This is a genomic window from Streptomyces sp. So13.3, from assembly GCF_005860785.2.
GTDB classification, from domain to species: Bacteria; Actinomycetota; Actinomycetes; order Streptomycetales; family Streptomycetaceae; genus Actinacidiphila; species Actinacidiphila fildesensis.
On record NZ_CP048835.1, the window covers coordinates 7348874 to 7405720 of the forward strand.

Consider the following 56847-nt stretch of genomic DNA (forward strand, 5'->3'; position numbering starts at 1 on the left):
AGGATCTTCGGCAGACCGGCGATGTATGAGGCGTAGTCCTGGGTCACGGACCCCAACCTACGCGGCTCAGACGTCGTCGAAAGGCGCGGCGTAGGCGAACGCGCCACGCAGTGCCGGATCGGCCGGATCGTAGCCGGCCAGCGTCCGGACCTGGAAGTACGGCCGCCACTCGGGCACCGCGGGGGTGATCCCGTACTCCTCGGCGAGCCGGAAACCGAACCGTCCGTAGTAGCGGGGATCGCCCAGCAGGATCACCAGCGGCGCGCCCAGCGCGTCGCAGGCGCCGAGGGCGGCGTGCCATCAGGGCCTTGCCGACGCCGGACCGCTGGTGGCCGGGAGCCACCGCCAGCGGGCCGATCGCGAGCACGGGTGTCCCGCCGACATGGCCGCGGGTGGCCAGCACATGCCCGGTCACCCGCTCCTCCTCGTCCGTCGCGACCAGCGACAGCTCGGGGAGCCACGCGTCGTCCGCCCGGAGCCGGTCGACCAGCAGCGCTTCGACGGTGCCGCTGCCGGTGGCCTGGCCGGGCTTGGTGAACGCGGCGGCGATGACGTCGCGGATCGCGTCGATGTCGGTGGGTCGCTCACGTCGGATCAGCACCGGCGAACTGTTGCGCACCGCGCCCGGCCGCCGCAAACGAATATGCCCGGCGGGCGTGTCACGGGCCGTCCACGGCCTTCAGCTGGACCCGGACGCCCTCGGCGTCGGGGTGGTTCAGCGTGTCCAGCAGTTCCAGGGGCTGCCGCCAGGCCTCCCGTGCGCCGGTCGGATCGCCGGCGGCGAGCCGGGTCTCGCCGAGGTCGGTCAGCGCCAGGGACTCGTAGAACGGGTCGCCCACCTCGCGGCACCCCTCGGCGGACCGCAGAAAGCGGCCGGCCCCGCCAGAGCTCCAGCGCCCTCGCGCACTCCAGGCGCACGCTCTCCCGGTCGTGCCGCGGCCTGTCCCCGGCGGTGCTCGGCGCCCGGTACGGAGGGGCGGGAGCGTGCTCCCGTGCCATGCCGTCACCGTTCAGGACATCCCGCTATGGTCGTGAATCTTGTGGTTTGCGGGGGTGGCGCGCTGGACCGGCCATGGGCAGGCGGCCGATGGCGGGATATGGTCCGAGCGGCGCGATGTTCCGTATCGGATGGGGAGTAAACGTGTCCGACGCTGCAAGACACACAACGGGGCGCGTGCTGATCGCCGCCGACAAGTTCAAGGGTTCGCTGACCGCGGTGCAAGTCGCCGAGCACGTCACGGCCGGCCTGCTGCACGTGGTGCCGGGGCTGACGGTCGAGTCGCTGCCGGTCGCCGACGGCGGTGACGGCACCGTCGACGCGGCGGTCGCGGCCGGCTTCGAGCGCCGTGAGCTCCAGGTGACCGGGCCGCTGGGCGAGCCCGTGACCGCCACGTACGCCGTACGTGACACCACCGCCGTGGTCGAGATGGCCGAGGCCTCCGGCCTGCGGCACCTGCCGGAGGGCGTCTTCGCGCCGCTCACGGCCACCACCCACGGCACCGGCGAGCTGCTGCGCGCCGCGCTGGACGACGGTGCGCGCACCATCGTGCTCGGCGTCGGCGGCAGCGCCACCAACGACGGCGGGGCCGGCATGCTCGTCGCGCTCGGGGCCCGTCTGCTCGACGCGGACGGAGCGCCGGTCGGTCCCGGCGGCGGGGCGCTGGCCGCCCTCGCCACCGCGGACCTCTCCGGGCTCGACCCGCGGCTGGCCGACACCGAGGTGGTGCTCGCCAGCGACGTCGACAACCCGCTGCTCGGCCCGAAGGGCGCCGCGGCCGTCTACGGTCCGCAGAAGGGCGCCACCGAGCAGGACGTGGCCACCCTCGACGCCGCCCTCGGACGGTTCGTCGAGGTGCTCACCGAGGCCCGTGGCTCCGCCGCGGCGAATGCCGCGGAGGCACCGGGCGCCGGCGCCGCGGGCGGTATCGGCTATGGAGCGCTCGTCGGACTCGACGCCGCCTTCCGGCCCGGTATCGACGTCATGCTCGACGTCCTCGGCTTCGCCGAGGCGCTGGACCGCGCCGACCTGGTGATCACCGGAGAGGGCTCGCTCGACGAGCAGACCCTGCACGGCAAGGCCCCGGTCGGCGTCGCGCAGGCCGCCCGCGCCCGCAACATCGACGTCGTCGCCGTCTGCGGCCGGCTCGCCCTGGCCCCCGGCGCTCTCGGCGGAGCCGGCATCCGCCGCGCCTACGCCCTGACCGACATCGAGCCGGACCCGGCCGTCTGCATGGCACAGGCCGGCCCCCTCCTGGAGCGCGTCGCCCAGGCCCTGGCCCGGGACTTCCTGGCGCCGTAACGCAACGCGGCAAGGGCGGGCCGGAAAACCTCCGGCCCGCCCTTACTGCTGTCCGCCCCTCAGCCGCGCAGCTGGACGGCGGAGAACCATGGGCGAGGAACGCGAAGGGCCCCGGGCGGATCGCCCGGGGCCCTTCGTTGCTGTGCCGCGCGCTCGGCGGCGGCGCCGTCACTGCTCGGCGCGTGCCTCACGGCGGTTGTTACGGAACGTGTTCACCCGTCGCGTGGTCGCGAAGAGCGGGATGACCGCCGCGGCGACGATCTGGAGCGCCGCACCGGTCTGGAGCAGCAGGTGCCCGCCCGGTACGTCCAGCGTCCAGGCCGCGAGGCAGCCCATGCTGATGAAGATCCAGGCCAGCGTGATCAGCGCGAGCCGACCGCGGGGCTTGGGGTACTCGACGCGGCTCATCATCAGCCATGCCACACCCACGATCGCCAGCAGCGTCGGGATGAACGGCAGCTCCAGCAGGACGACGGAGACGACCGTCATCGCGCCGAAGGGGCTCGGCATGCCCTGGAAGACCCCGTCCCGCACCGTGGTGCAGGAGAAGCGCGCGAGTCTGAGGACCACGGCGAGCAGCACCACGACGGCGGCCACCGCCGAGACCCGGCCGTGCGCGTCGTCCGCGACCAGCCCCCACACCACCACGAAATACGCTGGCGCGAGGCCGAAGCTGATCAGGTCGGACAGGTTGTCGAGCTCCGCCCCCATCGCCGAGCTGCGGAGCTTGCGCGCCACCAGCCCGTCCAGGAGGTCGAAGACGGACGCCATCAGCATGAGGGTCACGGCCGTCGCGGCGTTGTGCCGCGCCATGCCGCCGTCGGCGGTGCCCATGAGGTGCGGCACCAGCACTCCGGTGGTCGTGAAGTACACGGCCATGAATCCGCAGATGGCGTTACCGAGAGTGAGGGTGTCCGCGATGGAGAGCCGGGTCGAGAGTGGGAGGTCGTCGACCTCTTCCTCCAGCTCGGTCACCCAGGGGGCCTGTGTGTCGGGATCAATCACGGTCAAGACGAGTCACCCCAGCCATGGTGGTCTGGCCGACCTCGACATCGGGCAGGACGCCCTCCGGGAGGTAGATGTCGACGCGGGAGCCGAAGCGGATCAGACCGATGCGCTCGCCCTGCTCGACCTTGGTGCCCGAGGGCACGTAAGGAACGATGCGGCGGGCCACAGCGCCGGCGATCTGCACCATCTCGATGTCGCCGAGTTCGGTGTCGAAGTGCCAGACAACGCGTTCGTTGTTCTCGCTCTCCTTGTTGAACGCCGGAACGAATCCGCCGGGGATGTGCTCCACGGAGGTGACGGTGCCCGCGAGCGGTGCGCGGTTCACATGGACGTTCAGTGGGCTCATGAAGATCGCGACGCGGGTGCGCCCGTCCTTCCACGGCATGATGCTCTGCACCACGCCGTCGGCCGGTGAGATCACCCGGCCCTGAGCGATCTCTCGCTCAGGGTCACGGAAGAACCACAGCATGCCCGCCGCCAGGGCGGTGGTGGGTACGGCCACGGTCGCCCAGCGCCCGGAGCGGCGGGCGCGGGTAAGGCTGACCGCCGCGGCGGCGACGGTCGGGAGGAGCCACGGCGACGCTCCGCGCGCGAGGCGGACCCGGCCGCGAGGTGCAGAGGAATGGCTGTGGGGCATGGAAGACCTTCGTAGCGGAGGGTGCCGCAAGATGGTTCTGGGGACGGCGGCTTTACCAAGATGGTATCGGTTGCCACCCACAACTCGGCAAGCGCGAGGGCGAGTCGATGGCCGGTAAGCGATGACTCGGTGTGACCTTCACCTCGGATATATCGCTTATATCAGGACATTTAACCCTGGATACGATACTCCTCCAGGAGCCTGCGGCCAATGATCATTTTCTGGATCTCAGCGGTTCCTTCACCAATGAGGAGCATCGGGGCCTCCCGGTAGAGCCGCTCGATCTCGTACTCCTTGGAGAAGCCGTACCCGCCGTGGATGCGGAAGGCGTCCTCCACGACCTCCTTGCAGTACTCCGAGGCCAGGTACTTCGCCATGCCGGCCTCGAGGTCGTTGCGGTGCCCTGAGTCCTTCTTGCGGGCCGCGTTGACCATCATCGCGTGCGCGGCCTCGACCTTGGTCGCCATCTCGGCGAGCTTGAAGGAGATCGCCTGGTGCTCGATGATCGGCTTGCCGAAGGTGTGGCGTTGTTGCGCGTAGGAGATCCCGAGTTCGAACGCGCGCTGTGCGACTCCGCAGCCGCGCGCCGCCACATTGACCCGGCCGACCTCGACGCCGTCCATCATCTGATAGAAGCCACGACCGCTCTGACCTCCGAGAACGCGGTTCGACGGGATCCTGACGTCCTCCAGGATCATCTCCGTCGTGTCGACGCCCTTGTAGCCCATCTTCTCGATTTTGCCGGGCACGGTGAGGCCCGGAACCGTCGGATTCGGACCGAAGCCCGGCTCCTTCTCGATGAGGAAGGTCGTCATCGACTTGTGCGGCTTGGCCGCCGCTTCCTCCGGGGACAGGCCCTCGTCGGTCTTGCAGAGCACGGCCACCAGGTTGGACGAACCGCCGTTCGTCAGCCACATCTTCTGGCCGTTGATGACGTAGTCGTCGCCGTCCCTGACGCCCTTGGTGCGGATCGCGGACACATCGGAACCCATGCCGGGCTCCGACATCGAGAACGCGCCACGCACCTCACCGGCCGCCATCCGGGGCAGGAAGTACTCCTTCTGCTCCTGCGTTCCGTGCTGCTTGAGCATGTAGGCGACGATGAAGTGAGTGTTGATAATTCCGGAAACACTCATCCATCCCCGGGCAATCTCCTCGACCGTGAGGGCGTATGTGAGAAGAGACTCACCAAGACCCCCGTACTCCTCGGGAATCATCAGCCCGAAGATGCCAAGTTCCTTGAGGCCCTCAACGATTTCGGTGGGGTACTCGTCGCGGTGTTCCAGCTCCGTCGCGACCGGCAGGATCTCCTTGTCCACGAAGCTGCGGACCGTGGAGAGGATCTCCCGCTGGACGTCGGTCAGCCCGTCGGTGTGAGCAAGACGCGTCATGTCACTTCTCCTGCAGCTCGGGGCGGCCGGGCTGCTCGCCGCCGCGTTCCTTGATGTACGTGGCGGTGGGGACCATGACCTTGCGGCGGAAGACGCACACCATGGTGCCGTCCTGCTTGTAGCCCTTGGTCTCGACGTGGACGATGCCGCGGTCGTCCTTCGACTTGGACGGCCACTTGTCCAGGACGGTGGTCTGCCCGTAGATGGTGTCGCCGTGGAACGTCGGTGCCACGTGCTTGAGCGACTCGACCTCCAGGTTGGCGATCGCCTTGCCCGACACGTCCGGCACGGACATGCCCAGCAGCAGGGAGTAGATGTAGTTCCCCACCACGACGTTCTTGCCGAAGTCGGTGGTGTTCTCGGCGTAGTTCGCGTCCATGTGGAGCGGGTGGTGGTTCATCGTGAGGAGGCAGAAGAGATGGTCGTCGTACTCGGTGACCGTCTTTCCGGGCCAGTGCTTGTAGACAGCACCGACCTCGAACTCTTCGTAAGTGCGACCGAACTGCACCGTCATACCTCCAACTTGTTCGCGAGCCGGATCTCGTCCACGATCCGCCCGATGATCTCAGTGATACCGAAGTCCTTCGGGGTGAACACCGCCGCCACCCCGGCGGCCCGCAGCGCCGCCGCGTCCGCCGGGGGGATGATCCCGCCGGCGATCACCGGTACGTCGTCCACCCCGGCCCTGCGGAGCCGGTCCAGCACGTCCGGCACGAGTGCCGCGTGCGAACCGGACAGGATCGACAGGCCCACGCAGTGCACATCCTCGGCCACGGCCGCGGACACGATCTGCTCGGGGGTGAGCCGGATGCCCTGGTAGACCACCTCGAAGCCCGCGTCGCGGGCCCGTACGGCGATCTGCTCGGCGCCGTTGGAGTGCCCGTCGAGACCCGGCTTGCCGACCAGCAGCCGGAGCTTGCCGCTGCCGAGTTCGGCGGCGGTCGCGGCGACCTTGCGGCGGACCTCGGCCAGCGGGGTGCCCGCCTCGGCGGTGACCGCCACCGGGGCGCTGCTGACGCCCGTGGGGGCGCGGAACTCGCCGAAGACGTCCCGCAGCGCCCAGGACCACTCGCCGGTCGTGACACCGGCGCGTACGCAGGCCAGTGTCGCGGCCATCAGGTTCTCACTGCCCGCCGCCGCGGCTTTCAGCGCCGCCACCGACTCCTGGGCGCGCTGCTCGTCGCGGTTGTCCCGCCAGGTGTGCAGCGCGCTCACGACGCGCGCCTCGTTGGCCGGGTCGACGGTCATGATGGCGGTGTCGAGGTCCGCGGTGAGCGGGCTGGGCTCGGTGCCCTGGTACGAGTTGACCCCGACGATCTTCTCCTCGCCCGACTCGATGCGGGCGCGCCGCTCGGCGTGCGAGGAGACGAGCGCCGACTTCAGATAGCCGGACTCGACGGCGGCCATGGCGCCGCCCATCTTCTCGATGCGCTCCATCTCGGCCGTCACCAGCTCCATGAGCTCGGTGACCTTGGCCTCGATGACATGGCTGCCGTCGAAGATGTCCTCGTACTCCAGCAGGTCGCTCTCATGGGCGAGCACCTGCTGGATGCGCAGGCTCCACTGCTGGTCCCAGGGCCGGGGCAGACCCAGCGCCTCGTTCCAGGCGGGAAGTTGCACGGCGCGGGCGCGGGCGTCCTTGGAGAGGGTGACGGCCAGCATCTCCAGGACGATGCGCTGGACGTTGTTCTCCGGCTGGGCCTCGGTCAGCCCCAGCGAGTTGACCTGCACGCCGTAGCGGAACCGGCGCTGCTTGGCGTCCTCGATGCCGTAGCGCTCCCGGGTGACGGTGTCCCAGAGCCGGCCGAAGGCCCGCATCTTGCACATTTCCTCGATGAAGCGGACACCCGCGTTCACGAAGAAGGAGATCCGGGCCACCACCTCGCCCCGGCGGTCCTCCGGGATCTGCCCGGAGGCGAACACCGCGTCCAGGACGGCGATCGCGGTGGACATCGCGAAGGCGATCTCCTGGACCGGTGTGGCCCCGGCCTCCTGCAGGTGGTAGCTGCAGATGTTGATCGGGTTCCACTTGGGGATGTTGTTGACCGTGTACGTGATCATGTCGGTGGTCAGCCGCAGGGAGGGGCCGGGCGGGAAGACGTGCGTCCCGCGCGACAGGTACTCCTTGACGATGTCGTTCTGCGTCGTCCCCTGGAGCTTGGTGATGTCCGCGCCCTGCTCCTCGGCGACCACCTGATACATCGCCAGCAGCCACATGGCGGTGGCGTTGATGGTCATCGAGGTGTTCATCCCCTCCAGGGGGATGTCCTGGAAGAGCCGACGCATGTCACCGATGTGCGAGACCGGGACGCCGACCCGGCCGACCTCGCCGCGGGCGAGGATGTGGTCGGGGTCGTACCCGGTCTGGGTCGGCAGGTCGAACGCGACGGACAGGCCGGTCTGCCCCTTCGCGAGGTTGTTCTTGTACAGCTCGTTGGACGCCTCGGCGGTGGAGTGGCCGGCGTACGTCCGCATGAGCCACGGACGGTCTTTTTCGCGTCGCGGCATCAGACGTTCCGGAAGCGGTTGATCGCCGGCAGGTGCTGTGCCCGCATTTCGTGGTCGGTGACGCCGAGACCCTCCTGCGGGGCCAGCGCCAGGACGCCGACCTTGCCCTGGTGCAGGTTGCGGTGCACGTCGAACGCGGCCTGGCCGGTCTCCTCCAGGGAGTACGTCTTCGACAGCGTCGGGTGGATCTTGCCCTTGGCGACCAGCCGGTTGGCCTCCCAGGCCTCGCGATAGTTCGCGAAGTGCGAGCCGACGATCTTCTTGAGCGACATCCACAGGTAGCGGTTGTCGTACTCGTGCATGTAGCCCGAGGTCGAGGCGCAGGTGGTGATGGTGCCGCCCTTGCGCGTGACGTAGACGCTGGCGCCGAAGGTCTCCCGGCCGGGGTGCTCGAAGACGATGTCGATGTCCTCGCCGCCGGTCAGCTCGCGGATGCGCTTGCCGAAGCGCTTCCACTCCTTGGGGTCCTGGGTGTGCTCGTCCTTCCAGAATTTGTAGCCCTCGGCGCTGCGGTCGATGATCGCGGTCGCGCCCATCGAGCGGCAGATGTCCGCCTTCTGCTCACTGGAGACCACGCAGATCGGGTTGGCGCCGCCGGCCAGCGCGAACTGGGTGGCGTACGAGCCGAGTCCGCCGGACGCGCCCCAGATGAGGACGTTGTCGCCCTGCTTCATGTCGGCGCCGTTGCGGGACACCAGCTGGCGGTAGGCGGTGGAGTTCACCAGGCCGGGAGCGGCGGCCTCCTCCCAGCTGAGGTGCGCGGGCTTGGGCATCAGCTGGTTGGACTTGACGAGCGCGATCTCGGCGAGACCGCCGAAGTTGGTCTCGAAGCCCCAGATGCGCTGCTCGGGGTCGAGCATCGTGTCGTTGTGGCCGTCGGAGGACTCCAGCTCGACGGAGAGGCAGTGCGCCACGACCTTGTCGCCGGGGTGCCAGGCGTTGACGCCGGGTCCGGTGCGCAGGACGACGCCCGCGAGGTCGGAGCCGATCACGTGGTAGGGCAGGTCGTGCCGCTTGCTGAGCGGCGAGAGCTTCCCGTACCGCTCCAGGAACGAGAACGTGGAGACCGGCTCGAAGATCGAGGTCCACACGGAGTTGTAGTTGACCGAGCTGGCCATGACGGCGACAAGGGCCTCACCGGGACCGAGTTCGGGGACCGGCACATCGTCCAGGTGCAGGGACTTGCGCGGGTCCTTGTCACGGCTGTCGAGGCCGGCGAACATCTCGGCCTCGTCCTTGTGGACGGTGATGGCGCGGTACGACTCGGGCAGCGGCAGGGCCGCGAAGTCGGCGGCCGAGCGGTCCGAGTTGTCCGAGCTGTCCGACGCGAGAATCGCGTCCAGAATTTCCTTCACGGGGTGCCTCCGGCGAAGCGCGACGTAGATACGTTTGAGGGAACGTCGGCGAGGGCTGACGGGTGACTGGTGCCGTCGGTTCGGCGGGGGTACTGCTCCCGTGACGGTCGCACGGGTGGAACCGGTGCGCGCGGTGGCGCGGTGGTTCCCCCGGACGGGATCCGGGGGTGCCTGTGACGCAGGCGTCCGGGCCTTTGGGGACAGACGGCGTGCGTGGGATAAACGTGCCGCCCGCCCGGACACTCCCCCAGCTACCGCTGGGAGGTGCCCCCAACGTTATGGCACGGGGTGCCACTCGTAAAGACACTGCGTGCCAACAATTTCTCTCAAGTGTCATCCCGGCGCCACAAACGAGCAACAGCGGCCGCCCGGATCACCCGGACGGCCGCTGTTCCCTACCTCTGCGGGGGCTCGGCGGGCGGTCAGCCGCCCCGCAGCGCCCGCTCGATGATCCGCATCACCTCGGCGGGCGAGGCGTCCGTACGCGCCACCGTGACCACGACCTCGCCGGTCTGCGAGACCGCCGCGGCGGGCGCCGAAGGAGGCCCCGCCGGCCGCCTGACCCCTATGCCGGTGCCGAACGTCGCCTTGATCACGTCGAAGGCGTGGTCCAGCTGCGCCTCCACGTCCCCCTTGCCGCCGGCCCGCAGCCAGCGCCGCAGCACATGGTTGTGCGCCGCCACCACGGCCGACGCGGCGACCTCGGCGAGCAGCGGGTCGTCGTCGCCGTCATGGTGCGCCGACTCGTCGAAGTGGCCCAGCAGATAACGGGTGAAGAGCCGCTCGTAGCGGGCCACAGAAGCGATCTCGCGCTCCCGCAGCGTCGGCACCTCACGGGTCAGCCGGTACCGCTCCACGGAGACCTCGGGGGACTCCGCGTACATCCGCAGCACCTCGGTGATGCCGCGGCACACGGTGTCCAGCGGGTGCTCATGCGGTTCCGCGGAGTCCAGGACGGCCTGGACCCGCACCAGCGTGTCGTCGTGGTCCGGGAAGATCGCCTCTTCCTTGGACCGGAAGTGCCGGAAGAACGTCCTGCGGGCCACCCCGGCCGCCGCCGCGATGTCGTCGACGGTCGTCGCCTCGTACCCCCGGGACGCGAACAGGTGCATCGCGGACGCGGCGAGGTCCTGCCGCACCCGGTGGCGCTGGGCGGCGGCACGGCGGCCGTTCGCCGTAGCCGGCGCGGGGCCTTCTGCGGTGGTCTTCGTCGCGGACTTGAGGGGCTGGGCCATACGTGGAACGTACTCCATGGCCGGGCCCGCGCGGGACGTACGGGGCGGCCGGGACGGCCCCCGCGGGCCGAGCAGACCGCCCCAGCCGCCCTCATGATCAGCGCCGGGCATACTCGCGGAAGCCGCGGCCCGTCTTGCGGCCGAGGCACCCCGCCGACACCAGGTGCTCCAGCAGCGGCGAGGGCGCCAGGCCCGGGTCGCGGAACTCCTTGTGCAGCACCTGCTCGATCGCCAGGGACACATCCAGTCCGACGACGTCCAGCAGCTCGAACGGGCCCATCGGGTACCCGCCGCCGAGCTTCATGGCGGTGTCGATGTCCGCCACCGTCGCGTAGTTCTCCTGGACCATCTTCACGGCGTTGTTCAGGTACGGGAACAACAGGGCGTTGACGATGAAGCCGGCCCGGTCCCCGCAGTCCACGGCGTGCTTGCGCACCTTCCCGCACACCTCTCGGACGGTGGCGTGCACATCGTCCGAGGTCAGGACGGTACGGACCACCTCGACGAGCTTCATCGCGGGCGCCGGGTTGAAGAAGTGCATCCCGATCACGTCCCGCGGGCGCGAGGTCGCGCGGGCGATGACGATGACGGGCAGCGAGGACGTCGTGGTGGCGAGCACCGCACCGGGCTTGCACACCTCGTCCAGCGCGGTGAAGAGCGCCTGCTTGACGGCGAGGTCCTCGGCGACGGCCTCGACGGCCAGGTCCACGTCGCCGAAGGCGTCGTACGAGCCGGCCGGCGTCACCCGGGCGACGGCCGCGTCGCGCTGCTCCTGCGTCAGCCGCCCCTTGGCGACCGAGCGGTCCAGCGACTTGGCCAGCTTGGCGACGGCCTGGTCGGCCTTCTCCTGCGAGCGGGCGGCCAGCACGACGTCGTAACCGGCCTTCGCGAACACCTCGGCGATACCGGTCGCCATGGTGCCGGATCCGGCGACGCCCACGCTGCGGACGTCACGGCCCGCGACACCGGCGGTCCCTGCGGTGTCCGGGGTCGAGGCGTCGGTGACGACGACCTCGCTGCCGGGAGCCTCGTAGGTGTAGAAACCGCGGCCCGACTTGCGGCCGGACAGACCGGCGGCGGCCAGCTGGCCGAGGATCGGGGCGGGCGCGTGCAGCCGGTCGTGGGACGCCTCGTACATCGCCTCCAGGACGGTCTGCGCGGTGTCGATGCCGATCAGGTCGAGCAGCGCCAGCGGGCCCATCGGCAGGCCGCAGCCGAGCCGCATCGCCGCGTCGATGTCCTCGCGGGTCGCGTACTTCGACTCGTACATCGCCGCGGCCTGGTTGAGATAGCCGAACAGCAGGCCGTCGGCGATGAAGCCGGGGCGGTCGCCGACGGGGACCGGCTCCTTGCCGAGCGCGCGCACCAGCGCGGTCACCGAGGCGGTCGCCTCCGGCGAGGTCAGGACGGTGGAGACCACCTCGACCAGTTTCATGGCGGGTGCCGGGGCGAAGAAGTGCAGGCCGAGGACGCGGTCCGGGCGCGTGGTGTGCGAGGCCAGCCGGGTCACCGACAGGGCGTTGGTGCCCGTCGCGATGATGGCGTCCGGCTTCACGATCAGGTCGAGCGCCTCGAAGACCGCCTGCTTGGCCTCGAACTGCTCGTTCACGACCTCGATGACCAGATCGGCCTCGGCGGCCGCCTGCAGGTCGGGGAAGGTGCGGAACCGCGCGAGGGTGTCGGCGCGCTCGGCCTCGGTGATCCGGCCGCGCTCGACGGCACGCGCCGTGGACTGGTCCAGCGCCGTGACAGCCGTGCGGGCGGCGGTGTCGCTGGTGTCGATGCCGATGACCTCATGGCCGGCGCGGGCCATGACCTCGGCGATTCCGGCGCCCATGGTGCCGAGGCCGACGACGGCGACGGTGGGCAGGGCGAGGGAGGGCAGGGGACTGCTGCTGGACGGACGGTCCATCGCGAAACTCCAGATGCTGAGGAGACCGCTGCTGCCGGGAGGCGCGCGCGGCTGAGGAGTTGGTGGAGTCGCGGGCCACGGAGAAGGGGTGGATGCCCGCATGAGGGTGAAGGGCGGGCCCTGTCCCGGGGCCGCGCCGCGATGGTGCCGAACCGACGTGAAGTGTTGCGTGCTGCTGAGCGGTGGTGCGTGCCCGGAACACGTACGGGTGGTGCGTTCCGAGCTGTGCGCGGCGGCTGCGTCACCAGGCTGCCGTGCACGTTGGTCCGAGGGTAACCGGCCGGTAACCTACGCGCCAGACCACCGCCCATGTGATCTGTACCGCGTACAGATGAGCGCGCCGTAGGCTGAGCGGGTGGATTCCGCAGCGCGCGACGAACTGGCCGGCGTACTCACCGCACCGGGGCAGCCCCTCGAAGTCAGGGAGGCCGCCGCCGTGGCCCTGGCCGCCGCAGGGGACCGGAGGGCCTTCGAAACCCTCGCCCTGCTGCTCAACTACCGTGAGCCGGAACGGGCCGAGAACGCGGCCCGGGCGCTCGCCCTGCTGGGGGACCCGCGCACCGCGCGGGCCGCCGCCGCGCTCGCGACCAATCCGCTCCGGGTCGCCTACGCCGTACCGCCGATCCGGCTGCTCGTCCAATTGAGGGCGCCGGAATCCGTCCCCGCGCTCATCGAGACCCTGGACCGGCTGCTGGCCGAGCAGACCCTCGGCTGGGACGCCGTTCCCGCCTGCGTGGAGGGGCTCGGCGAGCTCGGCGACCCCCGGGCGGCGACCGTACTGCGGGCCGCGTGCGCGCATCCCCGGCTGCGCACGGCCGCCGTCGCGGCCCTCGAGCGGATCGGCGGCTACGAGGCGGACGCGTCCGGCGCGCGCGCCGCGTCCGACGAGGCGCCGCGGACGTAGCGCACCTCGCGCAGGAACACGTCGCCGTAGTCCTCCTGCTGTTCGGCGCCGTCGGGCACGAAGCCGGCCTTCTCGTAGAAACGGCGGGCGCGCGCGTTGTCGGCCAGCACCCAGAGCCGCAGACGCGGGAAGTCGCGGTCCGCGGCGCGGGCCAGCACCGCACCGATGAGCGCGCGGCCCGCGCCGGTGCCGATCCGGTCCGGGCGGACGTAGATCGCGTACAGCTCGCCGTCGCCCGGCTCGGCGTCGTCGCCCCGGTACGGGCCGTGGGCGGCCCAGCCGGTGACCTCGGTCCCGTCGGCCGACACGAGGTTCTCCACCCGGCCGGTGTCGTGGGCGAACCACTCGCGGCGCCGGGCCGCGTCCTCCGGCGCCGACATCGCGTCGAGGTACCCCTGCGGCACGATGCCGGCGTACGCGCTCTGCCAGCCGCGCACCCGGATCGCGGAAACGGCGTCGATGTCGTCGCCGGTCATCACTCGAACATCGGTCATGGGCAGGAGATTAGAGCAGCGACAGCTGGGTCGGTCCCTCGACCTCCACCGGGGCGGCGGCGGGCGGCGGGACGGCCCGAAGGGCGTTGGACCGGGCCGGGCCGATGCCGAACTCCGTGGCGAACTCGTGCACTTGGCGGGTGATGCGCCGCTGGTACCACGTGGGGGCGTACGAACCGTCCGCATAGAGCGCCTTGTAGCGGCTGAGCAGCCGCGGATGGTGCACGGAGAGCCAGGCCAGGTACCACTCGCGGGCGCCCGGCCGCAGATGCAGCACGAGCGGGGTGACGGAGGTGGCCCCGGACCGCGCGATGGCGCGCACGGTATCGCGCAGCTGCTCGGGGGAGTCGCTGAGATACGGCAGGACGGGCGCCATCAGGACGCCGCAGCGGATCCCGTTCCCGTTCAGCGTCCGGCAGACCTCCAGCCGCTTGCCGGGGGACGGCGTACCGGGCTCGACGGTGCGCCACAGCTCGCGGTCGAGGAAGCCGACGGAGACCGCGATGGAGACCTCGGTGACCCGGGCCGCCTGCCGCAGCAGGTCCAGATCGCGCAGGATCAGCGAGCCCTTGGTGAGGATCGAGAACGGATTGGCGTGGTCGCGCAGCGCGCCGATGATGCCGGGCATGAGCTGGTAGCGGCCCTCGGCCCGCTGGTAGCAGTCCACGTTGGTGCCCATGGCGATGTGCTGCCCCTGCCAGCGCGGCCCGGCGAGCTCCTTGCGGAGCAGTTCGGGCGCGTTCACCTTGACGATGATCTGCGAGTCGAAGTCGAGACCGGTGTCGAGGTCCAGATAGCTGTGCGTCTTGCGGGCGAAACAGTAGACGCAGGCGTGGCTGCATCCCCGGTACGGGTTGACCGTCCAGTCGAACGGCATCTGCGAGGCGCCCGGCACGCGGTTCACGATCGACCGGGCCCGTACCTCGTGGAAGGTGATGCCGCGGAATTCGGGGGTGTCGAAGGTCCGGGTGACCACGTCCGTCCCGAACAGTGCGGGCGTGGTGGCGGTGGCGGCCTCGTCGCGGCCCAGGTTGTCCCAGCGCATGACGCCCTCCTCAGTAGCTCCTCCATAGAATAGAACACATATTCGGTTAGCGCGTGTGGTTGGCTTGCCCGGCACATGCGGGCACGGACCGGAGGAGAAGAAATGGCGCAGGTCGAGGCCACCACCCAGCGGGTCATCGAAGCGGAACCGGAGCGGGTGTACGACGCTCTCGCGGACTACGCGGGCACCAGGAAGACCCTGCTCCCCGAGCAGTTCAGCGAGTACGAGGTCCGCGAGGGCGGCAGCGGCGCCGGCACGCTGGTGCACTGGAAGCTGCAGGCGACCAGCAAGCGGATCCGCGACTGCCTCTTCGACGTCACCGCGCCGACCACCGGACAGCTGGTCGAGGCCGACCGCAACTCGTCCATGGTCACCACGTGGACGGTGACCCCGGCGGGTGCCGGCCGGTCCAGGGTCGTCTCCACCACCACCTGGGACGGCGCCGGCGGCATCGGCGGCTTCTTCGAGCGGACCTTCGCGCCCAAGGGACTCGGGCGCATCTACGACGAGGTGCTCGCGAAGCTGGCCGCCGAGGTCGAGGCGGCCGAGTAACCGTCGTGCCGTCTGAGCCCCGTCCGGGTTCGATCGTTCACTGATACGGGTGGTTCTGCATCGCTTCGGAGAATCGTCGCGCTTGTTCGTCGTTGTCGCTTAATGCGGGAAATGGGCGACGAGGCAGGCGCGACGAGGGGAGCGGCACGTGGGCGGAACCACTCTGGCCGAACGGGCCGGAAGGTCCGGACGGGCCGAACCGGCGGACGGCGCGGCATCGACCGGCCCTGAACCGGCCGATGCCCCGCCGCCCGGCGCGGACGGCCCGTCCGGTTCGGCCACCGGCATTCCGCCGGCCGACCTGACCCCGCGCAGAGTGCGGCTGGTCTTCCTCGGCCTGATGCTCACACTGCTGCTCGCCGCCCTCGACCAGATGATCGTGGCGACCGCCCTCCCGAAGATCGTCGGAGAGCTGCACGGCCTGGAGAAGATGTCCTGGGCCGTCACCGCCTACCTGCTCGCGTCGACCATCGGCCTGCCGATCTACGGCAAGCTCGGCGACCTCTTCGGCCGCAAGCGGGTCTTCCAGTTCGCGATCATCGTCTTCGTCATCGGCTCCGCGCTGGCCGGCTGGTCGCGCACCATGGACCAGCTGATCGCCTTCCGCGCGGTTCAGGGCGTCGGCGGCGGCGGGCTCATGATCGGTGTGCAGGCGATCATGGCGGACATCGTCCCGCCCCGCGAACGCGGCCGCTACATGGGCCTGATCGGCGCCGCCTACGGGGTCGCGTCCGTCGCCGGACCGCTGCTCGGCGGCTTCTTCACCGACCACACCTCATGGCGCTGGTGCTTCTACATCAACGTGCCGTTCGGCCTGTTCACCCTCGCCCTCATCACCGTCGTGCTGCGGCTGCCCCGCCCCACGATCCGGCCCCGCCTCGACGTGCTGGGAGCGCTGCTGCTCGCGGCCGGCTCCACCTGTCTGGTGCTGCTGACCAGTTGGGGCGGCACCACCTACGCGTGGCGCTCGGAGATGATCGTCGGACTCGGCGCGGGCGCCGTCGTCAGCGCCGTGCTCTTCGTCCTGACCGAACACTTCGCGGCCGAACCCGTCATCCCGCTGCGGCTGTTCCGTGACGGCATCTTCAACGTCACCGCGCTGGTCGGCGCGGTCGTCGGCGTCGCGCTCTTCGGCGCCGCCAGCTATCTGCCGACCTTCCTGCAGATGGTCGACGGCGCCAGCGCCACCGGCTCCGGGCTGCTGATGCTCCCGATGATGCTCGGCGTCGTCCTCGCCTCCGTCGCCTCCGGCCAGCTGATCAGCAGGACCGGCCGCTACAAGATCTTCCCGCGGCTCGGCGGCGCGCTCTCCGCGCTCGGCATGTGGCTGCTGTCCCTGCTGGACGCGGGCACCTCCCGGGTCGAGTACAGCGCCTTCATGGCGGTGCTCGGCCTCGGTATCGGACTCGTGCTGCCGGTCCTGGTGCTCGCCGTGCAGAACTCGGTGCGGCCGGCCGACATCGGCGCCGCCACCAGCGCCAACAACTACTTCCGGCAGATCGGTGGATCCGTCGGCGCGGCCGTCTTCGGCACGCTCTTCGCCAACCGGCTGGCCGACCAGCTCGCCGTCGAACTCCCGCGCGGCGCGCACCTGCCGGACCCCCAGTCGATCACCCCGCAGCTGGTGCACACGCTGCCCGCCGCACTGCGCGACGGCTACGTCCAGGCGTACGCCGCAGCCATGCCGCGGATCTTCCTGTACCTGGTGCCGGTGCTCGTCCTCGGCTTCCTGCTCGCATTCCTCCTGAAGGAGAAACCCCTGGTGACCCAGCATGGTCCCGTCTCCGATCCCGCCGTCCCCCCGGCCAGGACGGCCGCCGGCCGGACCGCCGACGCCGGGGGAGTCCCGGTCTGCGGCACCGTCCAGCACTCCGACGGCACCTCGGTGGGCCGGGCCGCGCTCACCCTGATCGACGTCACCGGCCGGCAGATCGGCCGCGGCGCGACCGGTGAGGACGGACGGTACGCGCTGAGCACCCCCGGCACCGGCAGCTATGTACTGATCGCGGCGGCGGGCGGCCATCAGCCGCAGGCCGTCAGCGTGACGGTCGGCGACCGGCCGGTCGAGCTGGACGTGGTGCTCGGCGGCGCCGGCCGGCTGGCCGGCACGGTGCACACCTCGGACGGCACCCCGGTCCGCGACGCCATCGTGACGCTCACCGACGTACGCGGTGATGTCGTCTCCAGCACCCGCAGCGCCCGCGAGGGCAGCTACGTGCTGACCGATCTGGTGGCGGGCGAGTACACGCTGGCCGCCAGCGCTCCCGCCTACCGCCCCGCCGCGCTGCCGGTCTCGGTGCAGGCGGCCCGTGAGACCCGGCAGGACGTCGAACTGGCCGGTGGCGCGGTGCTGCGCGGCACGGTGCGGGCGCCCGGTGGCCGGGTGGTCGAGGACGCCCGGGTCACCCTGCTCGACGCGGCGGGCAACGTGGTGGACTCGGTGACGACGGGGGCCGACGGTCTCTTCCGCTTCGTCGATCTGGCGGCCGGCGAGTACACCGTGATCGCCGCCGGGTACCCGCCGGTGGCCACCGTCCTGCAGGTCGCGGGCGGCGGGCGCACCGAACGCGATCTGCAGCTGGGGCACGAGGACTGACTCGCGCTGACGGAGGGGCTGACGGGGCGCGCGGATGATGCGGAACTCCCTCGGCGTCCGGGCGCGGCGAGGGAGGTGTGCGCCGGGCGGCGCCGGGGTCAGTCCTTCTTGCAGGGCGTCCCGCGGGACAGGGCGTAGCGCCCGCCTATCCGATACGTGCCCGGCGCCGGCGCGTACAGCCGCGTCCAGTCGCCGGCCTGCTCCAGACAGCCGTGATCGGAGTCCGTGGCTCCCGCTATCGCCAGCCACGGCGACCACGGGATGCGCAGCAGCACCGGACCCGCCGTCGGGACGTCGACGACCAGCTCGGCCGGTCCGGCCTGGCGGACGATCGACGGCGGGTCGGCCATCGGCTCGGCCCCGGTCACGCTGTACAGCCGCCAGTGGTCGTCCTGCCAGACCGGCTGCAGCCAGGCGTGCCCGGCCGCGACGATCTTCGCCTCGGCGACGGCCGCGCCGTCCGGTTCGTCCGACGGCAGGACCACGTATCCGACGCCCCAGCGCTGCAGCCACGCCAGATAGGTGGCCGGGGTGAGGGTGCCGTCGTAGAAGAGCGGATTGCGCTCGACGTCCGCCTGCCGGTTCCAGCCGCGGGCGAGGTTGACGTGCGGGGCTATCCCCGACGCCTCCCAGTGCGAGCGCAGCGGAACGACCTCGACCCGGCCCCGGTCGGCCCCGACCCGGGCCAGTTCGTCGATGAGCCCCTGGGCGTGCTCGATGGTCGCGGTCACCGGCGCGGTGTTGACCAGGTCGGTGACGGGCTTGGCGACCTGCCAGACCGCGACGGCGGTGAACGCCGCGAAGATGACGAGGGTCTTACGGCCCCGGTCGGTGCGCCCGACCGCGGCCGCGAGCAGCGCGGTGCCGCCGAAGAGCAGCGAGAGCCGCTCGACATTGCTGCCGATCGGCGACGGTATCGCCCAGGTCAGCACTATGCCCGCGGCGTAGACCCACGATCCGGTCCGCAGGGTGCTCCAGGAGCGCGGTACCAGGAGCGCCACCAGCACGGCGGCGGCCAGCGGCAGCGCGGCGAAGTACCAGGTGAACGGCTGCACCCCGTAGAAGGGGAACAGCAGCGAGGTGCCGCCGACCACGATCGGCGGGCTCGCGGCCAGGATGTACGCGTGCTTGCGCCGCCCGGTGAGGAACAGGGCGCCCGCCAGGACCTCGATGAAGAGCCCGGCCACCGGGCTGCACATGGTGGCCAGCCCGCCCAGCGCGGAGGCTCCGACGATGCGCGAGGTCCGCTGGTCGTCGTCGGGGAGGACCAGGGCGGCGGCGGCCAGTGCGAAGAGCATGCCGAGCGCGAAGGTCACCCGGCCCGACGCCACGTCGCACCAGAGCGCGAAGGCCGTCCACAGCGCGGGCAGCATCGGCCGCCGTATCCGGTAGCGGACCAGCAGATACGCGGCGACGGTGGCGGAGAGCGTGCCCGCGATCACCGCGGTCGTACGGACCCCGAGCCACGCCATGATGTAGGGCGACAGGATGCTGTACGAAGCGGGGTGCATCCCGCCGTACCAGGAGAGGTTGTACGCGGAGTCCGGGTGCTCGCGGATGAAGTCCGTCCACGCGAACTGGGCGGCCATGTCCCCGGCGTCCTTGGCCAGGAACAGCGCCCACACGATGTGCAGCACCGCGGCGAACAGCGTCGCCGCCATCACCGGCCGGCGCGGATCGGCCAGTCGGAGAAAGGGCTTGGGACGCTTTGCGGCGGCCCAGCCCGCGGTCTCCCAGGTGGTCACGTTGTTCTCTTCCAGTCGCGGGTCCTACGTGCTCCGGCTTGGATCCCCACCCGGCCGGAGTCGAACTCGCACCACGGATCTGGAGTTCGAACAGAGAGGAAGGACGCTAGCACGTGCCCAGGGGGGCGCTCACGCGCGGGCGTGCGCCCGGATTCGGGCAATGCCCTTCGCGGCACCCTTACTCGGTCGTACGGTGGTACAGGTGCCGCAGATCTTGCACCGGGACGGGAGATCCCGGCCGGTCCTGTGAAGCGGCTCCGAGGGAAGGAGCCCACCCAGCCATGGACCGCCGCATTCCTCCGGGGCTGTCCGGACGGATCCCGCTTGCGGTGATCGTCGTGGACGGCGCGGGACTCGTATCGCACTGGAGCACCGGTGCGCGCAAACTCTTCGGCTGCTCCAAAGAAGAGGCCGTCGGTCGCCCGGCGGTGGATCTGCTCCCGGTCTCCGGCGCTCTGAACAGCGCGGTCGTGGACGAGGGCTGGCCGGACGACTTCGGCCCCGAGCTGGACGCCTCGCTTAGCGGAGGGACCTCGTACCCCACCGCCGGCCGGGCCCGGCTCTTCGACGACTGCCACGGCGGCGGCGCGGACCGGGAGGACGGGGCGGTGGACGTCCTGTGGTGGGCGTACCCGCTCGTCGGCCCGGGGCCCGAGCGGCTGCTCGTCCTGGCGGCCGACGCGACCCAGTTACGCTCCTCGCCGGATTCCGGGCCGGAAGAGGACTCGGCGGACGACGCGCAGGCGGCCCACGGGCCGGCCGGGGAATTCGAACGGATCGCGCCCGGCTTCGCGCTGCACACCGAGTTCTCCGGCGCCGACCAGCTCGCCAAGCGGCTGCCCGAGATCCTGCCGAGCATGAATCCGGTGGAGAGCGCCCGGATCGTCTCGCAGGTGCTGGAGCTCGGCTATCCGGTGCTGGAATTCAGCCAGCACGACCGGGTGCCGGTCACCCCCGACTGGGGAGTGCCCAGGCGCGACGAGCGCCGGGCCAGGCAGCGCGCCGCCGCGGCCGCCCAGCTCGACCCGCAGGCCGCGGCCTCGGCCGACCTGGCGCCCGACCTCGAGTACGCCGCGGTGCGCGAGCACCTCGAATTCCTCAACGAGGTCAGTGCCCGCATCGGCACCTCGCTGGATCTGGCCCGCACGATCCAGGAGGTCAGCGCGGCCGTGGTGCCGCGCTTCACCGATGTCGCCGGCTCGTATCTGCGCGAGCAGGTGCTCGCGGGTGAGGGCTTCCCCGACGGGCCGCCGGACGTCACCACCATGTGGTACCGGGTGGCCGTCGAGCACACCGACGAGCCGGGGCGCTGGGACGACGTGGTGCCGGTCGGCGAGTCGATGCCGTTCCCCGAGCACACCCCGTTCTTCCAGTGCATGACCAGCGGCCGGCCGGTGCTCGTACCGCGGATCTCCGAGCAGATGGGCAACGCGATCGCCGCGCAGTTCGAGAAGCGCGACATCAGCCCGCTGATCAACAACCGGTCGATGCTTGTGGTGCCGCTCAAGGCCCGCAACGTGGTGCTCGGCTTCATGATCCTGCTGCGCCACCAGGAGCGTCCGGTCTTCAACGACATGGACAAGGCCACGGGCGCGGAGTTCGCCGCCCGCGCCGGCCTCGTGCTGGACAACGCCAGGATGTACACGTACCAGGAGAATGTCGCCGACACCCTCCAGGACAGCATGCTGCCGCACATCACCCCGCGGATGCCGGGCTGCGACGTGGCCACCCGCTATCTGCCCGGGACCCGGCTGGGCCGGGTCGGCGGCGACTGGTTCGACACGATCAAGCTGGCCGGCTCGCGGCTGGCGCTCGTCGTCGGCGACGTCATGGGGCACGGGCTGAACTCGGCCGCGATGATGGGCCAGCTGCGCACCGCCGTCCAGACCATGGCGGCGATGGGCATGCCGCCCGCCCAGCTGCTGCGCAATCTCGACGATCTGGCGCAGCGCCTCGGCGAGCACTATCTGGCGACCTGCCTGTACGCGGTGTACGACCCGATCGAGTCCGAGCTGGTGATCTCCAACGCCGGACACATCCCGCCGGTCCTGGTGCGGGCGGCCGACGGGCGCAGCGAGCTGCTCGACGTGCCTACCGGCGCCCCGATCGGGGTGGGCGGCGTCCCGTTCGAGACGGTCACGGTGCCGGTCGCGCAGGGCGACCGGCTGGTGCTGTGCACCGACGGGCTGGTCGAGGTGCGCGGACAGGACATCGGCACCGGGCTGGCCGCGCTGTGCGAGAGCGCCGCGCACCCGGCGGCGTCGATGGACGACGCCTGCGACACGATCATCCGCGCGCTCAACCCGCGCGGCGGCCGCAAGGACGACGTCGCCCTGCTGATGGCGCGGTTGAACGGCATCCCGCGTTCGGACGTGGCGACGTGGCAGCTGGCCCGCCATCCGCGCGAGGCCGCGCACGCCCGCCGGCTGACCCGCGCGACGCTGCGCGACTGGGATCTGGAGGAGGTCTCCGAGACCGCGGAACTGCTGGTCGGCGAGATCGTCACCAACGCCATCCGGCACGCGGGCACCAGTGAGGTCGAGCTGCGCCTGGTGCGGGCCGACGCCCTGCTGTGCGAGGTCACGGACGACGACCACGCGGTCCCGGTCCTGCTGAACACGGGCCCCGAGGACGAGTACGGGCGGGGCATGCGGATCGTGAGCCGGCTGGCGCGGCAGTGGGGTACGAGCCGCACGGCGCAGGGCAAGACGGTCTGGTTCGAGCAGACGCTGCCGCGGTCGGCGTCGCGACGGCGGCGCTGAGGGGGCCGGCTGTTCGGCGCCTGGCCGCCGCGTCACCGCGTACCGAGTCACTGAGGTTTCGTCGGATCCTGGGGAGTCCCGAAATGAACGTGCCCGGCACCTACACACAGGCCTGGGAGAGCTTCTGGCGCGACGCGCCCGCCACGGCCGGGGCGGTCTTCTGGGACGCGGACGCGTCCCTCACCGCCGCCCTGCAGCTGCCGCTCTTGGAGCCGTACTTCGACGCCGGCCTGCCGGTCGTCGACGTCGGCTGCGGCAACGGCACCCAGACCCGGTACCTCGCGGAGCGCTACGACCGGGTGGTCGGGGTGGACCTGTCCGAGGCGGCGATCGGGCACGCGCGCCGCGCTGACCCGCACGGCGTCGCCGAGTACCAGCAGCTCAACGGCGCCGACGCGGCCACGACCCGCCGGCTGCACGCGGAGATCGGTGACGCGAACGTCTATATGCGGGGCGTCCTGCACCAGTGCGAACCGGCGGACCGGGCGCCGCTGGTCGAGGGCATCGCGACACTGCTCGGCGAGCGGGGGCGGGTGTTCGCGGTCGAGCTGGCCGCGGCCGCGAAGGGCATCCTGCTGGGTCTGGCCCAGGGACCAGGCGGCCCGCCGCCGAAGCTGGGGGCGGTCTTCGCGCACGGCCTCACCCCGGGCGAGGTGGCCGACGAGGCGGTTCCCGGCTACTTCCGGGCGGCAGGTCTGGAGCTGCTGGCCGGCGGCGGGCAGCCGCTGACGACGACGGAGTCCCGTACCGACGGCACGCGCATCGAGCTGCCGTCGCAATGGCTGGTGGCGGGCCGTGTCAGGTAGCGTCTGTCAGGGTTTGTAGAGGTCTAGACCACTGCAGTTATCCACAGCTCTGGCATGCGCTGCCCAAAACCGCGTAGCGTTGCCTCGCATGAAGATCCTCATCTCGGCCGACATGGAGGGCGCCACCGGCGTCACCTGGCCTGCCGATGTGTTGCCGGGAAGCGAGCAGTGGCAGCGCTGCCGCCATATGTTCACGTCCGACGTGAATGCCGCGATCGCCGGGTTCTTCGACGGCGGAGCCGACCAGGTCCTGGTGAACGAGGCGCACTGGACCATGCGCAACCTGCTGCTGGAGAAACTCGACGAGCGGGCCGAGATGCTCACCGGCCGCCACAAGGACCTGTCGATGGTCGAGGGCGTGCAGCACGGGGACGTGGACGGCATCGCGTTCGTCGGCTATCACACGGGCGCCGGGACCGAGGGCGTGCTCGCACACACCTATCTCGCCAACTCGATCACGGGCGTGTGGGCCAACGGTGAGCCGGCGAGCGAGGGGCGGCTGAACGCGCTGGTCGTCGCCGAGTACGGTGTGCCGGTGATCCTGGTGACCGGCGACGACCGTACCGGCGCCGACGCGCGCGGCTACGCGCCGCGGGCCCGCACGGTCGCGGTCAAGGACTACGTGTCGCGGTACGCGGCGGTCTGCCGGCCCCCGGCCAGGACCGCGGCCGACATCCGGGCCGCGGCGAAGGAGGCGGTGGCCCTCGCGGTGCGCCATGAGCCCGCGCAGGACGGACCGTTCCACATCGAGCTCGAGTTCGATGCCGTACACCTTGCCGGGGCCGCCACGGTGGTGCCCGGCGTGGCGCGGACCGGCGAACGCCGAGTCGGCTACACATCACCGACCATGTACGAGGGAATCCGCGCTTTCAAGGCGGTCACCACGCTCGTGTCGGCAGCGGTGGAGGAACAGTATGGCTGAGCAAGCGGTCTTCGAATCGGTCGGCCTGGGGGTGGACCAGCAGGCGCTGGACGAGGTGGTGCGCTTCACCTCCGAGCTGATCCGGATCGACACGACCAACCGCGGTGGCGGCGACGGCAACGAGCGGCCCGCCGCCGAATACGTCGCCGAGCTGCTGTCCGACGCCGGGATCGAGCCGATGATCCTGGAGTCCGCCCCCGGCCGTACCAATGTGGTGGCCCGTATCGAGGGCAGCGACCCCGGCGCCGACGCGCTGCTGGTCCACGGCCACCTGGACGTCGTTCCGGCCGAGCCCGCGGACTGGAGCGTGCACCCCTTCTCCGGCGAGATCCGCGACGGAGTGGTCTGGGGCCGCGGCGCGGTCGACATGAAGAACATGGACGCGATGGTGCTGGCCACGGTGCGGGCCATGGCCCGCACCGGCCGCCGTCCGGCCCGGGACCTTGTGCTCGCCTTCACCGCGGACGAGGAGGACAGCGCCGTGTTCGGCTCCGGCTTCCTCGCGGACCAGCACGCCGATCTCTTCGAGGGCTGTACCGAGGGCATCAGCGAATCGGGCGCCTTCACCTTCCACGCGGGCGGCGGCATGCGGCTGTACCCGGTGGCCGCCGGCGAGCGCGGCACCGCCTGGCTCCGGCTGACGGCGCACGGAAAGGCCGGACACGGCTCCAAGGTCAATCCGGCGAACGCGGTCAGCAGGCTGGCCGCGGCCATCGCGCGGATCGGTGAACACGACTGGCCGGTCCGGCTGACCGCCACCGTGCGCGCCTCGCTCACCGAACTCGCCGCGCTGCACGGCATCGAACCCGATCTGGACGATGTGGACGGGCTGCTCGGCAAGCTCGGCCCGGCCGCCGCGCTCGTCGAGCCGACGGTCCGCAACAGCGCCAACCCGACGATGCTGCAGGCCGGTTACAAGATCAACGTCATCCCCGGGACCTCGACCGCCTACGTGGACGGACGGATGCTGCCCGGTGGCGAGGCCGAGTTCACCGAGACCATGGACCAGCTCACCGGCCCGGACGTCGAGTGGGAGTTCCACCACCGCGAGGTGCCGCTCCAGGCTCCGGTGGACTCGCCGACGTACGCGGCGATGCGCGAGGCGCTGGAGCACTTCGACCCGGAGGCGCACGTCGTCCCGTACTGCATGTCGGGTGGCACGGACGCCAAGCAGTTCTCCCGGCTCGGCATCACCGGCTACGGCTTCTCTCCGCTGAAGCTGCCCCCGGGCTTCGACTACCAGGCGCTCTTCCACGGAGTGGACGAGCGTGTGCCGGTCGAGGCGCTGCACTTCGGCGTCCAGGTGCTCGACCGCTTTCTGACCTCCTCCTCAGGGAAGGCACCGGAATGACCCAGGACGTCCCGTACGGAGCCTGGCCGTCGCCGATCGGTGCGGCGACCGCCGCGTCGCACGACGGCAGCCCCGAATTCGCGGGCTTCGTCGGGGACGAGGTGTGGTGGACCGAGCCGCGCCCCGCCGAGGGCGGGCGCCGGGCGCTGGTCCGGCGGCTCGCGGACGGCAGCGAGCAGTGCCCGCTGCCCGCACCGTGGAACGTCCGCAGCCGCGTCATGGAGTACGGCGGCCGGCCGTGGGCCGGCACACCGGACGCGGACGGCCCGCTGATCGTCTTCGTGAACTTCGCCGACCAGCGCCTGTACGCGTACCGGCCGGGTGCGGAACCGCTGCCGCTGACGCCCGTCTCGGCGGTGGGCGACGGTCTGCGGTGGGTGGACCCGCAGATCCACCAGGACCGGGGCGAGGTCTGGTGCGTCCTGGAGGAGTTCACCGGCGCCGGGCCCTCCGACGTGCGGCGCGTCATCGCCGCCGTGCCGCTGGACGGGTCGGCCGCCGCCGACCGCGGTGCGGTGCGCGAACTGACCGACGGCGCCGACCGGTTCGTCACCGGCCCCCGGCTCTCACCGGACGGGCGGCAGGTCGTCTGGATCGCCTGGAACCACCCGCTGATGCCCTGGGACGGCACCGAGCTCAAGCTCGCGCAGGTCGGGGAGGACGGCGCCTTCACCGGCGCCCGCACCCTGATCGGCGGTCCCGAGGAATCGGTGGCACAGGCCGAATGGGCCGCGGACGGCACCCTGATCGCCGCCACGGACCGCACCGGCTGGTGGAATCTGCACCGCGTCGACCCCCGCACCGGCGAGGCCGTCAACCTCTGCCCGCGCCAGGAGGAGTTCGCCGGCCCGGTGTGGAAGCTCGGCTACCGCTGGTTCGCCCCCGTCGGCGAGGGCCTGCTTGCCGTTCTGCACGGCGTCGGAGCCCAGCGCCTCGCCATACTCGACCCGGCCACCGGCGAACTGGCCGATGTCCCGGGCCGCTGGACGGAATGGGCCGCGGGCCTCGCCACCTCCGGCACCCGGGTGCTCGACGTGGCCGCGAGCGCGCGCTCCTCGTTCGAGGTCGTCGAACTCGACACCAGCACCGGGCACACCCGCGTCATCGGCTGCGCGCACCAGGACACCGTCGACCCCGCGTTTCTGCCGGACCCCACCGCCCGGACCTTCACCGGACCCGGCGGCCGTGAAGTGCACGCGCAGGTGTACCCGCCGCACAACCCGGCGGCCGGCGCGCCGGCGGGCGACCTGCCGCCCTATGTGATCTGGGTGCACGGCGGCCCCACCAGCAGGGTCCCGATGGTGCTCGATGTGGAGATCGCCTACTTCACCTCGCGCGGCATCGGCGTCGCCGAGGTCAACTACGGCGGCTCCACCGGCTACGGCCGCGCCTACCGCGAGCGGCTCCGCGAACAGTGGGGCGTCGTGGACGTCGAGGACTGCGCCGCGGTCGCCCAGGCACTCGTCGACGAGGGCACCGCGGACGGGGCCCGGCTCGCGATCCGCGGCGGCAGCGCCGGCGGCTGGACCACCGGAGCCTCGCTCACCTCCACCGACCTGTACGCGTGCGGCGCCATCAGCTTCCCGATCCTGGACCTCACCGGCTGGTCGGCGAACGGTGAGACGCACGACTTCGAATCGCAGTACCTGGAGTCCCTCGTCGGCCCGCTCGCCGAGGTCCCCGACCGGTACCGCGACCGCTCGCCGGTCAACGGCGCCGACCGCGTCACCGCACCGTTCCTGCTGTTGCAGGGACTGGACGACGTGATCTGTCCACCAGTCCAGTGCGAGCGCTTCCTGGAACGGATCGCCGGGCGCGGCATCCCGCACGCGTACCTCACCTTCGAGGGCGAGGGCCATGGCTTCCGCCGCGAGGACACGATCGTCGCCTGTCTGGAGGCCGAACTCTCGCTCTACGGGCAGGTCTTCGGCTTCGTGCCGCCCGGTGTGCCGAAGCTGGGTCTCACCAGATGACGGGGACCGTTCCGGAGCCGCTGCGCCGCGCGCACCGACTGGTGCCCGGCGACCGGGTCGCCGTCGTCGCCCCCAGCGGACCCGTTCCGCGGGAGCGGCTCGACGCCGGGCTCGACATCCTGCGCGGCTGGGGCCTCGACCCGGTCGTCGCGCCGCATGTCCTGGACCGGCACCCGGGCCTGGACTACCTGGCCGGCGCGGACCAGGACCGCGCCCGGGACCTCCAGCAGGCGTGGTGCGACCCCTCGGTGGCGGCGGTGCTCTGCGCGCGCGGCGGCTACGGCGTCCAGCGCATGGTCGACCTGCTGGACTGGAACGCGATGCGAGCCGTGGAGCCGAAGGCGTTCATCGGCTACAGCGACATCACCGTGCTGCACGAGGCGTTCGCCACCCGGCTCGGGCTCGCCACCGTGCACGGCCCCATGGCCGCGGCCGCCACCTTCCTCAAGGACGACCCCACCCAGGACCATCTGCGCCGCACCCTGATGGAGCCCCGGACCGTCCAGGTCCTCAGCTCGCCCGCCGCCCGGACCATGGTCCCCGGCCGGGCACGCGGCCGGACCCTCGGCGGTACCGTCTGCCTGCTCGCCGCGGAACTCGGCACCCCGGGGGCCCGGCCCGGCGCCGCCGGCGGGATCCTGCTCCTGGAGGACACCGGCGAGGAGCCGTACCGGCTGGACCGCTACCTCACCCAACTGCTGCGCTCCGGTTGGCTGGACGGCGTCGCCGGGATCGTCCTCGGCTCCTGGGCGGAGTGCGGCCCGTACGAAACCCTGCGCCCGCTGCTGCTCGACCGGCTCGGCGATCTGGGGGTGCCGGTCGTGGAGGAGCTGGGGTTCGGGCACTGCGACTCCGCGATCACCGTGCCCCTCGGCCTGCCCGCCGTCCTGGACGCCGACGCCCGCACCCTGACGATCGAGGTCCCGGCACTCCTTACGGACCGCTGACGTCCCGGCCGGGTCACGCCGTCAGGACCGGCCGGGACCGTAGCGTCGGAGCATGCTGACACTCGTCACCGGAGGCGCGGGCTTCATCGGCTCGCATATCGTGACCGCCCTCCTCGAAGCCGGACACGATGTGCGCGTCCTGGACGTCCTGCTCCCCGCCGCCCACGGCGACCGCGCCGAACCGCCCGTCCTCCCGGCCGGAGCCGACTGGCGGCGGGCCGACGTCCGGGACCGCGCGGCCGTCGAGGACGCGCTGCGCGGGGTGGACGCGGTGTGCCACCAGGCCGCCATGGTCGGACTCGGCAAGGACTTCGCCGACGCGCCCGACTACGTCAGCTGCAACGACCACGGCACGGCCGTGCTCCTCGCCGCCATGGCAGCGACCGGAGTGCGGTCCCTGGTCCTGGCCGGCTCCATGGTCGTCTACGGCGAGGGCCGGTACGCCTGCGCGCGGCACGGCGTCGTCCGCCCGGGACCGCGCCGGGTCGCCGATCTCGACGCGGGCCGCTTCGAACCGCCCTGCCCGCAGTGCGGCGATCCGCTCGCCCCCGGCCTCGTCACCGAGGACGCCCCCACCGACCCGCGCAATGTCTACGCCGCCACCAAGCTCGCCCAGGAACACCTGGCCGCCGCCTGGGCCCGCGCAGCCGACGGCCGCGCGGTGTCCCTGCGCTACCACAACGTCTACGGCCCCGGGATGCCGCGCGACACCCCGTACGCGGGCGTCGCCGCGCTCTTCCGCTCCGCCCTGGCACGCGGCGAGGCCCCCCGCGTCTTCGAGGACGGCGCCCAGCGGCGGGACTTCGTACACGTAAGGGACGTCGCGGCAGCCAACGCGGCCGCCCTCGGCGCGCTCACCGGCGGACCCTCCGGCGGGCTGCGGACGTACAACGTCGGCAGCGGCACCGTCCACTCCGTGGGCGACATGGCCGCCGCCCTCGCCACGGCCACCGGCGGGCCCGCCCCCGTCACGACGGGCGAGTACCGGCTCGGCGACGTCCGGCACATCACGGCCTCGTCCGCGCGCATCCGCACCGAACTCGGCTGGGCGCCGGCCGTCGGCTTCACCGACGGCATGCGGGACTTCGCCCGGGCCGCCCTGCGCGGGGCCGCAGCGCCCGCCCCGGCCTGACGTCAGCCCGAGGCGGCCGGCAGGACGACCTCGAAGCGGCAGCCGCCCGGTACGTTGCGCACGGCCGCGTGGCCGGCGTGGGCCTCGACGATGCCGCGGACGATCGCGAGGCCGAGTCCGGCCCCCGCGGGAGGCGTCCTGGCTCCGGTGCCGCGCCAGCCGGTGTCGAAGACCCGGGGGAGATCGTCGGCGGGGATGCCGCCGCAGCCGTCGGTGACCGACAGGACCACGGAGTCGGCCTCGCGGTGCGCGGAGACGGCGACGGTTCCGTCGGCCGGGGTGCGGTGGATGGCGTTGGCGAGGAGGTTCGCGAGCACCCGCGTCATCTCGCGGCCGTCGACCTCCACCGGCACGGACTCGACGCCGTCGCCGATCAGCCGGACCCCGTGCTCGCGGGCCAGCGGATTGGCGCCGGCGATGGCGTCGCCCACCAGGTCGTAGACGGACATCCGGGACGGCGCCAGGGCGAGCACTCCCGCCTGGATGCGGGAGAGTTCGAAGAGATCGCCGACCATGCCGCTGAGGCGTTCCACCTCGGTCCTGATCTGCGCGTGGTAGCGCGCGGGGTCCTCCGCTATGCCGTCCTCCAGCGCCTCGGCCATGGCGCGCAGCCCGGCGAGCGGGGTGCGCAGATCGTGCGAGATCCAGGCCACCAGCTCCCGGCGGGACGCCTCCAGCGCGCGTTCGCGCTCCCGTGACGCGGCGAGCTTCGCGCTGGTGGCGGCCAGTTCGCGGCCCAGGTCGGCGAGTTCGGCGGTCGGCGCCCCGGCGGGCGCGGCGAAGATGTCGCTGTCGCCGAAGTCGCGGGTGGCGGTCGCCAGCGCGCGGCTGCCCGCGACGACCCTGCGGCCGAGCAGCAGGCTCACGCCCAGCGAGACGACGGCGGCCATCGCGCAGACCGTTATGACCACGCCGAGGTCGTGCGAGGACAGGAACATCGCCCAGGCGACCGAGAGCGTGCCGGCGAGCATCGCCGCCACCGTGACGGCGGCGACCACCGCGAGCGACAGCGCCACCGACCGGTTCCGCAGCAGCCGCAGTGCCAGCGCGCCGAGGAGCCCGGCGGCCGCGGCGCCGAGCGCCGCGTAGGCCGCGATCAGCAGGACGTCATGCATCGGGATTCACCGTTTCCTGTACTGCCTCAGGTGCTGCCTCGGGTGCTGCCGATTCCGCCACCGAGGGCACGGGATCCGCAGGGGGAGTGCCGCGTGGCGGGTCGAAGCGGTAGCCGACGCCCCAGACCGTGCTGATCAGCAGCGGCCGGGCCGGATCGGCCTCGACCTTCTCGCGCAGCCGCCGTACGTGCACGGTGACGGTCGACAGATCGCCGAACTCCCAGCCCCACACCCGCCGCATCAGCTCCTCGCGTCCCAGTACCCGCCCGGGGTGCCGGAGGAAGAACGCGAGCAGGTCGAACTCACGGATGGTCAGGGCGAGTTCCGTGCCGCCGTGGGTGGCGCGCCGGGCGGCCGGGTCCAGGGCGAGCGGCCCCGACCGCAGCCAGGGGCCGGCGGGCGGCGGTGTCCCGGCGCGGCGCAGTACGGACTCCACGCGCAGTACCAGCTCGCGCGGGCTGAACGGCTTCGTGACGTAGTCGTCCGCGCCGACCTCCAGACCGAGGATCCGGTCGTCCTGGTCGCCGCGGGCGGTCAGCATCACGACCGGGACGGGGCCGCGCTCGCGTATCCGCCGGCACACCTCCAGCCCGTCCAGGCCGGGCAGCATCAGATCGAGGACGACGAGGTCCGGGCGGACGGCGGCGGCACGGGCCACCGCGGTGGGTCCGTCGGCGGCCCGGTCCACGGCGAAGCCCGCGCGCAGGAGGTATCCCGCGACGACTTCGGCGACGGTCGGATCGTCGTCCACGACGAGGATGCGGCGCTGTGCGGGTTCGGTGGTCACGCTTCGAGTCTGGCACCGGGCGCCGGGAGCGGGCTCCCGGGTGGGGGCTCAGGAGTCCGACGTCCGTGTTTCGTAAGGATCCAAAGCCCGGAATGTCGGTTTCTGCTTCGTAGGGTGAGGAGCGTGACCAACCCACCGACACCGCCCGTCGACGTCGTACTGCCGTGCCTGGACGAGGCCGGTGCCCTGCCCTGGGTGCTGGAGCGCATTCCGTCCGGCTGGCGGGCGATCGTCGTCGACAACGGCTCGACCGACGGCTCCGCCGTCCTGGCCGCCTCCCTCGGCGCGACGGTGGTCCGCGAGCCGGTCCGGGGCTTCGGCGCCGCCTGCCACGCCGGACTGCTCGCCGCGACCGCCGACATCGTCTGCTTCTGCGACTGTGACGCCTCGCTCGACCCCGCTCTGCTGCCGTCCGTCGTGGACCCGGTGCTGCGGGGTGATCTCGACCTGGTGCTCGGCCGCCGCAGGCCGACCGCCCGTGGCGCCTGGCCGCCGCACGCCCGGCTCGCCAACCTCGAACTGGCCCGGCGCATCCGCCGCCGCACCGGTCTGCGGCTGCACGACCTCGGCCCGATGCGGGCCGCCCGGCGGACCGCGCTGCTCGGCCTGGAACTGGCCGACCGCCGGTCCGGCTACCCGCTCGAAATGCTGGTCCGCGCGGCCGACGCCGGCTGGCGGATCGCCGAGACCGACGTCCCGTACGCGCCCAGGACCGGCCGCTCCAAAGTGACCGGCACCTGGCGCGGGACCTGGCACGCGGTCCGGGACATGAGCGCCGTGCTGCGGCAGCCTGCGGTCGGCACGCCAATGGACGGCCGGATTCCCGCGGTCACCGAGCCCGCGCAGCCCGTCCGGCCGGCCCAGGCCGTTCGAGCCGGTCAGGCCGCCCGATGACCGGCGCTCCCGGCATGACGACGCTACTGGTGATCGCCAAGGAGCCGGTACCGGGACGGGTCAAGACGCGGCTCACCCCGCCGTACTCGCCGCGGCAGGCGGCGGCGCTGGCCGAGGCGGCGCTCGCCGACACCCTCGACGCGGTGCTGCGCGCCCCGGCCCGCCGTCGGGTGCTGGTGCTGGACGGCGCGCCCGGCCCGTGGCTGCCGCCGGGCTTCGATGTTGTTCCGCAGGTGTCCGGCGGTCTGGACGAACGGCTGGCGGCGGCGTTCGCCGGCTGTACCGGGCCCACGCTGCTGGTCGGCATGGACACCCCGCAGCTCACCCCGGCCCTGCTGGAGCCGGCGCTGCGGCCCGACGCCTGGCTCGGCTGCGACGCGTGGTTCGGCCCGGCGCAGGACGGCGGCTTCTGGGCGGTCGGCCTCGCCGAGCCGGATCCCACGCTGTTCCCCGGGGTGCCGATGTCGACGGACCGGACGGGCGAGATCCAGCGCGCCCGTCTCACCGACGCCGGGCTGCGCGTCAGGGACCTGCCGGTGCTGCGTGACGTGGACACCGCCGCCGACGCCGCAGAGGTCGCCGCCCGCGCACCCGGCTCACGTTTCGCCGCCGCGCTGCGCGCGGCCGACCTTCCGCCAGGGCCGCTGCGGATCCTGCCGATGCCGGCGGGACACGCCGATGCCGGCCGGACGGAGGCCCTGTGACGCCGGTGGACGGCGCGACCGCGACGATCGCGCAGCGAACCGGTGCCCCCGTCCCGGCCCCCGCGCCCTGGATCGACGACCCGTACGCGCACGCGATCCGCTCCGGCCGGGGCCCGCTCTTCCTGCGCAGGGCCGACGGCTGGCTGCTGCCCCTCGACGTGGAGCGGTGGTGCGCGGCGCCGGACGCCGCCGACACCGCGCTGCTGTTCCGGTGCCGGCGCGGCCCGGTGCTCGACATCGGCTGCGGTCCCGGCCGGCTGGTGGCGGCGATCGCGGCCACCGGAGTACCGGCCCTCGGCGTGGACGTCAGCCCGGCGGCCGTGGCCCGCACCCGGGACATCGGGGGAGCGGTGCTGTGCCGGTCGGTCTTCGACCGGCTGCCCGCCGAAGGCCGCTGGGGTACCGCCCTGCTGATCGACGGCAATGTCGGCATCGGCGGTGACCCGCGCGCACTGCTCGCCCGGGTGGGCGAACTGGTCGCCCCCGGTGGCCGGTTGCTCGTCGAGGCCGCGGCCTACGACGTCGACGAGCGGTTCACCGTACGGGTGGAGGACGGCCGGGGCCGGTACGGCCGGGACTTCCCCTGGGCCCGGCTGGGCGCGGCCGCGCTGCGGTCGGCCGCGGACGGCGCGGGCTGGACGACGGTCGAGGAGTGGTCCGTGGCCGGCCGCCACTTCGTGGAGCTGTGGCGCTGCTGAGCCCCGTGGCCAGGGACCGCGCCCGCGTCGGGGCTCACGCCCACGTACGGTCCAGGAAGTCGGCGATCAGCGGTGCGATCTCCCCGACGCACTCCTCCAGCGCGAAGTGCCCGGTGTCGAAGGAGTGCACCTCGGCGTCCGGCACATCGCGCAGGAACGCGTGCGCTCCGGCCTCCACGAAGATGGCGTCGCGGTTCCCCCACAGCACCAGCGTCGGCGGCTGCTGCTTGCGCAGCCAGGCCTGCCACTGCGGGTACAGCTCGACGTTGCTGCGGTAGTCGTAGGCCAGCTGGAGCTGGATCACATCGCGCCCCGGCAGGTCGAGGAAGTACTGGTCGAGGAGCCAGCTTTCGGGGGGCACCGTGGACGCGTCGGTCGTGCCGCCCTCGTACTGGCTGCGGGTGAAGGCGGGGGTCAGCATCTGGCGCAGCCGCTCCTCGGATCCCTCGTCCTCGGGACGCTCGGCCACGAAGGCGCGCGCTATCGGGCTGAGCCCCTCCTCGTACGCGTTGCCGTTCTGCACCACGAGCCCCGCGATCCACTCCGGGTGGCGGGCGGCGAGGCGGAAGCCGGCCGGGGAGCCGAAGTCGAAGGCGTAGAGCGTGAAGCGGTGCAGGCCGAGGGCCTCGCAGAAGCCTTCCACGACATCGGCGAGCAGGTCGAAGGTGTAGGTGAGGGAGGCCGGTGCGTCGCTGTGCCCGAAGCCCGGGTAGTCGGGGGCGATCAGGTGGTACCGGCCGCCGAGCGCGTCGATGAGCCGCCGGTACTGGTGCGAGGCGGACGGGAAGCCGTGCAGCAGGAGCAGGGTCGGGGCGTCCGGGTCGCCGGCCTCGCGGTAGAAGACTCGTACGCCGTCCACCTCGACGAACCGGTGTGCCACCCGGGGAAGTTCCAGAGCCGTCATCGCGCGTGCCTCCCGTGTGTGTCGGCGGGACTGTCCCACCGACACCCACATGCTAATGCTTGAGATGCTCTCTATGCATTAGTTTTTGGGAAGAGATCGAAATCGGCGCAGCGCCGCCCATCCAGCTGCCAGCGCGGTGAGCACGGCCACCGCCCCCAGCACGATCAGCGTGTTGCGGGGATAGTCCAGCGGAAGCACCGACGGGTTGGACTTCGCGGTCGGCCGCAGCAGGAACGGCAACGCCACGGCGGTCAGGCACGCGGCGGTGATCAACCCGGCGCGCACCGGCCGCCGGATGTGCGGCGGCAGCCACCGGGACAGCACCGCGCCGACGGCCAGGACCACCGGCGTCAGCACCGCGTCGTGCAGCACGATGGCACCGGCCAGCCAGAACAGCACCTCGACCGGCGCCTTCACCGCACGGTTCGTGAACAGCTGTACGGCGCCCAGCCCCATCGCCGCCACACCCACCGCGCCGAGCGCGATACGCGCCTTCATGCCAGCACCTCCAGCCGGGATACCCACTTCGTCTGCAGCACGCCCGGCCGGTTCGGCGCGATGATCCGGGCCGGGAAGCCGTGGTCGACGGAGAGCGGCGCGCCGTTCAGCGTCAGCGCCAGCAGCGTCAGCGGATCGCGTGCGTACGTGGCGCCCATCTCCATCACCGAGTAGGCGCCGCCCTGTTGCAGGGACACCACCCTGATCCGCGCCCCGCGCGGGGCGCCCGCCCGGTCCAGCAGATCGCGCACCCGCACGCCCTCCCAGTGCGCGCTCTTGCTCCAGCCCTCGACGCAGGCGATCGGCAGCAGCGAGGCGTGCTGCTCGAGGGCGCGCAGTTCGGGCAGCGTCAGCTCGTACGGGTTCGGCCCGGCGACCCGCAGCCGCCAGTCCGCCAGCCGCGCGGCGGTGATCCCGGCCGCGGCCGCGGTCTTGTTGACGGGCAGTCCCTGCGGGCCGCGGTCCGGATGCCGTGGCGCGAGCAGGTCGAAGTCCTTCAGCGGGGTGAAGGACTGCCCGACGGTCGTCAGCGTGACCGCACCGACCGCCGCGCCGACCCCCAGTACGAACGCCCGCCGGTCCGGCCCGTCCGCGGCAGGCAGTTCCACGGTGCCGCCCGAACGCCGCGACCAGTGCGCCGCGATGACGGGTGCCTTCACCGCCAGATGCAGCAGCAGCGCGCCGATCGCGACCCAGGCCAGCGCCCAGTGCACGGGCACGAAGTTCCACGGCCACGGGTACCACTGCAGCGTGTTCAGCAGCCCGGTGAGCAACTGCAGCAGCACGGTCCCGACCAGCACCGCGATCGACAGCCGCTCCAGCGCCTTGCCCACCGACCGGGCCGGCGGCCAGGCGAAGAGCCGCGGGTACACCGTCCACAACTTCGCGAACAGCAGCGGGATCGCCGCGATGCCGGTCGCCACGTGCAGCCCCTGGGTGAGCCGGTAGCCCCACGACGGACGGCTGGGCAGCCGGTCCGCCGCCCAGTCCGGCGGATGCTGCAGATAGTGACTGACGAGGCCGGTCACGAAGCACACCGCGATGGCCGCGCCCAGCGCGCGGCCTACGACCGTGGCCGTCCGCGCGTCGTGCAGCCGCCCGGTGAACGCCCCCTCGCGGAGCGGGCCGCGGCGCAGCCACGCCGGCGGATCGGGGAGCGCGAGCCGCGCGCGGGGAGGAACGGGCGGGCGGCTCGGCGGGGCACCCGGCCCCGGCGGGGTGCTCGGCGCGCTGCCCTGAGAGCTCTTCGGCGGGTCGCTCCGGGGGCTCGGAGGCTTCGGGGGACGCTCCCCGTCTGATGGATTCTGCATGCCTCCATCACACCCCCGACCAGGGCTCCGGCAGGGGAGGCGACTCCTTACGGAATGCGGACGCGCCGCCGAGACCTTACGGATTGCGGACGCGGGGCCCGGCAGGAACCCGCCGGGCGCTTCCACCTGCCACGGTGGACGGTGTGGGAGTCCGCACCGTATGCACCTCAGTCCTCGTCGCCGCGCTGACCGCCGTCGTCGCCGTCACCATCCGCATCGGAGGTTCCGAGGCACACCCGCGCCACCTCCTGTACTGGTACGCGGCGGCCTGGGTGCTGTTCGCCGCAGCCGTGTGGGCCGTCCGCAAGGTGCCCGTGCGCGCCGCCGTGGTCCTGGTGCTCGTAAGCAGCGCCGCGCTGTCGCTGGCGGCGCTGAGCGGCCCGCCGCGCACCAGCAGCGACATGTACCGCTACGCCTGGGACGGCGGGGTGCAGGCCGCGGGCATCTCCCCGTACGCCCACCCGCCCGCCGCGCCGGAACTGGCCGGGCTGCGTGACCGCTGGCTCTTCCCGCCGGGCCCCGACTGCCCGGCACCCGATCTGCGCGCTGTCGGCGCGGACTGCACCCGGATCAACCGGCCCGCCGTGAACACCATCTACCCGCCGGTGGCGGAAGGCTGGTTCCTCGCCGTCCACGCGCTGTCGCCGGACGGTGCCCGCCACAAGCCGACCCAGATCGCGGGCGCGCTGCTGGCCGTCGGGACCAGCGCCGCCCTGCTCCTCGTCCTGCGGCGGCGCGGCGATCCACGGCGCGCGGCGCTGTGGGCCTGGTGTCCCGCGGTGTCCTTCGCGGCCGTCAACGACGCGCATGTCGACACGCTCGGCGTGCTGCTGACCGTGCTCGCGCTCGGTACGTCCGTCCTGCCGCGCCGCGGCGCGCTGCTCGGCGCGGCCATCGCCGTCAAGCTGCTGCCCGCGGTCGTCCTGCCGGGCGCCCTCGCCCGCCGGGGCCCCCGCGACGCCGCGCGCGTCCTGGTACCCGCCGTGCTGGTGATCGCACTCGCCTATCTGCCGTACATCCTGACCTCCGGCTTCGGCGTCCTCGGCTACCTGCCCGGCTATCTGCAGGAGGAGGGGTACGAATCAGGCAGCGTCCGACGGTTCGCGCTGCTGCGGCTGTTCCTGCCGGACGGCGTCGCCGCCCCGGTCGCGGTGGCCCTGATCGCGCTGACCGCCCTCTACGTCATGCGCCGCGGCGACCCGGACCGGCCGTGGAGCGGCGCGCTGCTCGTCACCGGCACCGCGCTGCTCCTGACCTCGCCCTCCTACTACTGGTACGCCCTGCTGGTGATCGCGCTGGTCGCGCTCGACGGCCGCTGGGAATGGCTCGCCGTCCCCCTCGCGGGCACCGTGCTCTACATCGGCAACGCCATGGGAGCCCACGGCAGTTGGCTCCAGTCCTGGTCCTACGGGACCGCAGCGGTGACGGTGCTGGCCGGGGCGGCGCTGCGGGCCCGCGCGGCGGGCGGGGGGCGGGCGTCGCGCCCCGTCCCTGCCGGGGGGCAGGCCGGGGCGGATGCGTTCGAGGCCGAGCCGGCCGAAGCCGGCGCCGGGGTCACTCCCCGGTGACGCCGTCCGTCAGTTCGCGCAGGAGGTCGGCGTGGCCGTTGTGCCGTGCGTACTCCTCGATCATGTGGACGTAGACCCACCGCAGATCGATCGGTTCACCGCGGCGCGGGTGGGCGAACGTCTCGTCGAGCGAACGGCCCGCGGCGGCCCGGTCCGCGAGTTCGCACTCGGTCGCGAACACCGCGAAGTCGGCCTCGGCGGCGGCGCCGTCGGCGCGGTCGAAGTCACCGTCCGGATCGTCGTCGGGACAGTAGAGGACGCCGAGGTCCGACCGGCCGTCGAAATTCGTCCGGAACCACCAGCGTTCCACTTCCGCCATGTGCCGGACGAGCCCGAGCAGCGACAGCGCCGACGGCTTCGCCGGGCGCAGCGCCAGCTGCTCGCCGGTGAGCCCGGCGCACTTCGTGAGGAGGGTCGCGCGGTGATAGGTGAGCCAGCTCTCCAGCGAGGCGCGCTCATCGGCGACCATGGGGGGATCGGTACGCGGTACTTCGGGTGCGGTCCAAGTCATCCGCACATGATGACGGCGGGAGGCGCCGTCCGCACCCCGTTATCGCTCCTTGACCTGCTCGGAGGGGGTCGGACCCGGTTCTCGGCGCTATCCTCCGCGCGGAGGTAAAAGTGAACGATGAACTAAATCCGAGCCGTCCGCTGGCGGTCTTCGACCTGGACGGCACCCTCTGCGACACCCGGCACCGGCTGATCCACCTGGAGCGGCAGCCGAAGGACTGGGCCGCCTTCTTCGCGGCCGCGGTGGACGACCCCCCGCTCGCGGAGGGCGTGGCACTGGCGCTGGAAACCGCCGTCGCATGCGATATCGAGTACGTCACCGGCCGGCCGGAACGCTGCCGCCGTGACACGGCGGCCTGGCTCGAACGCCATGGGCTGCCGCCGGGCCGGGTGTGGATGCGGACCGACAACGACCGCCGGCCGGCCCGCGTCACCAAGCTGGAACTCCTGCGGCGGCTGGCGCGCAAGGGCGAGATCCGCCTGGTCGTCGACGACGACAAGCAGGTCTGCGACGCGTACAAGGGCGCCGGATTCACCGTACGGCGGGCCCGCTGGATGGAGTCCGCACCGTTGCTGGAGCAGGCCCAGGACGGCGAAGGGCGCACCTGACGGAGCCGGCCGCGGGGCCGGAGCGGCGCCTCCCCCCACCCCCGCGGCTCTGCCTGCTACTGGCAGGGACAGGCTCCGAACGCGCGGGCGGGGGAGACTGATCCGTATGGACACTCCCGCGGAACTCGGCGAATTCCTGCGCACCCGCCGCGCCCGGCTGCGGCCGGAGGACGTCGGACTGATCTCCTACGGCGCCCGGCGCCGGGTACCGGGCCTGCGCCGCGAAGAGCTGTCGCAGCTCGCCGGCGTGAGCGTCGCGTACTACACCCGGCTGGAACAGGGACAGAGCAACAACGCCTCGGAAGGGGTGCTCGACGCCCTCGCCGCCGCGCTGCGCCTCACCGAGGACGAGCACACGCACCTGCGCAATCTGGCCCGCCCCGGCCGCACCAAGCGCCGCCCGGCCGAGCGTCCCGACAGCGCCAGGCCGGGGACGCGGCAGCTGATCGCGGCGATGAGTGATGTGCCCGTCGTCGTCGTGGACCGGCGGTTCGAGGTGCTGGCGTGGAATCCGCTGGGACACGCGCTGACCGCGGGGCACCTGGACGCGTGGAGCCCCGAGCGCCCCGCCGACCGCCCCAACCTGCAGCGGCTGCTCTTCCTCGACCCGCACACCCGCGAGCTGTACCCGCGCTGGGACGAGGAGGCACGGCGCGCGGTCGCCTCGCTGCGGCTGGCAGCCGGGCAGTACTCCGAGGACCGGCGGCTGGCCGAGCTGATCGGCGAATTGTCGATGAAGAGCCCCGAGTTCGCCGCCCTGTGGTCACGCCACCCGGTGAACAGCTGCACCTACGGTGCGAAGGCGTTCCACCACCCGACGATCGGCCCGCTCGAGCTCTCCTTCGAGATGCTGCAGGTCCCGGACGACTCGGGGCACCGGATGCTGATGTACAGCGCCGAACCGGGCTCCTCCTCCGAGGCGGCGCTGCGCCTGCTCGGCACCGTCACTCGAACGGAGCAGCCGACCGCCCCCCGGGACCCGAAGACCGCGATGCTGAACACAGGGGGTGACAGTCGACCGGAAAGCAGGTGACCCACGGTGAGTGCCGACAAGTCGACGTCCAGCAGGAAGTCCGGCCGGGAGTTGGTCACGCCGGGCCGGATCGTGGTCGCCGCACTGGCGGTGCTCGGCCTCGTGTTCATCTTCGAGAACACCCGGCAGGTCAAGATCCGGCTGATCGTTCCCGAGGTGACGATGCCGCTGTGGCTCGCCCTGCTCGCGATGGCCGTCATCGGCGGAATCTGCGGCGCCTACTTCTCCCGCCGCAAGAAGTGATCCGGGGGACGGGAGCGGCTCAGGACGACCGGGGACCGGCTCAGGCCCCGTCGGCCGACGTGCGCCCCTGGAGCGTCTTGCCGAGGCACACGCTGAGCTCCTCGTACCGGTAGAGCCCGAACTTCGTCACCGGGGTGTAGCCGCACGACTCGTACAGCGCGATGGCCTCCGGCTGCTTCGTACCGGTCTCCAGGACCATCCGGGACCGCCCGGCCGCCGCCGCGCTCGCCTCCAACTCGGCGAGTATCCGCCGCGCCAGCCCCCGGCCCCGGGCCTCGTCCACCACGTACATCCGCTTGAGCTCGGCGTCGCCGTCCGAGTGCCCTTCCGGGGACTCGTCCTGCGCCCGCCAGCCGCCGCTGGCGACCGCCTCCCCGTCCACGTACCCCACCAGGTACAGGCCCCGGGGCGGGTCGAACTGGGCGGCGTCCATCGGGGTCAGATCGCCGTCGCCGTACCGCTCGACGTACTCCAGCTGCACCCGGTCGTTGAGCTTCACCGCGTCGGGGTGGTCGTAGCGCCTGATTCGAATCTCCACCACGGCATCGTACGTGCGTACGCCTGCGGGCCCGCCCCGTGCCCGCCGCCCCGTGCCCGATCCGCGCACGTCACGGTCGCGTAGGCTGCCCTGCGCCGATATCCGCAATACGGGAGCATGCTGTGCTGACTGTGACGACCGTGAATGTCAACGGGCTCCGCGCCGCCGCCAAGAAGGGGTTCCTGCCCTGGCTGGCGGCCACCACCGCCGACGTGGTCTGTCTGCAGGAAGTACGTGCCGAGGCCGACCAGCTCCCGGACGAGGTCCGCGAGCCGGACGGCTGGTCCGCCTTCCACGCCCCGGCCGCCGCCAAGGGCCGTGCCGGTGTCTCGATCTACAGCCGCAGCGAGCCCACCCGCGTCCAGATCGGCTTCGGCTCCGCCGAATTCGACAGCTCGGGCCGTTACCTCGAGATCGATCTCCCGGGGATCACCGTCGCCAGCCTCTATCTGCCCTCCGGTGAGGTCGGCACCGAGCGCCAGACGGAGAAGGAGCGGTTCATGGCCGAATTCTTCGTCCATCTCTCGGAGCTCCGGACCCGTGCCGCCGCCGAGGGCCGGGAAGTGCTCGTCTGCGGCGACTGGAACATCGCCCACCGCGAGGCCGACCTCAAGAACTGGAAGGCCAACCAGAAGAGCTCCGGCTTCCTCCCCGAGGAACGCGCCTGGCTCAGCAAGGTCTTCGAGCAGGGCGGCTACACCGACGTGGTCCGCCGGCTCCACCCCGAGGCCACCGGCCCCTACTCCTGGTGGTCCTACCGCGGCCGGGCCTTCGACAACGACGCGGGCTGGCGGATCGACTACCACGTCTCCACCGCGGGCCTCGCGGAAAAGGCCACGTCAGCCGTGGTGGAGCGGGCCGAGACGCACCCCGAGCGCTGGAGCGACCACGCGCCCGTGACGGTGGTCTTCGACCACTGAGCTTCGACCACTGAGCTTCGACCACCGAGCTCCGACCACCGAGCTCCGACCACTGAGCTCCGACCACTGAGCGGATCAGCCGGCCTGTCGGGTCAGCCGGACGCCAGGACGCTCGCGAGGTCGTAGCGGACCGGCTCGTCGAGCTGGGCGTACGTACAGCTGTCGGGATCCCGGTCCGGACGCCAGCGGCGGAACTGCGTCGTGTGCCGGAAGCGGTCGCCCTGCATGTGGTCGTAGGCGACCTCGCACACCCGCTCGGGCCGCAGCGGTGTCCACTCCAGGTTCTTGGCGCCGCTCCACCGGCTGGGAGCGCCCGGCATCCGGTCGGTCGCGTGCGCCTCCTGGTCCTTCCACGCCGCCCAGGGGTGCTCGTCCGGATCGGCCATCCGCAGCGGGGCCAGCTCCGCCATCAGCTCCTCGCGGCGGCGCATGGGGAAGGACGCGCACGCGCCCACGTGCTGCAGCCGGCCGTCCGTGTCGTAGAGCCCGAGCAGGAGCGAGCCGATGACGGGCCCGCTCTTGTGCTCGCGGTAACCGGCCAGGACGCAGTCGGCGGTGCGCTCGTGCTTGACCTTCACCATCAGCCGCTGGTCCGGGCGGTAGAGCAGCTCCGGCGACTTGGCCACGATGCCGTCGAGGCCGGCGCCCTCGAAGCGGCTGAACCACTCCTCGGCCACCGCCAGGTCCATCGTCACCGGGGCGACGTGCACAGGCGCGGTCACCCCCGCCAGGGCCTCCTCCAGGGCGGTACGGCGCTCCCGCAGCGGGGTGTCCAGCAGTGCGCTGTCGCCGAGGGCGAGCAGGTCGAAGGCGACGAAGGAGGCGGGGGTGCGTTCGGCGAGCAGCCGGATCCGTGACTCGGCGGGATGGATGCGCTCCTGCAGGGCGTCGAAGTCCAGCCGGTCGCCGGAGACGATGATGATCTCGCCGTCCACGACGCAGCGGTCCGGCAGCTGCTCCAGCAGCACGCTCGCCAGCTCGGGGAAGTACCGGGTGAGCGGTTTGCCGTTGCGGCTGCCGATCACGATCTCGGGACCGTCGCGGTGCACGATCGCGCGGAATCCGTCCCACTTGGCCTCGTACTGCATCCCGGCCGGAATGCGCGCTGCCGCCTTCGCCAGCATCGGCTTGACCGGCGGCATCACGGGAAGCTCCATGGTCCGAGTGTGCGGCCGCCCACGCCCCGGCGCCTCTCCGGCCACCGCGCGGGCGCCGTGCCGGCCCCGGAGGCGCGCGCCCGGAAGCGGTCCTAGCGTGGAGGCATGGCAGAAGCGCTGGAGCTGCGGATCGGCGAGCGGACGGTGCGGCTGACGCACCCGGACAAGGTGTACTTCCCCGAGCGGAACCTCACCAAGCTGGACCTCGCCAACTACTACCTGGCCGTCGGCGAGGGCGCCCTGCGGGCGCTGCGCGACCGCCCGACGACGCTGCAGCGCTTCCCCGAGGGCATCGCCGGGGAGTCGTTCTTCCAGAAGCGCGCCCCGAAGGACCTCCCCGACTGGACCCCGACCGCCCGTATCGCCTTCCCCAGCGGACGCTTCGCCGACGAGACCTGCCCGACGGAGGTCGGCGCACTGCTCTGGGCCGCCAACCGCGGCTGTCTGACCTTCCACCCGTGGCCCGTGCGCCGCGCGGACACCGATCACCCCGACGAACTGCGCATCGACCTCGACCCGCAGCCGGGCACCGACTACGCCGACGCGGTGCGCGCCGCGCACGAGCTCCGCGATGTGCTGGAGGGGATGGGCCTGCGCGGCTGGCCCAAGACCTCCGGCGGGCGCGGCATGCACGTCTTCATCCCGATCGCCCCTCGGTGGACCTTCGTCGAGGTCCGCCGGGCGACCATCGCCATCGCGCGCGAGCTGGAGCGCCGGATGCCGGAGCAGGTCACCACCGCGTGGTGGAAGGAGGAGCGCGGCGAGAAGATCTTCGTCGACTACAACCAGATGGCCCGCGACCGCACGATCGCCTCCGCCTACTCCGTCCGCCCCTTCCCGCACGCGCCGGTCTCCGCGCCACTGCTCTGGGACGAACTGGACACCGCCGTGCCGCGGGACTTCGACCTCGTCTCGATGCCGGCCCGCTACGCGGAGGTCGGTGACCTCCACGCGGACATGGACGACCACGCCTTCGACATCACCCCCGCCCTGGACCTCGCCGCCCGAGACGAACGGGACCACGGCGCGGGCGACCTCCCCTACCCGCCCGAGCACCCGAAAATGGCCGGCGAACCGAAACGGGTACAGCCGAGCCGCGCCAAACACTGAGCCGCGGGCGCCGAGCTCCCGATACGGCGCTCAGTCGTGGTCGTACACCGTCACCGCGACCCCGCGGTCCGCGAGCCGCGCCTGGACCAGCGGTTCCACCCGCTCCCAACGCCCGCCCGCCAGCCCGCAGCCGATCCGCGGCATATGAACCGAGGCCCCGAGCCCGGCCGCCTCGCCGGCGAGTTTCTCCAGCGCCGCGTCGATGGCCTCATAGCGCACCGGAACACCCTTGCTGCCGGTGCGCATCCCGCGCTGGCCCACCATGTTGGCGACCCACACCAGCCGGTCGACCTGCACCAGCTGCACGGCTCCGAGCCCGAAGTCGTTGGCCGCGCGCTCCCGGTGCCAGCGCCGGTACTGGCGCTCCGGCTCCGGCCAGCGCCGTGAGACGGCCAGCACGAAACCCTTGCCCCAACCGCCCAGGTCGTTGCAGATATGCGCGATCACCTTGGGCCCCTTGCCCAGCGGCGTTGTCGCGTCTCCCCGTACGTACTCGATCCCCGTCCCCATACCGATCACCGTAGGCGATGCCTCCGACAACGGGCCGGCCCGGCGTCCGGACGGAGTTCCGTCCGGGCGCCGGGCCGTGGTGCTCAGTTGTGGTGCTCCTTCGTGCGGGTCGGGGGTCAGCGGTGGAGGTTGAGGCGGTGGACGCCGCCGTCGGTGGTGCCGACGTAGAGCGTGCGGCCGTCGGGGGTCGCGGCCAGATGCGTGGTGTCGGTGTTCTGCAGGCCGGTGGAGATGTTGTGCCAGCTCAGACCGTGGTCGGTGCTGCGCAGTACGCCGCGGCCGCCCTGCAGGAGGCCACTGGCCCCGGAGCGGTTGGTGGCCGCGTAGAGCGTGTCGCCGACCCGCAGCAGGTCGGAGACGTGGATCGCGAGGGCGCCGGTGTCCGCGGTGCGGAAGGTGCGGCCGCCGTCGGTGCTGACGCGGACGTTCTCGCCGCCGATGACGAGCCGCTTCCCGTCGAGGTCGATCGCGGTCACCGGGCCGTCGGCGACCTTGGTGACGGTGACCCCGCCGTCGTCCGACCGGTACAGCCCGGCGGAGTTGCCGAGCCACAGCCGCAGCGGATTGGCGGGATCGCCCACGATGGTGTCGAAGGAACGCTCGTGGAAGAGGTTCTTCCACGTCGCGCCGCCGTCAGTGGTGGCGAACAGCCCCTGGCCCAGCAGGCTCCGGAAGCTGACCATCACCCGCTTCGGGTCGGCGGGGTCGACCAGGAGCGCGGTCGGCACCTCCGACGACGTGCCGCGCACCTCCCAGGTGGCGCCCGCGTCGGCGCTGCGCTCGACGACGAACGTTCCGACCGCGGTGCGCCGGACCTTCCAGATCACGTTCGGCTCCTTGGCCGAGAGCGCGAGCTGCGAGACCCTGACGCCGACCCTGCCCTCGCCGCCGGACTGGCCCCATTCGGGGCTCGCGACGGGAAGAGCGGTGCGGTAGATCGCGCTGTCGGTGGCGGCGAGCAGATGGCCGCCGGTGATCGCGAGATCGTTGACGGTCAGTCCCTGGACGCCGATCCGCCGGTATCCGGTGCCGTTCGCGGCACCCCGGTAGAGGCCGTCCTGCTCCATGGAGACGGTGACGGATCCGTCACTCCAGCGGTCGTAGTCCATCGGTACCGCCGCGCGCGCCGGCGCCGCGACCGTGGTCCACGTCCGTCCCTGGTCGTGGCTGAGCCGGCCGCTGCCGGTCAGCGTGCTCAGGTACAGGTCGCCGCCCGAGACGGTCAGGCCGAGACCGCCGAGCGGCATGGGCAGCAGGGTGGACCAGGTCTTCCCGCCGTCGTGGGAACCGACGACTCCGGTGCCCAGGACGTACACCGCCACGACCGAGGAGTCGGCGGCCAGCCCGCCGACGTTCTTGTTGACCGCGTCGAACAGCCGGCGTGCCGCGCCGGGGTTGCCCGAGCCGATGCCGGAACGGGTCCAGACGCCGCGGGGCGTCGTCATGTAGAGGGTGTCACCGGTGACGGTGGCGCCGGTGATGTCGCCGGTGACGCCGGTCGGGTACGTGGTCCAGTGCTCGCCCGCGTCGGTGCTGACCAGCAGTGAGCCGGAGGCGACCGCGACCAGCGTGCGGGTCTGCTCATCGGCGGTGAACGCCGTGATGCGGGCGTCAGGGACACCGAGCTTGCGCCAGGTCCGCCCGTTGTCATCGGTGCGCAGGATGGCGCCCTGGCGGCTGAAGTCGTGAACGCTGTTCACGGCGTACCACCAGCGGTCGGGATTCTTCGCGTCGACCAGGAGCGGTCCGGTGCCGTCCGCGACCGGCAGCCGGCTCAACTGGCGCCAGGTGGCGCCGTTGTCGGTGGTCAGCCAGGGAGCGGCCTTCTGGTACTGGGTGAGCACGGCCTGTCCCGGCCGGTTCGGCGAGAGGGCGACCCAGCCGGCCTCGCTGTTGGGACCGACCGGCTCCCAGCGGTTCTTGCGGGTGTCGACCGGGGTCACCTCGAAGGCGCTGGAGCCGATGAGGCGCTGCCCGGAGCCGGCGGTGCCGCGCACCGAGACCCGGTAGGCGCCGGCCACGCTGCCGGTCACCTCGGCCTGGTAGTAGCCGGTGGCGGGGTCGAGGTGGGAGGTGACGTCGAAGGCCTTGCCGCGCGGCGGAGTGACGGTGACGACCGGCGGTGCGGCCAGCCGGGTCGGCGGGGCGATGTGCACGGTCGAGTGACCGTCGCTCGGGTCGGGCGCGGCCTGGACGGCCAGGTACCGGACGGCGAGCAGATAGGGCACCCCGATCGCCGGTCCCCGGTCCGGGGTCGCCGTGAGGCGGCCGCTGATCTCGGTGTTGCCGGACGGGCGGTCGACGCGCAGCGAGACCGTGACGGTCGCGGTCCCCCTGGCCGGTACGGTGACCCGCTGCGGCGAGACCGTGGCCGGCCCGTCGGTCCTGAGCATGGTCGTGACCGGCCGGTTGCCGGAGTTCCGCAGCGTCACCTTCGCGGTGCCGCCGACGTCACGCCGGGACAGATCGGCGAGTCCGAAGGACACGGACGCCGGTGAGGCGCTGACCGTGGCCGAGGCGGCCGCGGCCACATCGAGCCGGCCCGAGCCCTGCGCCGTGGCTCCGCTGTCGCGCAGCGGCTTCGCGGTGCCGACCAGTGCGGCCTTCACCTCGGCGGGCGCCTGGCCCGGGTGCAGCTGGCGCAGCAGGGCCGCCGCGCCGGCGACGTGCGGGGTCGCCATCGACGTGCCCGACATGCGGTACTGGCCGGGCTTGTACAGCGACTTGGGGATGGTGGAACGGATCTCCACACCGGGCGCGACCAGATCGGGCTTGAGGCCGAAGCTCTGCGTGGGGCCGCGTGACGAGAACGAGGCGATCTGGTCGGTGGTGTCGGTGCCCTGCAGCGTCACCGAGACCTTCCCGGCGGCGAGCCGGGAGCTCAACTCCGTGTACTGGGTCGCGTCGATGCCCATGACCACCAGGTGGTCCATGCGCAACGAGTCACCGGAGGCGTCGATCCGCGCGGGCGAGGACGGCACCTGGACCACACCCGCTCCGGGCGTTCCGGCGGCGAACACCGGGCCGTCGTTGGTGGGCAGGCCGGCCAGCACGGCGAGCGCGCCGCGCTTCTCCGCTTCCTGCGCCCACTCCACGGCGCTGCCCGACAGGTCCTGGACGTCGGAGGCGACGAGGAACTGGGCCCGCACGATCTTCCCGCGGACGTCGCCGACCCGCTCCCAGTCCTCCGCGGTGCCCTCACCGACGTCGACGAGCTGCGCGGTGACGGGGCGCTGGGGCGGATTCGCGGACAGGATGCCGCGGTAGGTCTGGATCAACTCGGGCTTCTTGCCGGCCAGATACGCGCTGGGCAGCCGGAGATTGCTGGTCGACGCGCCGACCGAGATCACCCCGTCGGCCGTGCCGGGGCTGCTGACCGTACCCAGGCCCGGGCCGTCGTTGCCGGCCGCGGCCACCACGACCACACCGGCCCGTACGGCCGCGGTCGCGGCAAGGCCCAGCGGGTCGGTGCCGTCGCCGGGGCCGCCGAGGCTCATGTTGATGACATCGGCGCGGTGCGGGTTGGCCGGATCGGACGCCGCCTCGATACCGGCGATGATGTCCGACGTGTAGCCGGATCCTTCGGCGTCCATCACCTTGTAGGCCAGCAGGTTCGCGTCGGGCGCCACGCCGGTGATGCCGCCCTTCCCGGCGGCCTTCCCCGCGATGATGCCGGCGACGTGGGTGCCGTGGCCGTTGTCGTCCATCGGGTCCTCGTCACCGTTGACGAAGTCGTGCCCGCCGACGACCTTGTGGCCCTTGCCGAGTCCGCCGCCCAGATCGGGGTGGGTGTAGTCCACCCCGCTGTCCAGGATCGCGACGGTGGTCCCCTTGCCCGTGACGCGGCTGCCGGCGGCGTCCTTGCGCTGCCACACGTCAGGCGCGCCGATCAGCGGCACGCTCACGTCCGTCTTCGCCAGCACCCGGGTGTCGGGCAGGACGGCGGTGACGCCCGGCAGCTTCGCCAGCCGCGCCACCTCGGACCCCGGCACCGTCATCGCGACCGCGTCGATGAGCAGACCGAGCTTGCGGGTCGAGGAGGGGTGCAGCCCGGCGTTCTTCGCCGAGCCGAGGAAGGTCTCCTGCCGGGCGTCCAGCGCGCGGCGGGCGGCGCCGACGCCGGGGGCGGCCTCGGCGGACAGCAGCGAGCCACCGGGCGCGGCGGTGACCGCGGCGTTCCCGGACAGTTCGACGATCACTCGTTGCGACGGGTCGGGCGTGGACGCGGTGGCGGCACCCGGTATCGCCGCCAACGTGCCGGCGAGCACGACGGCGGCGAGACCGGCATGACGAGATCTTCGTGAGTTCATTGCCATACGTAAAGGTCCTAGTGGTATGGGCACTTGCCGCACAATGAATCTTCGTGGCCCATTGCTGCCGCTGGCACAACTGGGCCACCATCCGTTCATGACTCCCGAGACGCCGGAACTGACGGCGGCAGGCATCGATCCGTTCGACGAGAGCGTCTACCGCGCCGTCCTGACCCGGCGTACGGCGGCGCCGGCCGAACTCGCCGCTGACCTCGGCTGTTCGGCCGAGCGGGTCGCCAGAGCGCTGGACCGGCTCCGCGACCACGGGCTGGTCGGCCGGCTCGCCGGCGCCCGTCGCCGGTACGCCGCGATCGAGCCGGGGGCCGCGGTCGAGGCGCTGGTGCGGGCCAGGAGCAACGACCTGGAACGGGTCCGCTCGGCCGCCGCCGAGCTGTCCCGGCTCTTCGCCGCCGCGCGCACCGGCGCGACCGACGAGGACGAGGTGGAGATCACCACCGGCAGCGAGGCCCTCGGCCGCTGGTTCGTCCGCCTCCAACAGGAGGCCCGCGAGGACGTCATGACGCTGGACCGGCCGCCGTACGCCCTGACCACCTCCAACCCGGTGGAGGCCACGGCGCTCGGCCGCGGTGTCCGGTACCGCGCGGTCTACGCCCCCGAGGCGCTGGAGTGGCCGGGCGTCCTCGACGACATCCGCGAGCTGGTCCGGCACGGTGAACAGGCCCGGGTCCTGCCCGGCCTGCGCATCAAACTCGCCATCGCGGACCGCAGGCTCGCCCTGATGCCGCTCTCCCTCGACCTGAACGACGTCCGCGCCGCGGTGATCCGGCCGTCCACCCTGCTCGACGCCCTCACCGACTACTGGGAGATGTGCTGGAAGCAGGCCCTGCCCCTCAACGCCCCGGCCGACGACCCCCTCGACGAGGAGGACCGGCTGGTCCTGACCCTCCTGGTGAGCGGTCTCAAGGACGAGGCGATAGCCCGGCAGCTCGGCTGGTCCGTCCGCACCATGCGCCGCCGCATCAGCCGTCTCCACGACCTCCTGGGCGCCGCCAACCGCTTCCAGGCCGGCGCGATAGCCGCCCGCCGCGGCTGGCTGTGAGGGTGCGCCGTCCGTCCTAGGCTGTCGGGCCGGCGAGTTTGCCGGTGAACCAGGTCAGGGCGCGGGGGATGAGCTTCTTGAAGTCGGAGGTGTAGTGCCGGCCGCCGGGGAGCTCGTAGTACTCGATCTTGACGGGGGCGACGGCCTTCTTCACCCAGGTCTTGACCAGGTTGGTCTCGTACGCCTCGCCGCTGCCCGCCGTGGCGAGGATGCTGACGTCGGCCCTGCCCTGCTTGACGAGGGTGTTGGGGCTGTTGGCGAGGCGGTCCGCCTCGTGACCCCTCCAGAGCCGGGAGTCCGGGTCGAAGTAGGCGTCCATCGGGATGGCGGCCTTGAAGACGTCGGGGTGCTGCAGGGCGAGTTTCGCGCTGCAGAAGCCGCCCGTGGAGGCGCCCATGACGCCCCAGCCGTCACGGCTGCGCAGAGTGCGGAAGTTCGCCTTCACGAAGTCGGGGACGTCCTTGGCCATCCAGGTGCCCATCCTGGGCTGGCCGGGGATGTCGCTGCAGTCCAGAGCGGCGTTCTCGTGGGAATTGAAGTTCTGGACCGGCATGATCATGATGAACGGATGGGCCTTGCCCTGCTTGCTCAGCTTGGCGTCGGCCTCCTGGATCGGGAGCTGGGGATCGGTCCAGGTGTTGTAGCCGTTGCTCTGGCCGCCCGCGTACATCATCACGACGGGGAAGCCGTAGGTCGCGTACTGGGGGTCGCTGTACTCCGGGGGCAGCCAGACCCAGACCTTCCCGGTGACGCCGGACTTCGCCCCACGCACCGAGGTGACCATGATCGGGCCGGCCTTCGTCGACCGCGCCAGCTTCAGCTCCGCCTTCGGTCCGGTCGGCAGCAGCACCTTCGACGGCGTCGGCGCGGGGCCCGGCGTCCGCGGGCCGCCCTTGCCGTCGCCTTTCCCCGCGCCGGTCGAGAGGTGGTCGTTCGCCGGGGCGGATCCCCCGTCGCCGGAGGAGCCGCAGCCCGCGAGAGCGGCGAGCGCGAGCAGCACGGCGGCTACGGGCAGGACCAGGGGGCGGTGACGCCGGGGACGCGCATCCATCGTGGAAATGCTCCGAACGCGAGATCGAGGACGAAAGGCACCTTCTAGGAGAGCAGCTCGCACGCTTTGGTTCCCGCGCGACGCGCGCGCTGCGCGCGCGGTCTACGCGCGAGGCTTCCCGCGCCACTCCGAGGGACACCGTGGAAGCCCCCATACGGGCAGCAGCCGTGCTACCTTGATCCCAGTTGCAGTTTTGGTACCCATGAACTTTGTGTGCGCCTGACGGGATGTAACCCTCAGGCGCACTCTTGTTTTTACCGGTCATCTCCGGATGGGCACAATGCGGCGACGAGGAATCTGCGCAGTGCAGATTTCCGGCTCTGCACCTATTGAGGAGATTGACATGGCTTCTGGCACCGTGAAGTGGTTCAACGCGGAAAAGGGTTTCGGCTTCATCGAGCAGGACGGTGGCGGCGCTGACGTCTTCGCCCACTACTCGAACATCGCCACCCAGGGCTTCCGTGAGCTCCAGGAAGGCCAGAAGGTGACCTTCGACGTCACGCAGGGCCAGAAGGGCCCGCAGGCCGAGAACATCGTTCCCGCCTGACGTTTGACGCGCACCACGTAGTTGGGGCCCGCACCTGAGGGTGCGGGCCCCAATTCGTTTTTTCCGGTATTGCTTTGGCTCGTTTTTGCGATTCTTCGCCCGGTTTTCATTTTGCGGAGTCTTCCCGGACACGTGCCGTTCCGAGGAAGGCTTTCTTTTGTACCGCTCCTCAGGCTCCGTTCCCGCGCGCAATCGCCCGTCGTATTCCCGCAGCCAGTCCGCGCCGCGCCGCCGCCCCATGGCGACACCGGGTGAGTTCGCCCTCCCCGTCAGCACCACGCCGTCCCTTCCCCCGGTCGAGTCGTTCGCAGATCTGGACATGCCGTCCGAGCTGCTCGACACGCTCACCCACGAAGGGGTGACGGTCCCGTTCCCCATCCAGGGCGCGACGCTGCCGAACTCGCTGGCCGGCCGGGACCTGCTGGGCCGTGGACGCACCGGCTCCGGCAAGACCCTCGCCTTCGGCCTGGCGCTGCTCGCCCGTACCGCGGGGAAGCGCGCGGAGCCGCGGCAGCCGCTCGCCCTGGTGCTGGTGCCGACCCGTGAGCTGGCCCAGCAGGTCACCGACGCGCTCACCCCGTACGCCCGCTCGCTGCGGCTGCGGATGGCCACCGTCGTCGGCGGCATGTCGATCGGCCGCCAGGCCGGCGTGCTGCGCGGCGGCGCCGAGGTCGTCGTCGCGACACCCGGCCGGCTCAAGGACCTGATCGAACGCCGCGACTGCCGGCTCGACCACGTGGCCATCACGGTGCTCGACGAGGCCGACCAGATGGCGGACATGGGCTTCATGCCGCAGGTCACCGCCCTGCTGGCGCAGGTGCGCCCGGACGGTCAGCGGATGCTCTTCTCCGCCACGCTGGACCGCAACGTCGACCGGCTGGTGCGCCAGTTCCTGACCGATCCCGTCGTCCATTCGGTGGATCCCTCGGCCAACACGGTCACCACGATGGAGCACCACGTCCTGCACGTGGCCGGCGCGGACAAGCAGGCCACGACGCGGCGCATCGCGGCCCGCGAGGGCAGGGTGCTGATGTTTCTGGACACCAAGCACGCCGTCGACCTGCTGACCCGGGACCTGCTCGCCAGCGGTGTCCGGGCCGCCGCGCTGCACGGCGGCAAGTCGCAGCCGCAGCGCAACCGCACCCTGGACCAGTTCAAGAGCGGACATGTGACGGTCCTGGTCGCGACCAACGTCGCCGCCCGCGGCATCCACGTCGACAACCTGGACCTCGTCGTCAACGTGGACCCGCCCACCGACCACAAGGACTACCTGCACCGCGGCGGCCGTACCGCCCGTGCGGGTGAGTCCGGCAGCGTCGTCACACTGGTGCTGCCCAACCAGCGCCGCGAGATGGCGCGCCTGATGTCGCACGCCGGCATCACCCCGCAGACGACCCAGGTCAGCGCGGATGACGACGAGCTCGCCCGGATCACCGGCGCGCAGGAGCCCTCCGGGGTGCCGGTCGTCATCGCGGCGCCCCCGGCGGCCGAACGCGTGCGGCGCACCTCGTACGGCAGCCGCGGCCGCGGTGGCCGCCCCGCGCCGCGCCGGCGGCCCGCCGCCGCGTAGGTCCGCGTCCTGGTGGAGGCATCCGGCTGTTTAGGCTGCCTTCATGAAGGACTGGGATTTGAGGAAACTGCAGATCCTCCGGGCTCTGCAGGAGACCGGGACGGTCACGGCGGCGGCCGCCGCACTGCGGATGACGCCGTCGGCCGTCTCGCAGCAGCTGTCCGCGCTCTCCAAGCAGGCCGGCACCCCGGTGATCGAGGCACAGGGCCGGGGCGTCCGGCTGACCGGTGCCGCCCACGTCCTGCTGCGCCACGCCGACGTGGTCTTCGCCCAGCTGGAGCGCGCCGGAGCCGAGCTGGAGGGCTACACGCAGGGCGAGGCCGGCGAGGTCCGGGTCGGCGCCATCGCCACGGCCATCACCCGGCTGGTCGTCCCCGCGTCCCGGCTGCTGCGCCAGGACTTCCCGCGGATCACCCTGTCGGTCCGGCAGGCCGAGGCCGCCGAGGTCTACGAGCAGCTGGCGGGCGGCGACGTGGATCTCGCCGTGACGCTGGCGGTGCACGCGCCCTCGGCGCGGGACCCGCGCTTCCACCGGATCGCGCTGCTCACCGATCCGCTCGACGTGGCACTGCCCGCCGGCCACTCCTGGGCGGCGCGGCCGGGCCTGCGGCTGGCGAACCTGGCCCAGGAACCGTGGATCTTCGGCAGCAGCGGCCCCTGGCGGGAGATCACCCTCGCGGCCTGCGCCGACGCGGGATTCGTCCCGGAACAGGCGCACGCGGCGACCGACTGGTCGGCGATCCTCGCCATGGTCGCCGCGGACCTCGGGGTCGCCCTGGTACCCCGGATGGCGACGGTGGGGGAGCGGCAGCACGTCGCGATCCGCCCGCTCGACGCCGACCGGCCACGCCGCCACGTGGTGGGCGTGGTGCGCAGCGGATCCGAGGACGGGCCGCTGCTGCGGCGGGTGATCCGGGTGCTGCGGCAGGTGGCGGAGGAGCCCGCGGTGCCCGTGGACGCCGGCTAGAAACGTTCAGTTGAACTGAAAGTATGGTTCAGAAACTTTCGATGGACGTGAACGGTGTCGTCGGCTCACAGTAGAGGTATGACGACATCAAAGACGCCTTCCGGCACCTCTTCCTCCGCCCTGTCCTCGACTTCGTTCACCGGTGATGCGCGGCCGTTCGGTGGGGGTGATCCGTATGGGGATTATCGTCGTGCGGAGTTGCCGTTCACGGATCTGGTGGATCTGGCGGATCGGCGGTTGGGTGCGGGGGTGATCGCGGCGAATGACGAGTTCTTCGCGGAGCGGGAGAATCTGCTGATCCCGGAGCCGGCGCATTTCGATCCGGAGCACTTCGGGCACAAGGGCAAGATCATGGACGGCTGGGAGACCCGCCGCCGCCGGGGCACCGGTACGGATGCCCCGCATCCGGTCGACGCGGACCACGACTGGGCGTTGATCCGGCTCGGCGCGCCGGGTGTGATCCGCGGGATCGTCGTGGACACCGCGCACTTCCGCGGCAATTACCCGCAGTCGGTGTCGGTCGAGGCGACGGCGCACTCACTGTCGGCGTCGCCGCAGGATCTGCTGGCGGAGGGCGTGGAGTGGACCACGATCGTGCCGCGGACCCCGGTGGGTGGTCATGCGGCGAACGGGTTCACGGTGGAGGTGGATCGCCGGTTCACGCATCTGCGGCTCAACCAGCACCCGGACGGTGGTGTGGCCCGGTTGCGGGTGTACGGGGAGGTGGCGCCGGATCCGGGGTGGTTGGCGGAGTTGGGCACGTTCGACCTGGTGGCGTTGGAGAACGGCGGCACGGTCGAGGACGCGTCGGACCGTTTCTACTCCTCGCCGGTCAACACGATCCTGCCGGGGCGTTCGCGGAAGATGGATGACGGGTGGGAGACGCGTCGTCGTCGGGACAAGGGCAATGACTGGGTGCAGTACCGGTTGGTGGCGCAGGGTGTGATTCGTGCGGTGGAGATCGATACCGCGTATTTGAAGGGGAACTCGGCGGGTTGGGCGGCGTTGTTCGTGCAGGACGACGGTTCGGATGAGTGGACGCAGTTGCTGCCGCGGACCAAGCTGCAGCCCGACACGGTGCACCGTTTCCTGGTGAACCCGGTTCCGGCCACCCGGGTGCGGATCGACATCTTCCCCGACGGCGGCATCTCCCGCCTGCGCCTGCACGGCTCCCTGACCACCCGCGGAGCCGAACAACTCACCACCCGCACCGAAGAAATCAGCTGACTGATGTGAGTGAAGCGGTGGCCGTCACGCACAGGGCGGCCACCGCCTCGTCAGGTCGGAATCCCCGTGGGGATCACTGCGCGCCGAAGAGCTTCAGCAGCTCGTCCTTGCCGAACATACGGGCCGTGTCGATGGCGTTGGGCGTGCCGGCGGACGGATCGGCGCCACCCGCCACCAGCGCGTGGACGACCGCGTCCTCGCCCTTGAAGACCGCTCCGGCCAGCGGGGTCTGGCCCTTGTCGTTGGGCCGGTTCGGGTCGGCGCCGCGCTGCAGCAGGGCGGCGACGGCGTCGGCGTGCCCGTGGTAGGCGGCGAGCATGAGCAGCGTGTCGCCCCGGTCATTGGTGAGATTCGCGGGGACGCCAGCGTCCACATACGCGGCGAGGGTCGCCGTTCCGCCCTCACGGGCGAGGTCGAAGACCTGGCCGGCCAACTGCAGCACCTCGGGGTCGTGCGCGGGCTCGGTGTCGGGATTCGCTTCCGTCATGCGACCACCCTACGTGGCGATCACCGTGCACGGCCTGTCGTGGAACGCGACGGTTTCCGGACGGTCCGGGACGTCTCCCGGACCGTCCGGGAAGCTCGCCGGGACGGTCGGGGACGGTCCCGGGCAGTCGATCTTCTGACCGATTGCGTGGGCTTTGCCCAACCCTGACCGAGGCAGGGCCTGTTCAGCGGCGCCGTAACCCTGTTCCATGGTCATCAGACGGCCGCCTGTTCCCCGGCGGCCCCGCGTGACTGGATGAGGTGGCCTTGGCTACGACCGTGCGACGTATCGCTGTGACCATCCCGGCTGCCCCGATCGGCCCCGAGAACCCGCTGCCCGCGCTGCGCGCCCTCGACGAGGTGCACCAGCTCGATCCGCGCGAACGCGCCGGACTCCCGGCCGACATGGCACGCCAGGTCGGTTACGCGCCGCTGCACTCCGTCCTGCCGGTACGGCTCCTCGACGGGTACGGCCGCGAGCGCGCCCCCGCCGAGTTCGAGGCCGTCGTCATCGAGAACGACCGGGTACGTGCCACCGTCCTGCCCGGTCTCGGCGGCCGGCTGCACTCGCTCGTGCAGAAGGCCACCGGCCGTGAGCTGCTCTACCGGAACCCCGTCGTCCAGCCGGCCGACTTCGGGCTGGCCGGGGCCTGGTTCTCCGGCGGCGTGGAATGGAACCTCGGGGCGACCGGACACACCACCCTCACCTGCGCGCCCCTGCACGCCGCCCGCGTACCCGCCCCCGACGGCGGCGAGATGCTGCGGCTGTGGGAGTGGGAGCGGCTGCGGGACCTGCCGTTCCAGATCGACATGTGGCTGCCGGAGGACTCCGACTTCCTGTACGTGGGCGTCCGGATCCGCAACCCGCACCACCGCACGGTGCCGGTCTACTGGTGGTCCAACATCGCCGTCCCGGAGACCGACGGCACGCGCGTGCTCGCCCCCGC

At 71.9% G+C, this 56847-nt stretch carries 53 protein-coding genes and 1 pseudogene (2 of these 54 only partly in view); 27 read left to right on the forward strand and 27 right to left on the reverse strand.

Going from position 1 to position 56847, the window contains the following annotated elements; all coding sequences use genetic code 11:
* The 4 genes and pseudogenes from C8250_RS32890 to C8250_RS32900 all read right to left on the reverse strand — a co-directional run.
* Positions 1–56: the start of an NUDIX hydrolase gene (locus tag C8250_RS32890; protein WP_138355550.1), read on the reverse strand. It extends 502 nt beyond the left edge of the window; 56 of the gene's 558 nt are visible here — the first part of the coding sequence; the start codon lies at positions 54–56; the stop codon falls past the left edge of the window.
* Between the two features lie 10 nt (positions 57–66).
* A complete protein-coding gene (locus C8250_RS43845) occupies positions 67–255 on the reverse strand; it encodes a hypothetical protein (RefSeq protein ID WP_232485854.1) in 189 nt (62 codons plus the stop codon).
* 97 nt (positions 256–352) lie between these two features.
* Positions 353–619: pseudogene (locus C8250_RS44950) on the reverse strand (GNAT family N-acetyltransferase); the annotation flags it as partial.
* A gap of 40 nt (positions 620–659) precedes the next feature.
* Positions 660–839, reverse strand: coding sequence for a hypothetical protein (locus C8250_RS32900; RefSeq protein WP_138355549.1), 180 nt, complete (start codon positions 837–839; stop codon positions 660–662).
* Positions 840–1174: 335 nt separating this feature from the next.
* Here C8250_RS32900 and C8250_RS32905 point away from each other — a divergent pair, with 335 nt between their 5' ends.
* On the forward strand, positions 1175–2299 hold the full coding sequence (locus tag C8250_RS32905; protein WP_138355548.1) for a glycerate kinase: 1125 nt from the start codon (positions 1175–1177) through the stop codon (positions 2297–2299).
* Between the two features lie 168 nt (positions 2300–2467).
* Here the strand turns inward: C8250_RS32905 and pssA are convergent, their stop codons facing one another.
* From pssA to C8250_RS32945, 8 genes are all read right to left on the reverse strand, one after another.
* Positions 2468–3310: a CDP-diacylglycerol--serine O-phosphatidyltransferase gene (gene pssA / locus C8250_RS32910; RefSeq protein WP_138355547.1), complete on the reverse strand. Its 843-nt coding sequence runs from the start codon at positions 3308–3310 to the stop codon at positions 2468–2470.
* Positions 3297–3944 carry a phosphatidylserine decarboxylase gene (locus C8250_RS32915; RefSeq protein ID WP_138355546.1) on the reverse strand — a complete coding sequence of 216 codons (648 nt, stop codon included), beginning with the start codon at positions 3942–3944 and terminating at the stop codon, positions 3297–3299. The genes pssA and C8250_RS32915 overlap by 14 nt, the downstream gene beginning before the upstream one ends.
* A 170-nt stretch (positions 3945–4114) precedes the next feature.
* Positions 4115–5335, reverse strand: coding sequence for an acyl-CoA dehydrogenase family protein (locus tag C8250_RS32920; RefSeq protein ID WP_138355545.1), 1221 nt, complete (start codon positions 5333–5335; stop codon positions 4115–4117).
* Between the two features lies 1 nt (position 5336).
* Entirely contained in the window at positions 5337–5843 is a 507-nt protein-coding gene (locus C8250_RS32925; protein ID WP_138355605.1) for a MaoC family dehydratase, read from the reverse strand.
* Between the two features lie 2 nt (positions 5844–5845).
* A complete protein-coding gene (locus C8250_RS32930; protein ID WP_138355544.1) occupies positions 5846–7843 on the reverse strand; it encodes a protein meaA in 1998 nt (665 codons plus the stop codon).
* Entirely contained in the window at positions 7843–9198 is a 1356-nt protein-coding gene (ccrA, locus tag C8250_RS32935) for a crotonyl-CoA carboxylase/reductase (RefSeq protein WP_138355543.1), read from the reverse strand. Before ccrA ends, C8250_RS32930 begins: the two co-directional genes overlap by 1 nt.
* A 422-nt stretch (positions 9199–9620) precedes the next feature.
* Positions 9621–10433 (reverse strand): TetR family transcriptional regulator, encoded by an 813-nt coding sequence (locus C8250_RS32940; RefSeq protein ID WP_232485840.1) that lies wholly within the window; start codon positions 10431–10433, stop codon positions 9621–9623.
* Between the two features lie 97 nt (positions 10434–10530).
* A complete protein-coding gene (locus tag C8250_RS32945; RefSeq protein WP_138355541.1) occupies positions 10531–12345 on the reverse strand; it encodes a 3-hydroxybutyryl-CoA dehydrogenase in 1815 nt (604 codons plus the stop codon).
* A 355-nt stretch (positions 12346–12700) separates the two neighbouring features.
* On the opposite strand from C8250_RS32945, the gene C8250_RS32950 reads away from it, so the two are divergent.
* A complete protein-coding gene (locus C8250_RS32950) occupies positions 12701–13249 on the forward strand; it encodes an adenylosuccinate lyase (RefSeq protein ID WP_138355540.1) in 549 nt (182 codons plus the stop codon).
* Here C8250_RS32950 and C8250_RS32955 read toward each other — a convergent pair.
* Positions 13192–13743, reverse strand: a complete 552-nt coding sequence (locus C8250_RS32955) for a GNAT family N-acetyltransferase (protein WP_232485841.1) — start codon at positions 13741–13743, stop codon at positions 13192–13194. The genes C8250_RS32950 and C8250_RS32955 overlap by 58 nt on opposite strands.
* A 10-nt stretch (positions 13744–13753) precedes the next feature.
* Positions 13754–14788, reverse strand: a complete 1035-nt coding sequence (locus tag C8250_RS32960; protein WP_138355539.1) for an Rv2578c family radical SAM protein — start codon at positions 14786–14788, stop codon at positions 13754–13756.
* Positions 14789–14890: 102 nt separating this feature from the next.
* Between C8250_RS32960 and C8250_RS32965 the strand changes: the two genes are divergently transcribed.
* Entirely contained in the window at positions 14891–15340 is a 450-nt protein-coding gene (locus tag C8250_RS32965; RefSeq protein WP_138355538.1) for an SRPBCC family protein, read from the forward strand.
* 163 nt (positions 15341–15503) lie between these two features.
* On the forward strand, positions 15504–17936 hold the full coding sequence (locus tag C8250_RS32970) for an MFS transporter (protein WP_232485852.1): 2433 nt from the start codon (positions 15504–15506) through the stop codon (positions 17934–17936).
* Between the two features lie 98 nt (positions 17937–18034).
* On the opposite strand, the gene C8250_RS32975 is transcribed toward C8250_RS32970, so the two are convergent.
* On the reverse strand, positions 18035–19681 hold the full coding sequence (locus C8250_RS32975) for an MFS transporter (RefSeq protein ID WP_244809501.1): 1647 nt from the start codon (positions 19679–19681) through the stop codon (positions 18035–18037).
* 281 nt (positions 19682–19962) lie between these two features.
* Here C8250_RS32975 and C8250_RS32980 point away from each other — a divergent pair, with 281 nt between their 5' ends.
* The 7 genes from C8250_RS32980 to C8250_RS33010 all read left to right on the forward strand — a co-directional run bounded on the left by C8250_RS32980 (position 19963) and on the right by C8250_RS33010 (position 29574).
* On the forward strand, positions 19963–22443 hold the full coding sequence (locus tag C8250_RS32980; protein ID WP_138355536.1) for a SpoIIE family protein phosphatase: 2481 nt from the start codon (positions 19963–19965) through the stop codon (positions 22441–22443).
* A gap of 83 nt (positions 22444–22526) precedes the next feature.
* A complete protein-coding gene (locus tag C8250_RS32985) occupies positions 22527–23249 on the forward strand; it encodes a class I SAM-dependent methyltransferase (RefSeq protein WP_138355535.1) in 723 nt (240 codons plus the stop codon).
* 88 nt (positions 23250–23337) lie between these two features.
* Positions 23338–24171 carry a M55 family metallopeptidase gene (locus C8250_RS32990; RefSeq protein WP_138355534.1) on the forward strand — a complete coding sequence of 278 codons (834 nt, stop codon included), beginning with the start codon at positions 23338–23340 and terminating at the stop codon, positions 24169–24171.
* A complete protein-coding gene (locus tag C8250_RS32995; protein ID WP_138355533.1) occupies positions 24164–25522 on the forward strand; it encodes a M20/M25/M40 family metallo-hydrolase in 1359 nt (452 codons plus the stop codon). Before C8250_RS32990 ends, C8250_RS32995 begins: the two co-directional genes overlap by 8 nt.
* A complete protein-coding gene (locus C8250_RS33000) occupies positions 25519–27495 on the forward strand; it encodes a prolyl oligopeptidase family serine peptidase (protein WP_138355532.1) in 1977 nt (658 codons plus the stop codon). The genes C8250_RS32995 and C8250_RS33000 overlap by 4 nt, the downstream gene beginning before the upstream one ends.
* On the forward strand, positions 27492–28442 hold the full coding sequence (locus C8250_RS33005) for an LD-carboxypeptidase (protein ID WP_138355531.1): 951 nt from the start codon (positions 27492–27494) through the stop codon (positions 28440–28442). Before C8250_RS33000 ends, C8250_RS33005 begins: the two co-directional genes overlap by 4 nt.
* Before the next feature lie 52 nt (positions 28443–28494).
* Positions 28495–29574: an NAD-dependent epimerase/dehydratase family protein gene (locus C8250_RS33010; RefSeq protein ID WP_138355530.1), complete on the forward strand. Its 1080-nt coding sequence runs from the start codon at positions 28495–28497 to the stop codon at positions 29572–29574.
* Between the two features lie 2 nt (positions 29575–29576).
* Here C8250_RS33010 and C8250_RS33015 read toward each other — a convergent pair whose 3' ends face one another.
* Positions 29577–30689 (reverse strand): HAMP domain-containing sensor histidine kinase, encoded by a 1113-nt coding sequence (locus C8250_RS33015; RefSeq protein WP_138355529.1) that lies wholly within the window; start codon positions 30687–30689, stop codon positions 29577–29579.
* Positions 30682–31449, reverse strand: a complete 768-nt coding sequence (locus C8250_RS33020; RefSeq protein ID WP_138355602.1) for a response regulator transcription factor — start codon at positions 31447–31449, stop codon at positions 30682–30684. Before C8250_RS33020 ends, C8250_RS33015 begins: the two co-directional genes overlap by 8 nt.
* A gap of 141 nt (positions 31450–31590) precedes the next feature.
* On the opposite strand from C8250_RS33020, the gene C8250_RS33025 reads away from it, so the two are divergent.
* Genes C8250_RS33025 through C8250_RS33035 form a run of 3 tightly spaced genes read left to right on the forward strand, consistent with a single transcriptional unit; the run spans position 31591 to position 33772 of the window.
* Positions 31591–32370: a glycosyltransferase family 2 protein gene (locus C8250_RS33025; protein ID WP_187145062.1), complete on the forward strand. Its 780-nt coding sequence runs from the start codon at positions 31591–31593 to the stop codon at positions 32368–32370.
* A gap of 14 nt (positions 32371–32384) precedes the next feature.
* Positions 32385–33074 (forward strand): DUF2064 domain-containing protein, encoded by a 690-nt coding sequence (locus C8250_RS33030; protein WP_138359653.1) that lies wholly within the window; start codon positions 32385–32387, stop codon positions 33072–33074.
* Between the two features lie 26 nt (positions 33075–33100).
* A complete protein-coding gene (locus C8250_RS33035) occupies positions 33101–33772 on the forward strand; it encodes a methyltransferase domain-containing protein (RefSeq protein ID WP_244809887.1) in 672 nt (223 codons plus the stop codon).
* A gap of 34 nt (positions 33773–33806) precedes the next feature.
* Here C8250_RS33035 and C8250_RS33040 read toward each other — a convergent pair whose 3' ends face one another.
* The 3 genes from C8250_RS33040 to C8250_RS33050 form a co-directional block, all read right to left on the reverse strand.
* Positions 33807–34676 (reverse strand): alpha/beta hydrolase, encoded by an 870-nt coding sequence (locus C8250_RS33040; RefSeq protein WP_138359573.1) that lies wholly within the window; start codon positions 34674–34676, stop codon positions 33807–33809.
* Positions 34677–34754: 78 nt separating this feature from the next.
* Complete coding sequence (locus C8250_RS33045; protein ID WP_138359575.1) at positions 34755–35174, reverse strand: hypothetical protein; 420 nt, start codon at positions 35172–35174, stop codon at positions 34755–34757.
* A complete protein-coding gene (locus C8250_RS33050) occupies positions 35171–36484 on the reverse strand; it encodes a molybdopterin-dependent oxidoreductase (RefSeq protein WP_138359577.1) in 1314 nt (437 codons plus the stop codon). The genes C8250_RS33045 and C8250_RS33050 overlap by 4 nt, the downstream gene beginning before the upstream one ends.
* 143 nt (positions 36485–36627) lie before the next feature.
* Between C8250_RS33050 and C8250_RS33055 the strand changes: the two genes are divergently transcribed.
* Positions 36628–38052 carry a glycosyltransferase family 87 protein gene (locus C8250_RS33055; RefSeq protein WP_244809503.1) on the forward strand — a complete coding sequence of 475 codons (1425 nt, stop codon included), beginning with the start codon at positions 36628–36630 and terminating at the stop codon, positions 38050–38052.
* On the opposite strand, the gene C8250_RS33060 is transcribed toward C8250_RS33055, so the two are convergent.
* A complete protein-coding gene (locus C8250_RS33060) occupies positions 38039–38563 on the reverse strand; it encodes a DinB family protein (RefSeq protein WP_138358956.1) in 525 nt (174 codons plus the stop codon). The genes C8250_RS33055 and C8250_RS33060 overlap by 14 nt on opposite strands.
* A 110-nt stretch (positions 38564–38673) precedes the next feature.
* Here C8250_RS33060 and C8250_RS33065 point away from each other — a divergent pair, with 110 nt between their 5' ends.
* The 3 genes from C8250_RS33065 (at position 38674) to C8250_RS33075 (ending at position 40447) form a co-directional block, all read left to right on the forward strand.
* Positions 38674–39171, forward strand: coding sequence for a hypothetical protein (locus C8250_RS33065; RefSeq protein WP_138358958.1), 498 nt, complete (start codon positions 38674–38676; stop codon positions 39169–39171).
* Between the two features lie 106 nt (positions 39172–39277).
* Positions 39278–40204: a helix-turn-helix transcriptional regulator gene (locus C8250_RS33070; protein WP_138358960.1), complete on the forward strand. Its 927-nt coding sequence runs from the start codon at positions 39278–39280 to the stop codon at positions 40202–40204.
* A 6-nt stretch (positions 40205–40210) separates the two neighbouring features.
* On the forward strand, positions 40211–40447 hold the full coding sequence (locus C8250_RS33075; RefSeq protein WP_138358962.1) for a DUF1049 domain-containing protein: 237 nt from the start codon (positions 40211–40213) through the stop codon (positions 40445–40447).
* 40 nt (positions 40448–40487) lie between these two features.
* Here C8250_RS33075 and C8250_RS33080 read toward each other — a convergent pair whose 3' ends face one another.
* Positions 40488–40985, reverse strand: a complete 498-nt coding sequence (locus C8250_RS33080; RefSeq protein ID WP_138358964.1) for a GNAT family N-acetyltransferase — start codon at positions 40983–40985, stop codon at positions 40488–40490.
* Positions 40986–41107: 122 nt separating this feature from the next.
* On the opposite strand from C8250_RS33080, the gene C8250_RS33085 reads away from it, so the two are divergent.
* Positions 41108–41905 carry an exodeoxyribonuclease III gene (locus C8250_RS33085; protein WP_138358966.1) on the forward strand — a complete coding sequence of 266 codons (798 nt, stop codon included), beginning with the start codon at positions 41108–41110 and terminating at the stop codon, positions 41903–41905.
* 92 nt (positions 41906–41997) lie between these two features.
* On the opposite strand, the gene C8250_RS33090 is transcribed toward C8250_RS33085, so the two are convergent.
* The gene (locus C8250_RS33090) at positions 41998–43062 is read right to left on the reverse strand and encodes an ATP-dependent DNA ligase (protein WP_138358968.1); all 1065 of its coding nucleotides are present in this window, start codon (positions 43060–43062) and stop codon (positions 41998–42000) included.
* Between the two features lie 105 nt (positions 43063–43167).
* Here C8250_RS33090 and ligD point away from each other — a divergent pair, with 105 nt between their 5' ends.
* A complete protein-coding gene (gene ligD / locus C8250_RS33095; protein WP_138358970.1) occupies positions 43168–44172 on the forward strand; it encodes a non-homologous end-joining DNA ligase in 1005 nt (334 codons plus the stop codon).
* A gap of 30 nt (positions 44173–44202) precedes the next feature.
* On the opposite strand, the gene C8250_RS33100 is transcribed toward ligD, so the two are convergent.
* Positions 44203–44682, reverse strand: coding sequence for a macro domain-containing protein (locus C8250_RS33100; protein ID WP_138358972.1), 480 nt, complete (start codon positions 44680–44682; stop codon positions 44203–44205).
* A gap of 116 nt (positions 44683–44798) precedes the next feature.
* Entirely contained in the window at positions 44799–48992 is a 4194-nt protein-coding gene (locus C8250_RS33105; protein WP_187145065.1) for a S8 family serine peptidase, read from the reverse strand.
* 97 nt (positions 48993–49089) lie between these two features.
* Here C8250_RS33105 and C8250_RS33110 point away from each other — a divergent pair, with 97 nt between their 5' ends.
* Positions 49090–50052, forward strand: coding sequence for a helix-turn-helix domain-containing protein (locus C8250_RS33110; RefSeq protein WP_198359525.1), 963 nt, complete (start codon positions 49090–49092; stop codon positions 50050–50052).
* Between the two features lie 16 nt (positions 50053–50068).
* Here the strand turns inward: C8250_RS33110 and C8250_RS33115 are convergent, their stop codons facing one another.
* A complete protein-coding gene (locus C8250_RS33115; RefSeq protein ID WP_138358978.1) occupies positions 50069–51103 on the reverse strand; it encodes an alpha/beta hydrolase-fold protein in 1035 nt (344 codons plus the stop codon).
* 343 nt (positions 51104–51446) lie between these two features.
* Here C8250_RS33115 and C8250_RS33120 point away from each other — a divergent pair, with 343 nt between their 5' ends.
* The 4 genes from C8250_RS33120 to alc all read left to right on the forward strand — a co-directional run bounded on the left by C8250_RS33120 (position 51447) and on the right by alc (position 55414).
* Positions 51447–51650, forward strand: a complete 204-nt coding sequence (locus C8250_RS33120; RefSeq protein ID WP_069779708.1) for a cold-shock protein — start codon at positions 51447–51449, stop codon at positions 51648–51650.
* Between the two features lie 157 nt (positions 51651–51807).
* Entirely contained in the window at positions 51808–53220 is a 1413-nt protein-coding gene (locus C8250_RS33125) for a DEAD/DEAH box helicase (protein ID WP_232486282.1), read from the forward strand.
* A gap of 43 nt (positions 53221–53263) precedes the next feature.
* A complete protein-coding gene (locus tag C8250_RS33130; RefSeq protein ID WP_138358982.1) occupies positions 53264–54187 on the forward strand; it encodes a LysR family transcriptional regulator in 924 nt (307 codons plus the stop codon).
* Positions 54188–54307: 120 nt separating this feature from the next.
* Positions 54308–55414, forward strand: a complete 1107-nt coding sequence (gene alc, locus C8250_RS33135; protein ID WP_244809889.1) for an allantoicase — start codon at positions 54308–54310, stop codon at positions 55412–55414.
* A gap of 73 nt (positions 55415–55487) precedes the next feature.
* Here alc and C8250_RS33140 read toward each other — a convergent pair whose 3' ends face one another.
* A complete protein-coding gene (locus C8250_RS33140) occupies positions 55488–55901 on the reverse strand; it encodes an ankyrin repeat domain-containing protein (protein WP_138355691.1) in 414 nt (137 codons plus the stop codon).
* Between C8250_RS33140 and C8250_RS33145 the strand changes: the two genes are divergently transcribed.
* Positions 55900–56040, forward strand: coding sequence for a hypothetical protein (locus C8250_RS33145; protein ID WP_164295626.1), 141 nt, complete (start codon positions 55900–55902; stop codon positions 56038–56040). The genes C8250_RS33140 and C8250_RS33145 overlap by 2 nt on opposite strands.
* A 127-nt stretch (positions 56041–56167) precedes the next feature.
* On the forward strand, positions 56168–56847 hold the 5' portion of the coding sequence (locus C8250_RS33150) for a DUF5107 domain-containing protein (RefSeq protein ID WP_138355692.1). Its footprint extends 1363 nt past the window's final position; 680 of the gene's 2043 nt are visible here — the first part of the coding sequence; its start codon is at positions 56168–56170; its stop codon lies off the right edge, out of view.

What these genes read in the sequence shown, in the direction of transcription:
- C8250_RS33120 (WP_069779708.1), top strand. Translation starts at nt 51,447, where the DNA reads ATGGCTTCTGGCACCGTGAAGTGGTTCAACGCGGAAAAGGGTTTCGGC.
- C8250_RS33030 (WP_138359653.1), top strand. Translation starts at nt 32,385, where the DNA reads ATGACGACGCTACTGGTGATCGCCAAGGAGCCGGTACCGGGACGGGTC.
- C8250_RS32985 (WP_138355535.1), top strand. Translation starts at nt 22,527, where the DNA reads ATGAACGTGCCCGGCACCTACACACAGGCCTGGGAGAGCTTCTGGCGC.
- C8250_RS33100 (WP_138358972.1), bottom strand. Translation starts at nt 44,682, where the DNA reads ATGGGGACGGGGATCGAGTACGTACGGGGAGACGCGACAACGCCGCTG.
- C8250_RS33010 (WP_138355530.1), top strand. Translation starts at nt 28,495, where the DNA reads ATGCTGACACTCGTCACCGGAGGCGCGGGCTTCATCGGCTCGCATATC.
- C8250_RS33140 (WP_138355691.1), bottom strand. Translation starts at nt 55,901, where the DNA reads ATGACGGAAGCGAATCCCGACACCGAGCCCGCGCACGACCCCGAGGTG.
- C8250_RS33070 (WP_138358960.1), top strand. Translation starts at nt 39,278, where the DNA reads ATGGACACTCCCGCGGAACTCGGCGAATTCCTGCGCACCCGCCGCGCC.
- C8250_RS33110 (WP_198359525.1), top strand. Translation starts at nt 49,090, where the DNA reads ATGACTCCCGAGACGCCGGAACTGACGGCGGCAGGCATCGATCCGTTC.
- C8250_RS32955 (WP_232485841.1), bottom strand. Translation starts at nt 13,743, where the DNA reads ATGACCGATGTTCGAGTGATGACCGGCGACGACATCGACGCCGTTTCC.
- C8250_RS33040 (WP_138359573.1), bottom strand. Translation starts at nt 34,676, where the DNA reads ATGACGGCTCTGGAACTTCCCCGGGTGGCACACCGGTTCGTCGAGGTG.
- C8250_RS33000 (WP_138355532.1), top strand. Translation starts at nt 25,519, where the DNA reads ATGACCCAGGACGTCCCGTACGGAGCCTGGCCGTCGCCGATCGGTGCG.
- C8250_RS33060 (WP_138358956.1), bottom strand. Translation starts at nt 38,563, where the DNA reads ATGACTTGGACCGCACCCGAAGTACCGCGTACCGATCCCCCCATGGTC.
- C8250_RS32930 (WP_138355544.1), bottom strand. Translation starts at nt 7,843, where the DNA reads ATGCCGCGACGCGAAAAAGACCGTCCGTGGCTCATGCGGACGTACGCC.
- C8250_RS32945 (WP_138355541.1), bottom strand. Translation starts at nt 12,345, where the DNA reads ATGGACCGTCCGTCCAGCAGCAGTCCCCTGCCCTCCCTCGCCCTGCCC.
- C8250_RS32940 (WP_232485840.1), bottom strand. Translation starts at nt 10,433, where the DNA reads ATGGCCCAGCCCCTCAAGTCCGCGACGAAGACCACCGCAGAAGGCCCC.
- C8250_RS33050 (WP_138359577.1), bottom strand. Translation starts at nt 36,484, where the DNA reads ATGCAGAATCCATCAGACGGGGAGCGTCCCCCGAAGCCTCCGAGCCCC.
- C8250_RS33130 (WP_138358982.1), top strand. Translation starts at nt 53,264, where the DNA reads ATGAAGGACTGGGATTTGAGGAAACTGCAGATCCTCCGGGCTCTGCAG.
- ligD (WP_138358970.1), top strand. Translation starts at nt 43,168, where the DNA reads ATGGCAGAAGCGCTGGAGCTGCGGATCGGCGAGCGGACGGTGCGGCTG.
- C8250_RS32995 (WP_138355533.1), top strand. Translation starts at nt 24,164, where the DNA reads ATGGCTGAGCAAGCGGTCTTCGAATCGGTCGGCCTGGGGGTGGACCAG.
- C8250_RS33145 (WP_164295626.1), top strand. Translation starts at nt 55,900, where the DNA reads ATGCGACCACCCTACGTGGCGATCACCGTGCACGGCCTGTCGTGGAAC.
- C8250_RS33090 (WP_138358968.1), bottom strand. Translation starts at nt 43,062, where the DNA reads ATGGAGCTTCCCGTGATGCCGCCGGTCAAGCCGATGCTGGCGAAGGCG.
- C8250_RS33005 (WP_138355531.1), top strand. Translation starts at nt 27,492, where the DNA reads ATGACGGGGACCGTTCCGGAGCCGCTGCGCCGCGCGCACCGACTGGTG.
- C8250_RS33115 (WP_138358978.1), bottom strand. Translation starts at nt 51,103, where the DNA reads ATGGATGCGCGTCCCCGGCGTCACCGCCCCCTGGTCCTGCCCGTAGCC.
- C8250_RS32915 (WP_138355546.1), bottom strand. Translation starts at nt 3,944, where the DNA reads ATGCCCCACAGCCATTCCTCTGCACCTCGCGGCCGGGTCCGCCTCGCG.
- C8250_RS33015 (WP_138355529.1), bottom strand. Translation starts at nt 30,689, where the DNA reads ATGCATGACGTCCTGCTGATCGCGGCCTACGCGGCGCTCGGCGCCGCG.
- C8250_RS32980 (WP_138355536.1), top strand. Translation starts at nt 19,963, where the DNA reads ATGGACCGCCGCATTCCTCCGGGGCTGTCCGGACGGATCCCGCTTGCG.
- C8250_RS32990 (WP_138355534.1), top strand. Translation starts at nt 23,338, where the DNA reads ATGAAGATCCTCATCTCGGCCGACATGGAGGGCGCCACCGGCGTCACC.
- C8250_RS32960 (WP_138355539.1), bottom strand. Translation starts at nt 14,788, where the DNA reads ATGCGCTGGGACAACCTGGGCCGCGACGAGGCCGCCACCGCCACCACG.
- C8250_RS33105 (WP_187145065.1), bottom strand. Translation starts at nt 48,992, where the DNA reads ATGAACTCACGAAGATCTCGTCATGCCGGTCTCGCCGCCGTCGTGCTC.
- C8250_RS32920 (WP_138355545.1), bottom strand. Translation starts at nt 5,335, where the DNA reads ATGACGCGTCTTGCTCACACCGACGGGCTGACCGACGTCCAGCGGGAG.
- C8250_RS33045 (WP_138359575.1), bottom strand. Translation starts at nt 35,174, where the DNA reads ATGAAGGCGCGTATCGCGCTCGGCGCGGTGGGTGTGGCGGCGATGGGG.
- C8250_RS32965 (WP_138355538.1), top strand. Translation starts at nt 14,891, where the DNA reads ATGGCGCAGGTCGAGGCCACCACCCAGCGGGTCATCGAAGCGGAACCG.